Source organism: Vibrio sp. SSH13-20 (assembly GCF_040104475.1).
GTDB classification, from domain to species: Bacteria; Pseudomonadota; Gammaproteobacteria; order Enterobacterales; family Vibrionaceae; genus Vibrio; species Vibrio harveyi.
In genome coordinates, this window is record NZ_JBECOU010000010.1 from 57672 (window position 1) to 99537 (window position 41866).

Genomic DNA, 41866 nt, shown 5'->3' on the forward strand with positions numbered 1-41866 from the left:
TAGCAAGCCGATAGCCGCCTCTTTCATCAAGAGTTCGCGTTTGTTCGAGTCACCGATATGACCGAGAGCTAAGCCACGGATTACAAGTGCAACGGTTTGGTTACCTGCTACACCACCCATTGAAGGCACGATGGTCATTAGGACAGCAATCGCAGCCATTTGGTCTAGAGTCGCTTCAAACATGTTGGAGACAGAAGCGGCTGCCAGTGCGGCAAGTACGTTGGCACCAAGCCAAATACTACGTTTACGAGCAGACTTTACCACAGGCGCGAAGGTATCTTCGTCGTCGTCCATACCCGCCATACTCATCATTGAGTGTTCAGCGTCTTCACGGATAACGTCGACTACGTCATCGATGGTGATACGACCGACAAGATGCTGGTTTTCATCCACAACCGGAGCTGATACCCAGTTACGACGTTCAAACAGGCTTGCTACGTCAGAGTCACTGGTATCAACTGTAATTGCATCGTCGGCGTCTTCCATCACTTCACTGACTTTGACATCAGGTTGCGTGGTGATCAGCGTGGTGATCGGTAGTTCACCAATCAGTTTGCTGTCATCATCAATCACGTATAGTGCGTCAGTTGCTTCAGGCAGTTCGCCTTTCATACGCAAATAACGCAGGACTACATCCACATCAACGTCACCACGAATGGTGATTACGTCGGTGTTCATCAGTCCACCCGCGGTATCCTCAGGGTAGGATAGGGCGGTTTCGACGCGTAGACGATCCGCTGAATCCATCTGAGACAGAACTTCGCGTGAGACGTCGTCAGGCAAGCTACGTAGGACGTAAGCCACGTCATCGGTGTCCATGCCTTCCGTCGCTTCTGCAAGCGCTTCAGGAGCCATTTTGGACACAAGACTGTCTTTAACGTCTTCGTTCAGCTCGTCAAGAATCTCACCGTAATCTTCTGGGTCGGTAAGTTGCCAAAGAACCTCACGACTTTTACGCGGCGAAGCTTCTAAAAGGTGGGCGATATCCTCAGGTTCCATGTCCTGCAGTTGGCGACGAACATGGACGAAGCGACCGTTTTCCAGTGCTTCAGTGACTTCTTGGAGGGCTTGGTGAGCTTGGTCGAATTCTATTTGCTCTGCCATTCATTCCTCCTAATTCCTGATATTTACAATGCTTTGAATAATAACTTAATTCTAGGCACCTTTTAATAACAACTTATGAAAGTCGACAAAATTATTTATCGGAATTTAAGCAGGAGGTGAAAGTTATGTGGGATATCTGGCTATAGATAATAAAAAAGCGAGTGAATCACTCGCCTTCATCAAACTTATCTTCAATCAAATGGCAAACAGCATCAAGAGCTTGCTCGGATTGGTCGCCAGTTGCGTGGATAGTCACGTATTGTCCTTGGGCGGACTCCAGCATCAACAACCCCATGACGCTGTCTGCGGTCGCGGTTTTGTCTTCTTCGTTGTCGATGGTGATCACCGCATCGAAGCTTTGCGCCAGCTCTACCAGTTTAACCGCAGCACGAGCGTGCAACCCTAAGCGGTTTTGGATCAGTACTTTACGACTTATTTCCACCGTTATTCCTTAACGTTCTTTTCCAATGAAGTGTGGCGAATTTGTACTTGGTGTCCTTTATCAGCAAAGAACTCACCGATTTTTTGAGTGAGATAAACCGAGCGGTGCTTGCCACCAGTACAACCAATCGCAACTGTAAGGTAGCTGCGGTTGTTTTTCTCTAGTAGAGGTAACCAAGTCTCAATGAAGCTCTCAATTTGGTATTTCAGGTCAAGTACAGACTGATGCTGCTCCAAGAACGCACCGATTGGAGCGTCTAAACCAGTGAGAGGGCGCAGTGCTGGCTCCCAGTGTGGGTTTGGTAGGAAGCGTACATCGAACACGTAATCCGCGTCTGATGGCAAGCCGTACTTGAAACCAAATGATTCAAACACCATCACCAAGTCTTTGCGTTCCCTGCCTTCAACTCGCATGCGTACCGTTTCGCTAAGGTCATGAAGAGATTGACCACTACTGTTCAACACTAAGTCTGCATGGGCTTTTAGCGGCATTAGGATGTCGTGCTCAAGTTCGATAGCTTGATCAAGAGAGAGCGACTGGCTGCCAAGTGACAGTGGGTGAATTCGACGAGTTTCGCTGTAGCGCTTGAGTAGAGTTTCTTTGTTGGCGTCTAAGAAAAGTACTGTCACATCCAGTTCAGCTTTTAGCTTTTCAAGTGTGGTGTTCAGTTCTTTGAGTTTCTTAGGGATATTGCGAATATCGATACTTACTGCCACGTTCTGTTTGCTATCGGAAACCGATTGAACAAACGCATCAAGCAAGTTAACTGGTAGGTTGTCTACACAATAGTAGCCCAAGTCCTCAAGCACACGTAAAGCAACACTCTTCCCGGCACCAGAGTGCCCACTAACAACGATTAATCGCATGGTGATCGTCCTGATTACTGATGAATCATAATGTCGTAGAGTTCTTCATCGCTCTGAGCGTTACGCAAGCTCTTAAGTACTTGCTTGTCGCTTAGGCGCTCTGCCATAGAGGATAATGTTTTGAGGTGCTCTTTGCACTGTTCTTCTGGAACAAGGAGAGCAAAAAGAAGGTCGACAGGTCGATTGTCGATAGCATCAAACTCAATCGCCTCGTCACATTGAAGTAACACCGCGATGGCTTTGTCGCTTGATTGCATTCTTGCGTGGGGGATAGCAATACCGTTACCGATACCAGTACTACCCATTTTTTCTCTGCTGAGCATACACTCAAACAGTTCCGTAGAATCTTGACCCGTGTTCTCAGCAACAATTTGACTGATCATCTCTAGGGCACGTTTCTTACTTGTACAATGGACTGCACTTTTGGTGCAGTCCAGTGACAGTATCTCGCTCAGTTGCATGATTAATGACTGTTTAGTTTTTCTTTGTGCTTGTTAAGTTGACGAACTAATTTATCCACCAGCGAGTCAATTGCTGCATACATATTTTCGTCGTTCGATGACGCGTGGATTTCGCCTTGATTTATGTGGAGTGTAGCTTCCGCTATTTGGTCAAGTTTTTCAACTTTTAGTACCACGTGAACTTGGTTAATGTGGTCGAAGAACCTTTCGAGCTTCTGAAACTTAGATTGAACATAGTCTTGCATTGAATCGGTAAGATCAACGTGATGGCCTTGAATATTGATTTGCATAGACTTTCCTTTTCAGTTGGTGCCTTAAAGTAGGCGTTTACGCTGACTTGAAGGGGCGATACCCAAGGATTCGCGATATTTCGCAATCGTTCGTCTTGCGACTTGAATCCCTTGGTCAGCCAGAAGAGCAGCAATCTTGCTATCACTTAAAGGTTTAGCGGTATTTTCCGCTGCGACCAGTTTCTTGATGAGAGCACGAATTGCTGTGGACGAACATTCTCCACCATTGTCTGTACTAACATGGCTAGAGAAGAAGTACTTCAATTCAAAAATGCCACGTGGTGTGTGCATGAACTTCTGTGTTGTCACACGAGAAATCGTTGATTCATGCATGTCCACTGCCAATGCTACATCGTTTAGTACCATTGGTTTCATGGCTTCTTCACCATACTCGAAGAAATCTTGTTGATGTTCAACAATACATCTTGCAACTTTGAGAAGCGTCTCGTTTCTGCTTTCTAGGCTCTTAATCAGCCATTTTGCCTCTTGCAAATTGCTGCGAATGTACTGGCTATCCGCACTGTTGCCTTTGCCTAGCTGCGCATATTGTTGATTTACTTTTAGTTTTGGAATGCTGTCAGGGTTAATGGATACGGTCCACTTACCATGATCTTTAAATACGGACACATCTGGAATGACGTATTCAGTGTCATCCGGTGTGATGCGACTGCCTGGGCGAGGATCAAGTTGTTGAATTAGCTTCAAGACTTCACGCAGGTCAGCTTCTTTAAGCTTAGTCTCTTTGATGACTAGCTTGTAGTCGCGATTACCAAGGTGATCGATATGATCGCTCAATACCATTTTCGCTTCTGCTAGCCACGGCGTATCTTCTGGGAAGGTCGCTAATTGCAGCAGTAAACATTCTTGTAGGTTGCGGGATGCAACACCAAGCGGGTCAAATTGTTGAATACGCTTACGCACTGCTTCAATTTCATCTAACTCGACTTCCTCATTATTGAAGCTCTCATGGATTTCTTCAGGAGAAAGAGTGAGGTAGCCATAATCATCGACAGCATCGATGATCGCGAGTGCGATGGTGCGGTCTGTTTCACTGAAAGGCGTGAGATCTAATTGCCACATGAGGTAATCATGCAGTGATTCAGTGGTTTCACCTTGGTAGACCGGCATGTCGTCATCAAGCGCTAGACCTGTACTGCCAGTGTTAGCGCTGTAAACGTCATCCCAGGTGGTATCGATTTCTAGTTCAGAACTGATTTCAGATTTTTCAATCACGTCTGAACTGTCTGGAAGATCGGGTTCTGAGGTGTCGTTGGCACTGGCTTCAGCGGCTTCGGATGCTGACTTATCTTCACCATTTACTTGAGGTTCATCGTGACCTTCTTCAACTTCCAATAGCGGGTTGGAATCCAGCGCTTCTTGAATTTCTTGTTGAAGATCGAGCGTCGACAATTGCAACAAACGGATAGCTTGTTGCAGCTGCGGCGTCATGGCTAACTGTTGACCTAGCTTGAGTTGTAATGAAGGTTTCATTCAGTGTTACTTACCTTGTAATGCTCAGAATCTTACCGTTCCTAATGTAATCATAGACGGAATTGTTCGCCGAGATAAACTTGTTTCACCTGCTCGTTATTGAGAACTTCATCCGGAGTTCCCGATGCGATGAGATGTCCTTGGCTTACGATATAGGCTTTTTCACATACGTCCAAGGTTTCACGAACGTTGTGGTCAGTGATTAATACACCAAGACCGCGATCGCGCAGGTGTTCGATGATTTTTTTGATGTCGTTAACCGAAATCGGGTCAACACCCGCAAATGGTTCATCCAGCAAAATGAACTGAGGGTTAGCAGCTAGTGCTCGCGCGATTTCTACACGGCGGCGCTCACCACCCGATAGTGCCATACCCGCACTGGTGCGTATGTGCTGTATGTGGAATTCTTCTAACAAATCTTCCAGCTTATCTTGACGCTCTTCTCGCGTTAACTCTTGACGAGTTTCCAGAACCGCCATGATGTTGTCTTCAACCGACAGCTTACGGAAGATGGAGGCTTCCTGTGGCAGGTAACCGATACCCATACGAGAGCGGCTATGCATCGGCAGAATACTGATGTCTTGGTTGTCGATTGTAATGGTGCCTTCGTCACGTGGTACCAAGCCAACGATCATATAAAACGATGTGGTTTTACCCGCACCGTTAGGACCCAATAGACCAACAATCTGGCCAGACTCTACTTCAAGGCTTACATCAGTTACCACCTTGCGTTTTTTGTAGCTTTTAGCAAGGTTCTTTGCACTTAGTACTGCCATATTAGTTCTCGACTTGGTTCGGTTGCAGGATGGTTGTTACGCGCTCATCCTTCGAGCTGTCAGCGACTAGCTTCTGTTGACCAATTTGGTAACGAATTGACGAACCTTTGATGGTGTTTCCGTCTTGAGCCAGTTGCGCTTGACCTTTCATGGTCAATTCATCAGTAGAAATACGGTAGTCTAACTCAGTCGCCTGACCACTGAGCGTTTTGCCATCGTCCATTAACTGAGAAAAGGTAGCTGGTTTGCCAAATGCTTGGATCTGTTTGATAGACTCGGTTTTAGGATCGCGAGTCACCACGATTCTATCAGCATCGATATTGATGCTACCTTGCTTAAGCGATACATCCCCTTTGAAGATCACCTGATTACTCTTCATGTCCACTTGTTGAGTGTCTGAATTAATGTAAACCGGCTGTTGTGTATCCGACTTAAGTGCTAACGCTTGTGGCGCTGCTAAAACCAATGCCAATAGGCTAAGGTGTAACGGTTTCATATCGACCTTGAACTTCATCAGTTAGAGTCGCAGTGTGAGCCTTTAAGTTGCCCTGCATTGCGCCCCCAGTAGTTTCAAATTGCGGTCCAACCAACATCACTTGTTGATCGGCTTTAAAATCACGATTGGTTAGATTAATCACCAATTTGTTTGTCGCCATGGTATCGAAACTTGCACCAGGCAAAAGGTTTTGCATTAGCACGTTGTCGTACAGCGTCAGAATTTGGTCTTCATCTAAGACTGCTCTGGTTGCAGTCACCTTCCACTCAACCACACTACCTTCGCGGTACACCATGAGTGTTGGGCTCTTAAATATCGTGTCTCCACTTTTGGCATAATGATCCAAATTAGTGGAACGGATGATGTAACTGCGGACACCATCTTCACCATAAGTGATGTTTTCTAGTCCAGTACCACTGAACATAGGCAGTTCTAAATTTGGTGCTACTTGGATATTTTCATTGCTTTTTGGCGTCATGAGGTAATAACCGCACCACGCAACAACAAAAATCAAGAGCAAATAAATAAGGCGAGTAAAACTCATAAAATAAAGGCCTTTATCTTAGCTCAGTACTTCCCTGACCATTGCCTTAATCTGTTAAATCAATCGTTAAGTCTTTTTGGTGACGCAATATTACATCACGCCAGCCTTTAATAAATCATGCATATTCAGTGCGCCGACAATTTTATTGTCATCACACAAGATCAGAGCATTGATGTTTTTGTCTTGCATCAGGTTTAAGCCTTCTACTGCCAGCATCTCAGGATGGGCGGTAGTTGGATTTTTCGTCATCACATCACCAATGGCTGTGGTATGGATATCAATGCGTTTATCTAACGTACGACGTAAATCGCCATCAGTGAATATACCAAGCATAGCATCGTGCTCATCGACGATAGCGGTCATGCCTAAGCCTTTTTCCGAAATCTCAAGCAGTGCGTCACGAATTAAAGCATCTGGTGACACTTTTGGTAGCGAATTACCAAAGTGCATAATATCAGACAGCTTAAGCAGCAATTTTCTTCCCAGTGCGCCACCTGGATGTGATAACGCAAAATCTTCTGCAGAGAACCCTCGAGCTTGGAGAAGTGCAACTGCCAGTGCATCGCCCATAACCAACGTTGCCGTGGTGCTGCTGGTTGGAGCAAGACCAAGCGGACAAGCTTCTTTTGGTACAGTAATTTGCAAGTGGAGATCGGACAGTTTCGCCATGTTAGATTCCGGCTTACCTGTCATGCTGATGATCTTAATGTTCAAGCGTTTCAAAACAGGGAACAGAGATAAAATCTCATGCGATTCACCTGAGTTTGAAATGGCGATAACAATGTCGCCAGCACTGATCATACCGAGATCACCGTGAGCCGCTTCACCTGGGTGAACGAAAAATGCAGAGGTACCTGTGCTTGCAAGCGTAGCGGCAATCTTGTTGCCAATGTGACCTGACTTGCCCATACCCATCACGACAACCTTGCCGCTGTTGGAAAGAATCAATTCGCAAGCTTGCTCAAACTGCGCATCAAAGTATTGGTCTAGCTGTTGTAGTGCTTTCACTTCGATATCGAGTACTTGTTTAGCAGCAGCGCGAAAATCAAATTGAGTGGACATATCAGTGCTCCAATTTGTCTTTACTTATTATGTTATTAAGCAGCCATGTTTGCGAATAGGTAAACTTGGTAAGCCAAGAAACACACAAACAAAATGCCACCTTCAATGCGGTTGATGCTACGAGATTTACCCAAGCACATCGCTACAAGTAGTAGAGATACACCCAGCATTACCCAGAAATCACGCCCCATTGCATATTCGCTTAGCATTGATGGATTAATAATGCCCGGTAGACCCATTACCGCAAGAATGTTGAATACGTTTGAGCCGATGATGTTACCAACTGCCATATCGTCTTCGCCCTTTAGAACACCAGCAAGAGAAGCTGCCAGCTCAGGAAGACTAGTACCAATGGCAATAATGGTTAAACCGATCACGAGGTCACTCATGCCAAAGTACTTCGCAATGATCACGGCGTTATCAACCAACATACTTGCTGCCAAAGGAAGCAGTATCAGACCGATCACTACCCACATCACCGCTTTTGAGTTGCTCACGCCTTCTGGTACTTCAGACTCTTGATCTTCAACAAACGCATCACCCGCTTTTTGCTCTTTACGGCTAATTTGCAACATTGCAAACAAGAATCCACCAAACAGAATGAACAGCAGCACGCCTTCGTAAAAACCTAAATGGCTATCCCATAGCAAAATACCCGCCAATACGGTTACTGCTATCATCAAAGGCAGTTCACGGCGAATAACTGCAGAACTGATAGAAAGGGGCTTAATAAGCGCTGTAATACCTAGGATTAAAGCAATGTTGGCAATGTTGGAACCCAATACGTTACCAACGGCAGTATCGGTTTTTCCATCCCATGCTGCTGTCGCCGAAACCATCATTTCCGGCGCAGATGAACCCATTGCTAGGATTGTCATACCGATCACTAGAGGTGAAATACCGACGTTGCGGGCCAGAGCAGCAGAGCCAAAAACAAGTTTATCTGCACTCCAAACAAGTAAAACAAGACCGACGATAAGCAACGCAACGGCTTCGAGCATGATGATTCCTAAGTAATAAAATAAGTGAAATGAGTAACCGCTAATTTTGACCTTTTGCGGCCAAAAATGGAAGATAAACAACAAATAAATTAAAGGTTAGTAACGAAATTGTGTTTAATTGTTGCTCATTCACTTGTCTGTTGGAATACGGCTATTCTGGAATGGGATTTAAACACCTTCCTTGGGTTTCGTCATATTTTATGCTGAATTGCTTGAATTTCGTCGGCTTTATTTAATCGAACAGTGCTTTTAATTCAGGTTCATTGTGCTTATGATTGCAGCCTAATAAGTGTACCGAAGTCACTTTAGGATATTCTCGACGTAATATCTTGAAAACAATCGGGGTTGAGTTGGATTGCAACTCTGTGAGAACCGCTCACAACTAGTAGAAGAGATAGTATGTCGAACAACGATTTAGTTACCGTTAACAATCTCACTTTTTCACGTGGAGAGCGCAAGATCTTCGATGGCATTGATCTGCATGTGCCAAAAGGAAAAGTGACGGCCATTATGGGACCGTCGGGGATTGGTAAAACGACACTGCTGCGCCTTATTGGTGGGCAGATTTATCCCGAGCAAGGGGAGATCTGGTTTGATGGCGATAATATTCCATCCCTGTCTCGTAAAAAGCTTTATCAAGCACGCAAAAAAATGAGCATGTTGTTCCAGTCGGGAGCTTTGTTTACTGACTTGAATGTGTTCGACAATGTGGCGTTTCCTTTGCGTGAACACACGGAACTTTCCGAAGAATTAATTCGTACCATGGTGCTTCTAAAGCTTGAAGCGGTCGGATTACGAGGTGCGGCAGAATTGATGCCAAGTGAGCTTTCCGGCGGCATGGCTCGACGAGCTGCACTAGCTCGTGCCATAGCCTTAGACCCAGATCTCATCATGTACGATGAACCTTTTGTTGGGCAGGACCCAATCACTATGGGCATTTTGGTTGAGCTAATTAGCAACTTGAATCGCGCATTGGGGCTGACTTCAATCGTCGTCTCTCATGATGTGCCTGAAGTGATGAGTATCGCGGATTGGGTCTACTTGATGGCTGATGGCAAAATCATTGCTTTTGGTACGCCACAAGAGTTGATTGATAATCCCGACCCACGTGTGAAGCAATTCTTACAAGGGGAAGCCGATGGTCCCGTGCCGTTTCGCTTTCCTGCTCAAAGTATCGAAAAGGACTTATTTGATGGTCGATAGCTTTATTCAATTTGTCGCTTCATTAGGTAAACGAACATTAGCCATCTGTGAAGCCTTTGGTCGTGCGACCTTGATGCTTGTTGGCGCATTAGTGACTCGACCTCAGCCAATCAAGAATTTTCCTCTGTTGATTAAACAGCTTTATTCCGTAGGTGTGCAATCGCTGGCGATCATTGTCGTTTCTGGCTTGTTCATCGGCATGGTGCTTAGCTTGCAAGGTTATGTTGTGCTGGTGGATTACGGAGCAGAAGGCAGCCTGGGTCAAATGGTCGCTCTTTCGCTACTACGTGAGTTAGGACCAGTAGTAACTGCGTTATTGTTTGCTGGTCGCGCTGGCTCAGCACTGACTGCAGAAATTGGGTTGATGAAGGCAACGGAGCAGCTTTCAAGCATGGAAATGATGGCTGTGGATCCACTAAAACGTGTCATCGCACCACGTTTTTGGGCTGGGGCTATCTCAATGCCATTATTAGCTATGATCTTTATGGCAGTTGGTATCTGGGGCGCTCAGCTTGTTGGTGTGGATTGGAAAGGCGTAGACCACGGCAGCTTCTGGGCTGCGATGCAATCTTCAGTGGAATTAGGTCAAGACATCGGTAACAGCATGATCAAATGTATTATGTTCGCGATTACCGTTACTTGGATCGCTCTATTTAATGGCTATGACGCTATTCCAACTTCGGAAGGGATCAGCCGAGCAACGACGCGCACTGTTGTGCATTCTTCTTTAGCAGTACTGGGACTAGACTTTGTACTGACCGCATTGATGTTTGGGAATTAATCATGCAACAAACACGTAAAACAGAATTATGGGTTGGCAGCTTTGTATTAGCAGGAATTTGCGCGATTCTTGTGATGATTTTTCAGGTTGCTGACGTAAAAAGCATTGGCTCTGGCAATACTTACACCCTGAAAGCCGAGTTCGATAATATTGGTAGCTTGAAAGTACGTTCTCCTGTGAAAGTAGGTGGCGTTGTTATCGGTCGTGTAAGTAACATTACACTTAACCCTGATAGCCTATTACCTGTAGTGAGCTTGTCGATTAACAGCCAATATAACCAATTCCCAGAAACTTCTAGCGTGCAAATTTTGACATCTGGATTGATTGGTGAGCAGTACATTGGCTTGGTACCGGGCTTTGTTTTTGATGATGAAGAAATGCTTGTTGATGGTGACACCATCGAAGACACCAAATCTGCATTGGTACTAGAAGACCTGATCGGTCAGGTTCTATACAGCATTGGTGGCTCAGGCGATTCTGGTGACACGAGTAAGGAATAATCCATGTTTTCTAGACTATTACTTTCTTTCTTAGCAGCATTTACTGCATTTGGAGCCGTTGCTGCTGAAGTAGATAAAACTCAGCCATACCAAATGATGAAGCAGGTTGCAGAAGTGACGTTTGAGCGTCTCAAAGCGGAGCAATCGCAAATCAAAAAAGATCCAAACTTGCTAAAAACCATCGTTGAAGAAGAGCTTATGCCTTATGTCAACGATCGCTATGCGGCATTGAAACTGCTTGGTCCAAACCTAAAAGGGGCGAAGCGTGAAGATGTGGGTGAATTCATCACAGCATTTCGTGCTTACTTGGTGACGTCATACGCGCAAGTATTAACGCAATATACGGATCAACAAATTGAGTTTGGTCCGGAGCCAAAACTGGATCCTTCTAAGCGCATTACTAGCGTCAAGGTTGAAATCATCGACGCACCGCGTCCAAATATCAAACTTGAATTTAAACTGCGCAAAGATAAGAAGACCGGTGAGTGGTTAGCATTCGATATGGTGGCTGAGGGTATTAGCCTACTATCAAGCAAACAATCGGAGTGGAATACACAAATTCGCCAAGAAGGTATTCTTGCGGTCGCTAAAGATTTAGAGAAACTGGCTGCACAGCCAATTCGCTTCGAGGCAGCAAAGTAATGGCACAGTCTCATTCTCAGTGGCATTTACAGGCAGACATTCTTAAGCTTACAGGGGCGCTGGATCGCGATTCGGTGCCGTCTTTGTGGGCGGTGGCACAGCAATGGCGACCTTCTCAAACCGAGCTAGAATGCTCACTCCAAGAGATTGAACGCATCGACTCTGCGGGAATGGTGATGTTAATCCACTTATTAGAGCATGCAAAAAAGCAAAACTGTCATATAATGCTCAGTTTCGTGCCAGCGCAATTGCGCACTTTGTTTCAATTGAGCAACGTTGAATCTTTAGTGGCCAAACATATACAGAATTATCAGGGGTAAATTGTGGATAGCGCAAAAGTACAACAGTTACTAGAAGAAGCACTAAACCTTCAAGAAGTGCATGTAAAAGGTGAAGGGAGCCACTATGAAGTGGTTGCTGTTGATGCTTGTTTCGATGGAATGAGCCGCGTTAAGAAGCAGCAGTTAATTTACGGTCCTCTGATGGATTACATCCAGCGTAACGACATTCACGCGCTATCAATCAAAGCGTTCACTCCAGAAGAGTGGGCTCGTGATAAGAAGCTAATGTCGCTTTAAGGTTTATTGATGGAAAAGTTTCGAGTTATTGGGTCAGATAAACCACTGGTTGGTGAAGTGACCATTTCAGGTGCAAAAAACGCAGCACTGCCGATTTTATTTGCGTCTATCTTGGCGGAAGAGCCAGTAGAAGTGGCAAACGTGCCACACCTTCGTGATATCGACACAACCATGGAACTACTAAAGCGTCTAGGCGCAAAAGTAAGTCGTAATGGTTCCGTTCATGTCGATCCAAGCAGCATTAATGAATACTGCGCTCCTTATGATTTAGTAAAAACCATGCGTGCTTCTATTTGGGCGCTTGGTCCTCTTGTCGCGCGCTTTGGTCAAGGTCAGGTGTCTCTACCTGGCGGTTGTGCTATCGGTGCTCGTCCTGTTGATCTGCACATTACTGGTCTAGAACAGCTTGGCGCGACCATTACTCTTGAAGATGGTTACGTTAAAGCAGAAGTCGATGGTCGCCTTAAAGGCGCGCACATCGTGATGGACAAGGTGAGTGTTGGTGCAACCATCACTATCATGTGTGCAGCAGCACTTGCTGAAGGTACGACAACACTAGACAACGCAGCGCGTGAACCTGAAATCGTAGATACGGCTGACTTCCTAAACAAACTTGGCGCGAAAATCTCTGGAGCAGGTACTGACACCATCACTATTGAAGGTGTTGAGCGCTTAGGTGGCGGCAAACATAGCGTTGTGGCTGACCGTATCGAAACAGGTACATTCCTAGTTGCAGCTGCTGTGTCTGGCGGTAAAGTGGTATGTCGCAACACCAATGGTCACCTGCTAGAAGCGGTACTGGCTAAGCTAGAAGAAGCGGGCGCGTTGGTAGAAACTGGTGAAGATTGGATCTCTGTTGATATGACAGATCGCGAGCTGAAAGCTGTGAGCATTCGTACTGCACCACATCCAGGTTTTCCAACGGACATGCAAGCACAATTTACGCTGTTAAACATGATGGCGAAAGGTGGCGGCGTGATCACTGAAACTATCTTTGAAAACCGTTTCATGCACGTACCTGAACTGATGCGTATGGGCGCGAAAGCGGAAATCGAAGGTAACACAGTAATTTGCGGTGATGTAGATTCTTTAAGTGGTGCACAAGTGATGGCAACTGACTTACGAGCTTCGGCAAGTTTGGTGATTGCTGGTTGTATCGCGAAAGGCGAAACCATCGTTGACCGTATCTACCACATCGACCGTGGTTACGACAAAATCGAAAATAAACTGTCTGCACTTGGCGCAAATATTGAGCGCGTAAGTGAGGCGGGTTAAACTGCATCGCAGTTGACCTAGATATGAAGAGAGCCGAAACGTAGGTTTCGGCTTTTTTATATCGCGTTTTCTTTCATAGTTCATGACTATGTTCAAAGAGACAATAATAGCTGTAGCTGGCGCAAAGCCGGTTCTTGGAGAACAACAATGATTGCACTGTTACGTGTATTTGCTGTCGCAATTTTCGCAATTGTGATGTTTATTGGTGGTTGTGGTTACTGCCTACTTAGCCCTAGAAACCCTAAGCACGTTTTCACGTTCGGTCGTCTATTCGGCAAAATGTCACGTGTATTTGGTATCAAGCTAGAATTGCGTATTCCGGAAGATGCATATTCTCGCGGTCAGCATGTTTACATTGCTAACCACCAGAACAACTGGGACCTTTTCACTGTATCTTCAGCTGTTACACCTAAGGTAGTAACGGTAGGTAAGAAGAGTCTTGCGTGGATGCCTTTGTTTGGTCAGCTTTACTGGCTAACAGGTAACATCTTGATTGATCGTGCAAACCGCTCTAAAGCAAAAGGTACTATCGACCAAGTTGTAGACAGCATCAAAAACAGCGACGTTTCAGTGTGGATGTTCCCTGAAGGTACACGTTCACGTGGTCGTGGTTTACTGCCATTTAAAACTGGTGCATTCCATGCAGCTATCGGTGCAGAAGTGCCAATCATTCCAATCGTGTGCAGCTCTACAGGTCACATTAAACTGAACCGTTGGAACAATGGTCATGTGATCATTGAAATGTTACCTCCAGTAAGCACGGAAGGTTACGGCAAAGAGGGCGTACGTGAGTTAGCTAATGTTTGTCGTGAAGAGATGAAAGCGAAACTGGAAGCCTTGGATGAAGAAGTGAAACAGCGCAACGCAGCTTGAGTTTTACGGCGATATCATCGCAAAAAGACAATAAAAAACGGGTAGCTTGAGCTACCCGTTTTTTTATGCTTGTCAGCAAGGGCAATTATTTGCGAACTGCGATTGCTTCAATCTCGATACCGACATCTTTAGGCAGGCGAGCTACTTCTACACAAGAACGTGCAGGGTAGTTTGCTACTTCGTGCTCATCGAAAAACTTGCCGTAAACTTCGTTCACAGTACCGAAGTCGTTTAGGTCTTTCACGAATACTGTCATTTTAACGATATCAGTAACCTTAAGACCTGATGCTTCCACAACTGCTTTTACGTTCTCTAGAGATTGACGAGCTTGCTCTGCGATGTCTGCAGACACTTCACCTGTCGCTGGGTTTACTGGGATTTGGCCAGAAGTTAGAACCATGTTGCCTAGATCTACGCCTTGAACGTAAGGACCGATTGCTGCTGGTGCAGACTCAGTGTGAAGTACTTTCGTCATTTGAATTGTTCCATCTGTTTAGGGGAATAAAGAGTTTACTCAAGCATCTTGAGTGTTCTTAAGAATAAGCAGTGTGCCTTTAAACATGAAGCACGTAAAGTGCAAAATACCCCGCATTGGCGGGGTATCAGTCAATTTATCGTTAGCAAGAATCGGAGCAGAAAATTAACGCTCAGTTACGATCTCACGTGCGAAAACTTTCTCACAGTATTTACACTTCAGACGGATTTCTTCCTTCTTCTCGAACACCTGGAAGCTGCTCGCAACCGGTTCGTTGTGTGTAATACAGTTGCTGTTCGGACACTCAAACACGTTGTTGATTCGCTCAGGGAGTTCTAGCGCTAGCTTCTTCACTACTTCGTAGTTTTCGATTTGGTTAACGGTCGCGTGTGGTGCGTACAGTGCTAGTTTACTTGCCTGCTCTTCGTTGATGAACACGTTTTCAATCTTGAGTAGGTCTTTATGACCGAGTGCAGATGAAGGCAGATTCAGACCGATGGTGACACGTTGAGAAGAGTTGTGCATATCGAACAGCTTCAACACTTTGATACCAATTTGTGCTGGGATGTGGTCGATTACTGTGCCGTTTTTGATTGCTTCAACCTGCAATTGAGTTTCTTTAGCCATGTCTTTTTCTCCCTCGATTACAGTGTTTCGTTAAGAACCAGTGCCAACAACGCTTGGCGTGCGTAAACGCCATTTTCTGCTTGTTGGAAGTAGTAAGCGTGTGGTGTGACGTCGACGTCTGTGGTGATTTCATCCACGCGTGGCAGTGGGTGCAGTACTTTCAAGTTTTCACGTGCACCTTCTAGTATTGCCGCCGTTAGGATGTAAGCTGATTTGATGTGCGCGTATTCGGATTCATCAAAGCGCTCTTTTTGTACGCGAGTCATGTACAGAATGTCGAGCTCAGGAATCACGCTTTCCATGTCTGTGTGTAGGCTGTATTGAATGCCTGCTTCATCTAGCTCTTCACAGATGTAGTCTGGCATTGCGAGTGCTTCTGGCGCAACAAAGAAGAAGCGAATGTTATTGAACTTTGCCAATGCTTGAGTCAACGAGTGCACGGTGCGACCGTATTTTAGGTCACCAACAAACGCAACGTTTAGGTTGTCTAGACGACCTTGCGTTTCCGCGATGGTGTATAGGTCGAGTAGCGTTTGCGTTGGGTGTTGGTTTGCGCCATCACCTGCGTTGATAACTGGTACGCCGTTAGAGAACTCAGACGCCAAGCGCGCTGCGCCTTCTTGAGGGTGGCGCATCACGAATGCATCGACGTAAGAAGAGATAACTTGAACTGAGTCAGATAGCGTCTCGCCTTTTTTCGCCAGAGAGGTGTTACCACCGTTATCAAAACCAATAACATCGCCACCGATACGTTGAATTGCTGTCTCGAATGACAGGCGAGTACGTGTGGATGGCTCAAAGAAACAGCTTGCTACAACCTTGTTTTTAATCAGTTCTGGACGAGGTTCTTTTTTTAGCTGACCTGCAGTTTCTACAATCAGTTCCAGTTCTTCACGTGAAAGCTCTGGAATAGAGATGATGTGCTTCTGGTAAAGCGAGTTCGCCATGATCTTCTTCCCTATAACAGTGGTGACTATCCCCAAAATTCACCGCGATGGAATTTTAGGCATAAAAAAACCTCCCCAATTGGGGAGGTTTTAAAATTCAATAGAATTAACGAAAATAACAGCACGTAAGCGTAGTCGCTTAGCTAGAGCAAATCGCGTTTTTACGTCAGCAATCGGCGTGGTCATTTCGTAATCCTCAGACAAATTGCCGAGCATTATACGCTTAACTTTCGTGAGCGCAAGCGATTACATCATGGTTTTTGTTACCATTTTTAATGCTATGGTTTAGCTGCCTAATGTCGCAACCATCACGGCTTTGATGGTGTGCATGCGGTTCTCGGCTTCGTCGAATACGATAGAGTATTCAGATTCAAACACCTCTTCGGTTACTTCAAGCCCTTTCATACCGTATTTCTCCGCGACCTCTTTACCCACAGTCGTTTCATCGTTGTGGAAGGCTGGCAGGCAGTGCATGAACTTCACATGAGGGTTACCCGTTTGCTTAATCACATCCATATTGATTTGGTAAGGTGTCATCAGCGCAACACGCTCATCCCAAGCTTCAGCCGACTCACCCATCGACACCCAAACGTCGGTATATAAGAAGTCACACCCTTTAACGCCTTCTTCAACGTTTTCTGTCAGCGTGATTTTCGCACCGGTTTGTTGGGCAATTTCTTGGCAAGTTGCCACTAATGCTTCTTCTGGCCAGAACGCTTTTGGCGCTACAAGGCGGATGTCCATGCCCATTTTTGCTGCGCCAACCATGAGTGAATTACCCATGTTATTGCGAGCATCACCAAGGTAAGCAAACGTCATCTCATGCAGTTGTTTCCCACGTCCGTGCTCTTGCATGGTCAGGAAGTCTGCAAGGATTTGGGTAGGGTGGAACTCATCCGTTAAACCATTCCAGACAGGTACACCAGCATAAGTACCAAGCTCTTCAACAATGGATTGACCAAAGCCACGGTATTCGATGCCATCGTACATACGACCAAGAACACGAGCGGTATCTTTCATTGATTCTTTATGACCGATCTGTGAGCCAGAAGGACCGATGTAAGAGACTTGAGCGCCTTGGTCAAAGGCCGCGACTTCAAACGCACATCGGGTACGAGTCGAAGATTTCTCAAAGATTAGTGCGATGTTTTTACCTTGAAGTTTCTTCTGCTCTGTTCCTGCATATTTAGCTTTTTTCAGCTCTGCAGACAGTTCGAGCAAAAACTGGATCTCTTTAGTTGAGAAGTCCAATAGCTTCAAAAAGTTGCGATTACGTAGATTGAAAGCCATAGCTCGTCCCTTAGGTCGTTTGGTTGATAAAGAATAAAAGCATTAAAACATATAAATGCTTTTATTGTGAATAATTATTTTAATCAAAAGCAAAAAAAGGTTGATGCATTCACATCAACCTTAGTCTCAATTGGTTTTATTTGGTGGGAGAGGTTTCTCAAATATCGTCACGTTCGATTGGGCAACTCATACAACGTGCACCACCACGACCGCGACCAAGCTCGTTACCCGGAATAGTCAGGACTTCAATACCAGCTTTGTCGTACTTCTCGTTAGTGTAGACGTTACGTTCGTAACCAATCACAACACCAGGTTTCACCGTCAGTACGTTGTTGGCATCGTTCCATTGCTCTCGTTCAGCTTCGTAGCTGTCACCACCCGTTGTGATGATCTTCAATTGATCTAAACCAAGTGCCGATTCGATGGCATGCAGATAGTTGTGTGATGCTTCGACATGCATTTCACCGTTGCCTTTAGGTGTTAGGCGCCAAGTATCTAAATCTTTACGCATGATTTCTGGGTATACCGAGAAAGTGTCTACATCCATATGCGTCATGACCGTATCAAGGTGCATGCACGAGCGGTGTTTTGGTAGGTCGATAGCAATCACTTCTTTCGCCTGACCAGATTTAAACAGGCTTGCCGCTAAGTTTTCTACACCTTGTGGGGTTGTGCGCTCAGACATACCAATCAGAACCGCACCTTTACCGATAACCAGTACATCACCACCTTCAACGTTGGCATTGTCGTAGTGCTGGTCTTCATCACCAAAGTAGTTAATGAAGTCTTGACCCGCGAAGGTTGGGTGCCAGCGATAAATCGCACGCAGATGGTTGGTTTCGCGTTGACGTGCAGGCATCATCATTGGGTTAAGAGAAACGCCGCCGTATACCCAGCATGACGTGTCACGGGTAAAGAGGTGGTTCGGCAGAGGTTCGATCACGAAGTCCAGTGGGCGCTTCATCTTCGGCAACATTGATGAAGATTTGATTGGCAGTTCCGAGTAAGCCAAGCCGCCAAGGAGAATGCTTGCTAGATGCTCATCGTCCATCTCTGCGAAGTACTGGCGTAAGTCACGAGCGAAAGTCGGACCGTAACGGAAGTCAGAGATCTGAGTATTCAACAACCATTGTTTTGCTTCTGGAACCGCAAGGGTTTCAACCAGCAGATCATGAAGCAGTAGTACTTCGACATCTTGTTCACGCAGTGTGCGCGCAAATGCGTCGTGTTCTTCACCAGCCGCTTCGACCGCTAATACGTCATCAAACAGTAGCTCATGGCAGTTCGATGGCGTTAGGTGGGTGAGGGCGCGCTCTGGGCGGTTTAATAGAACTCGTCTTAGTTGACCAACTTCTGATCCAACGTACAGCTTACTCATTTTGCATCCTTACAAATATTCCAGCCGTTAGTTATGACAAGCTTGGTGCAAAGATGCAAGTCTTAGGACTTTGCTTATATATTGCAAAAATATAATTTTTTGGCGTTATATTTTGTAAATGCTTCCTTGGTGTATTTTAATTCTATATTTTGTTGTTTGTTCATGAGTTTTAAAAAGTGCGTTTTTATTCTTTTTCGTTTGAGAAAGAAGTCATACATCAAAAGTGCATAAAATATGCATAACCATTCTGAAATATGCAGTTTTTGGCTTTCTTTTATTCGTTAGGTCAGAATTAACGAGCCGTTGCTGTATTCACTCCAAGATCATAAACACGCAAACAAGCCTAAAATTACTCGTCTCAGGCTCAATTAGGATCTTCTGAATATTAAAGATTAGCCGTTTTTGTTAATTTTTTGTTTCTGTGAGCGAGGTTTAGATTTGTGAGTAAAAATTATCATCAAGAATCACCGCAGTTTGGTGTTTGTTTGTGGCTTTTCATCGCAATCCGTGCCATATTTCACCGCATTAACGTACTCAGTTTAGAGTATAGTGTTTCCATCAAGTAACTAATCTGGAGCCAAAACATGTCTCACGAAGATGAATATCTATCAGTAGAAGAATTAATTGAGATTCAAAAGGAAGAGACTCGCGATATCATTGCAGCATTGCTAGAAGATGGCAGCGATCCAGATTCACTATACGAAATCGAGCACCACCTATTTGCTGAAGACTTCGATACGCTAGAAAAAGCGGTTGTTGAAGCGTTCAAGATGGGCTTTGAAGTTCTTGAAGCTGAAGAAACAGAAGATGAAGACGGCAACAAACTGCTTTGCTGTGATGCAACAATGGAATCTGCACTAAACGCAGAAGCAATTGATGCTCAGGTTGAGAAACTGGTTCATCTGGCAGAAAAATACGACATCATTTATGACGGTTGGGGTACTTACTACGAAGGCGAAGATGCGCTTTACCCTGAAGAAGATGATGAAGACGAAGAGTAATCCTCTTATTCAATCTAAGAAGCCAGCGTTTATCGCTGGCTTTTTTGTGCCCTGAAAATGATAACCGCAGGTAACGATAAATAATTCTCATTGAGTTTGTGTGCTTATTGCCTGTAACCCTAAGTTACTTGTGTATATAATGCGTGAAAATTGATCTAGCTCAAGGTAACTATGCAACTCTCACTCGCCGGTTTATGGCAAGTCTCTCCACTGACGGACCTTTCTATCCCACAGGATGACATTACTTTCCCTGCTCCTTTGAGTCAGGTATTGCCTGCTGAACTGACTGAAGACGTGATTCGTCAGCAAGAGTGGCATCTGATGCACGACATTGAAGTGGACGAATCCATGATGGCATTCCCAGCGGTAGAAATGGTGTTGGGTGGTGTGGATTACCATGCTGAAGTGCGTTTAAACGGGGTAGCATTGTTCGACTGTGACGGTTCACAAAGCATGTACAAAAAAGACATTCGTCCGTTCATGCAGATGGGGCGTAACCGTTTTGAGATCCTGTTCCTTGAGGAAGAAGAAGATCTTCTGCTGGATGAGGATAAACCAGAGTTGTGCTCACTTGCGGATCATGAATACCAAAAGAGTGATGAGCGCTTGGGGGTATGGCAAGAGCCGTATCTGCAGTTTGTTCGCAATGTGCGTTTAGACCGTGTAGCAACCGAGCAGATTTGGCACCATGGTGGTGGTTGTGAGTTTAAAGTAGACTTGTACTATCAAACTTTTGCGCCGGGTCTAGTATCGGCATCGGTTAAATTTAATGGCATGACTTACCATATTCCTATTGATGTCCGAGCGGATCATGCGAGTGCTTTATTCCAGATCGAAGCGCCAAAGTATGCCGATCTTAATGATCCCGATCCAAAAGATCTCTACGAACTCGTGGTGGAGTTGGATGGGCAACGCCAAGCATTTACAGTGGCGCTTAGCCAAGAACTCTGTGTTACCCATCTTGTACTTTAAGTTTTGGGGATAAAGCGCTATAACGTTTTAAGCATCACGACTTCACATGCATCATGCCCTGTTTGTCCTAGCGGGGCATCGAGATGCTCAAAGCCTAGCTTTTCATACAAGCCTACTGCTTCTCTTAGACATTCTGTCGTTTCTAAATAGCACTGCTGATACCCAAACTGTTTCGCTAGCTGTAAGCTCAATGCGACGATGCGTTTAGCTAAGCCGTGTCCTCGCGTTTGAGGTAAGAAGTACATCTTTTGCAGCTCACACACATTTGGCTCACCAGCTAAAGGTGCAAAGCCGCCGCCACCCACAATCTCGCCTTGGTACTCGACTACCCAGTAGGCTGCGCCTTGTTGGTCGTAAACCGAGTACATGTCATCAAGCGTTGGATCTGCCACACCATAACCTTTATCTGCGGTTAAACCGTATTCTGCAGAGACTTTACGAATCACGTCCGCAACTTGCGAGTTATCTGCTTTGGTAAGAGGTCGAAGAACGTATTCCTCAGCCTGGCACACTTTCGTTAGCCCTTTTAGGTAAGTCTCTAGACCAAGTTTGAGTTGCTCTTGCTCGCTGTCATCGAGTTGGGTAAGCAGCTGTTCAAAGAAGCTGTTTTGCTGCTGGTCTAGTTGCGATAACGCCTGTTGCCCTTGCTCTGTAAGTGCTACGAGCTGGCTACGTTTGTCTTTTGGGTTTTCGATGCTCTCAACCAAGCCTAATTTAATCAGACCAGTAACGGTTCGGCTCGCATTGGACTTGTCGACATTAAGCTGATGTGCCAATTGATTGATGGTTAACGGCTGCAGCTGGATTTCACCTAATGCGTGCGCTTGTACTGGAGTGAGAGCGACATCGCCGCATTGTTTATCGAGCATACCAAGCAATCGGACGGCTTGACGGGAGTAGTGTCGGAGTTGACGAGCATTCATAATCACTTACCTCTGGAAACAAAGTTGCGCACCGCAATTAAATTAATTGCGGTGCGCAACTTTGTCAATGGTAAATGTTATTTTGCTTGTTAGAAGGCGTATTGAGCCTCCATGTTTAAGCGTGTTGGTGTAGACAAAATTGTGGTGCTTGGTTATCTGATTTACGCATCCATACTTTCTCGTGGAAGTAGTAAGCCACTGTGTTCAAGCTTGGCTCTAGCATCGCCATGATACCGCCGACAAACGCATCACCTGTTAGTAAGTAAACCACGCTAAACGCAACACTGAAGTGGATAGTGGCAAAGCTTGCGGTTTTTAATTTGGTCATCCACTGACGAGCTTTAAGCGCTGGGACTTTTGCCCATGCCTTTTCATGAAAGTAGAAAGCGACGGTGTTCACTGAAGGCTCAATCATGGCGATTAAACTACCAATTAGAATGTCGCCAGTAAGCACGTAAGCGACACTAAACGCGATAGTAAAATGGAGTGCTGCAAAGGTTAGTGTCTTTTTCATGATAATTACTCAATCGTTGTGTTGTTTCGATAGGTCTATTATTGAGAATTATTATCATTAAATCTAATGGGCAGTTAAGATTAGTTTGATAGGTAAAAACTATTAAATAGGAGGGGAAGTAGGAGAGAAGAGCGAATACCTTTGAAAGCTTTCCGAGTGATAAATGCAAAAAGGGTTGATGCTTTCACACCAACCCTTTGATTCTTTTACTCTAGCCTTTAGCGATTAAAGTGCAGCGATCGTTGTCTTTTGCTCTTCTAGCTTAGCTAGCGTCTCTTTGTAGCCTTCAAGTTTCTCACGCTCTTTAGCAACAACTGCTTCAGGAGCTTTCGCTACGAAGCCTTCGTTACCTAGTTTGCCTTCGATACGCTTGATTTCGCCGTGAGTTTTCTTGATTTCGCCATCTAGACGAGCAAGCTCAGCGTCTTTGTCGATCAGACCCGCCATTGGGATCATCAGCTCAGACTTAGCAACCAATGCTGTTGCACACGCTGGCGTTTCTTCGTCAGCAGCAAGTACGCGTACAGATTCTAGTTTCGCTAGAGACATCAGTACTTGTTTGTTTGCTTCTAGACGCGCTGCGTCTTCTGCGTTTGCAGCTTTCAGCATAACGTCAAGCGGCTTACCTGGGTTGATGTCGTATTCAGCACGTAGGTTACGGATGCTGGTAATGAACGCTTTCACCCATTCAATATCGTCTAGCGCTTCTTGGTTGAAGTTTGCTTCGTCGAATTGAGGCAGTGCTTGAAGCATGATTGTCTCGCCTTCTACACCTTCAACTAGTGGCTTGATGCTTTGCCAGATAGTTTCAGTGATGTAAGGAATCACTGGGTGAGCTAGACGTAGCGTCTTCTCAAGAACCGTGATTAGTGTACGGCGAGTACCACGCTGTTGCGCTTCAGTACCTTTCCATAGAACTGGTTTAGTTAGCTCTAGGTACCAGTCACAGAATTGGTTCCAGATGAATTCGTAAAGCGTGTTAGACGCCATATCTAGACGGAAGTTGTCGATATGGTTGTTGAACGCTTTCGCTGCAAGTTCAAACTGAGACTCGATCCACTTGTCCGCTAGTGAGTATTCAATCTCACCACCGTTGAAGCCACAATCTTGCTCTTCTGTGTTCATCATTACGTAACGGCTTGCGTTCCATAGTTTGTTACAGAAGTTACGGTAACCCTCAAGACGCTTCATATCCCAGTTGATATCGCGACCTGTTGATGCCATTGCTGCAAGAGTAAAACGTAGTGCGTCTGTACCGTATGCTTCGATACCGTTTTCAAACGTCTTACGAGTGTTCTTCTCGATTTTCTTCGCTAGCTGAGGCTGCATCATGTTGCCACAACGCTTCTCTACTAGAGACTCTAGGTCGATACCATCGATCATGTCGATTGGGTCAAGTACGTTACCTTTCGACTTAGACATCTTGTCGCCGTTTTCGTCACGGATTAGACCAGTAACGTAAACTGTCTTAAATGGTACTTGTGGTTTGCCGTTTTCGTCTTTCACGAAGTGCATGGTCATCATGATCATGCGCGCAACCCAGAAGAAGATGATGTCGAAACCAGTTACTAGTACGTCTGAAGGGTGGAATACTTTCAGATCGTCAGTTTGCTCAGGCCAACCTTGAGTACCGAACGTCCATAGTGCAGAAGAGAACCATGTATCCAGTACGTCTTCGTCTTGGTGCAGTTCAATAACTGACTCTAGGTTGTTGTTCTTACGAACTTCTTCTTCGTCACGACCTACGTAAACGTTGCCTTGGTTGTCGTACCAAGCTGGGATGCGGTGACCCCACCATAGCTGACGAGAGATACACCAGTCTTGAACGTCACGCATCCAAGAGAAGTACATGTTTTCGTATTGCTTAGGAACGAATTGGATGTCGCCGTTTTCTACTGCTTCAACTGCTGTTTTCGCTAGAGGCGCAGTACGTACGTACCATTGGTCAGTTAGCATTGGTTCGATAACCACGCCACCACGGTCGCCGTAAGGAACTTGTAGATCGTGATCTTTCACTTCTTCAAGTAGACCTAGCTCGTCGAATTCAGCAACGATAGCTTTACGAGCGGCAAAACGTTCCATACCGTGGTACTTAGCTGGTAGCTCAGTGCTGTAAGCGTCGCTTGCTTCGCCGTTGGTGTTGAATACTTCAGAAGCGTCACGGATGTTCGCGTCGAAAGTCAGAATGTTGATCATTGGTAGCTGGTGGCGCTTACCAACTTCGTAGTCGTTGAAGTCGTGCGCAGGTGTGATTTTCACACAGCCAGTACCTTTTTCCATATCTGCGTGCTCATCGCCCACGATTGGGATGCGACGATCAACGATAGGAAGGATGATTTCTTTACCGATAAGATCTTTGTAACGTGGATCTTCCGGGTTAACTGCAACACCAGTATCGCCTAGCATGGTCTCTGGACGAGTCGTTGCAACAACGATGTAGTCTTTGCCATCTGCTGTTTTAACGCCATCTGCTAGTGGGTAGCGGAAGTGCCACATGTTGCCTTTAGTGTCTTTGTTCTCTACTTCTAGATCTGAAATCGCTGTGTGTAGCTTTGGATCCCAGTTAACTAGACGCTTACCGCGGTAGATTAGATCGTCTTCGTATAGACGTACGAACACTTCTTGAACAGCGTTAGATAGACCATTGTCCATCGTAAAGCGCTCACGATCCCAGTCTACAGATGCGCCAAGACGACGAAGCTGCTTAGTGATAGTGCCGCCAGATTCGCCTTTCCATTCCCAGATTTTGTCGATGAAAGCTTCACGACCGTAATCGTGTTTTGTTTTGCCTTCTTCTGCAGCGATCTTACGCTCAACAACCATCTGAGTTGCGATACCTGCGTGGTCCGTACCTACTTGCCAAAGAGTGTTTTTACCCTTCATGCGCTCACAACGGATAAGCGTATCCATGATCGTATCTTGGAACGCGTGGCCCATGTGTAGGCTACCAGTGACGTTCGGTGGCGGGATCATGATGCTGTATGATTCTTTAGTAGTGTCACCGTGTGGCTTAAAGTAGCCTTTCTCTTCCCAAGTCTGATATAGAGCTTGTTCGATTGAAGTTGGGTTGTATGTCTTTTCCATAGCGCTCTTTTAATGGATACGTTGATGGTTGAATCTAAGTCAATCTTTATAAGTGAACTCTCTGAGTGGAGAGCTTAACTATAAGGATTGACCGTTAAGGATATTGAATTTCGATCGTTTGCAGTTGATAACCTGCCTGACGGTAAATTTTATACCTTTCTCTTGCGAGCTGTTTAGCTTTTTCTTCGCAAGGCACGAAGTCTACCACTTGAGCAAACTTGTTCGCAAAGGTTGTCTCATTTTCCGCCAAATTAATTACCAGCTGACGGTTCCAATTAGGTTTTACACCTTCATGGCCGATTTCAATATTGGTGGCGTATTTCGGTCCTTCGCCTACAAGATTATGTGCCATGAACTTGTCTGCATCAATTTGCCAAAAGGCTTCGGCGAGCTGCTCGGCGTGCGGTTTGTCTTGGCAATTCAGATACACTTTTGCGCCTTGGCGAGCAAAGTGCTGAGTCAAAAACACGATGTATTCTTCAAAGCCAGTCACCGTTGCTTGCGGGCTCTCTTCGTTAATGATGTAGAAGGTTGCAGTTTGCATCATTCTCTCGCTTGCCGTTGGTCTCTTCCTAAGACCATCTTAAATCCGATTTTCAATCAAGAAAATCGAGGTAATAAAAAAGGGCCTTGCGGCCCTTTTAGATGTTGTTCAGAAATTACTCTTCTGTCTCTTGGCCGCTGCGGTTCAAAAGGAATTGGACAAGCATTGAGACAGGACGGCCCGTTGAGCCTTTCGCTGCGCCTGATTTCCAAGCAGTACCTGCGATATCGACGTGTGCCCAGTTGTACTTCTTAGCAAACTTAGACAAGAAGCAACCCGCAGTGATAGTACCAGCAGGACGACCACCGATGTTTGCCATATCAGCAAACGGGCTCTTCAATTGCTCGTGGTATTCGTCTGCCATTGGTAGACGCCATGCACGGTCACTTGCTTGCTCAGAAGCATTTACTAGCTCATGAGAAAGTGGGTTGTGGTTAGAGATTACGCCGCTAATATGGTGACCTAGTGCGATAACACAAGCACCAGTTAGCGTTGCAACGTCTACTACACAGTCTGGTTCGAAACGCTCTACGTAAGTCAGTGCGTCACAAAGAACAAGACGACCTTCCGCATCCGTGTTTAGAACTTCTACGGTTTGACCTGACATGGTTGTTAGGATATCACCTGGACGGTAAGCGTTGCTGCCTGGCATGTTTTCACAGCCTGCTAGAACACCAATAACGTTAATTGGTAGGTTTAGCTTCGCTAGCGCTTTCATTGTACCGAATACAGACGCAGCACCACACATGTCGTACTTCATCTCATCCATACCTTCACCAGGTTTTAGAGAGATACCGCCTGAATCGAACGTTAGACCTTTACCGACTAGTACGATAGGTTTTGCTTCTGACTCTGGGTTACCTTTGTATTCGATAATCGACATCATTGATTCGTTCTTCGAACCACGACCTACTGCTAGGTAAGATGTCATGCCCAGTTTTTCCATCTCTTGCTCACCAATGATCTTGGTGGTTACTGTTTCGTAATCGTCAGCAAGGCGACGTGCTTGAGAAGCAAGGTACGCTGGGTTTGCGATGTTTGGTGGCATGTTGCCAAGATCTTTTGATGCTTTCACACCAGATGCTATAGCTAGACCGTGAGTGATTGCTTTCTCACCTAGGTTTAGTTCACGACGCGTTGGTACGTTGAATACTAGCTTACGCAGTGGACGACGAGTTTCTGGCTTAACGCTCTTGAACTGATCGAATGTGTAAAGACCATCTTTAGTCGCTTCTACTGCCTGGCGAACTTTCCAGTAAGTATCACGACCCTTAACGTGTAGTTCAGTTAGGAAACATACTGCTTCCATAGAACCTGTTTCGTTAAGTGTGCTGATCGTCTTTTGAATGATTTCCTTGTACTGGCGCTCGCCTAGCTCACGTTCTTTACCACAACCTACGAGTAGAACGCGCTCTGACAAAACACCTGGTACTTGATGCAGTAGCAGCATCTGACCAGGTTTACCCTCTAGATCACCACGGCGAAGTAGTGAACTGATGTAACCGTCACTGATTTTATCAAGTTGCTCGGCTACTGGAGAAAGGCGACGTGGTTCAAACACACCAACAACGATACATGCGCTACGTTGTTTCTCTGGACTGCCACTTTTAACACTGAACTCCATGCGTACTCCTACATCCTGAAGACAAATTGCTCTAAATGTTAGATAATGATCGCTTACTTGTTGAATTTAAGCTCAGGTCTTACCAACAGAGCTGATTTAAGCGCTAACATCTAGTTTATAATTTTTAAAAAAATAAATGGTTCAACGGGAAACTATAGTGATTCGACCAAAAAAACAAGTTTTGTATAGGTAATTTCAGCGTGATTATTGTTAGATATTTGATCCGCGAAACACTCAAGAGCCAATTTGCGATTTTCTTCGTGCTTTTTTTGGTGTTTGTGAGCCAGAAGTTTATCAGTGTTCTTGCTGATGCTTCGGACGGGGATATTCCTGCTGGGTTAATTTTCTCAGTTGTTGGTTTAAACATGCCAGCAATGGGGCTATTAATGCTGCCATTAAGTTTGTACATCGGCATATTGATCACATTTGGTCGTTTATATGCGGAAAGTGAAATCGTGGTGATGAACGCGACGGGTATCGGGAATAAGTTCCTGGTACAAGCTGCGTTGTACTTGGCGATCATCACATCGGGTGTGGCAGCGTTCAATGCATTATGGCTATCGCCTTGGTCACAAGACCGTGTTGAGCAACTTTATGAGCAAGTCGCGGCAGAAAACAGTGTCGACTTATTGAAGAAAGGTCAGTTCCAAGGCACGCCAGATGGTTCTTCGGTTGTCTTTATTGATGACATCAAAGACAGCACGTTAAGTAATGTGTTTGTAGCACAGATGCGTCCGCGTGATTCCATCTTACCAAGCGTGATGTTTTCCTCTTCTGGTGAAGTAAAAGAACTGTCGGATGGACGTCAGATCATCACAATGCATGAAGGTACGCGCTATGAAGGTGTGCCGACTCGTGTTGAATACATGGTTACTAAGTTCGATCAGTACGAAGGTTTGATTGGTCAGCGTGAAGTGAAGCAAAAAGGTCGCGATTGGGAAGCGTACCCAACGGCAGACTTGATTGGTCACCCAGATCCTGAAGCGCAGGCTGAGCTGCAATGGCGTATCTCGTTGTTCGTGTGTATTCCACTATTAACGATGCTGGTTATTCCTTTGTCGGCAGTGAACCCGCGCCAGGGACGCTTTGCTAAAATGGGACCGGCTATCTTGATTTACTTGGCGTACTTCCTTGCGATTAGTGCAACGAAATCCGCACTAGAAGATGGTGCTATTCCTGCTGCTATTGGTATGTGGCCAATTAATGCCATGTTATTGATTGTCGCTATCTTGGCTAACATGATGGACAGTGTTCCAGCTCGACGAATTAAAGACAAATTCCGCAAGAAGAGGCTCGCGTAAGCTGTGTTCAAACTCTTAGACCTTTACATCGGTAGAACGATCATCTCTACCACAGCCTTGGTTCTGGCGACTTTCGTCGGCTTGTCGGGCATCATCAAGTACGTAGAACAGTTGCGTAAAGTTGGTCGTGGTGCTTACGACCTAATGCACGCGCTTTACTTTGTTTTGCTGAGTATTCCTCGCGATATCGAAATGTTCTTCCCAATGGCGGCGCTGCTGGGAGCCTTGATTGGTTTGGGCATGCTTGCTTCAAGTTCTGAACTTGTGGTTATGCAAGCGGCGGGTTTCTCTAAGTTGGATATCGGCTTATCAGTACTTAAAACCGCAGTACCTTTAATGCTTATCGTTATGACGCTTGGTCAATGGGGCGCACCAGAGGCGCAAAAGATGGCGCGTGACCTACGTGCATTTGCTCTATCTGGCGGTAGTATTGTGTCGGTGCGGGCTGGGGTATGGGCTCGTGATGCCAACGACTTCATCTTTATCGGTAAAGTGGAAGATGACAAACTCTACGGCTTGAACATGTGGCGTTTCGATGAAGATAAGAACTTAGACAAAGTTATCTTCGCAGAAGAAGTCGACTACCAACAAGATAACAATTGGTTGATGCGTTATGTGCAAATCACCGATATGGAAAATGAAAACGTCATTACCAAGCGCGATTTAGAGCAGATGGAATGGCACACCTCATTAGCACCAGATAAGTTGGCGGTGGTAACGGTGAAACCAGAAGAGCTTTCTTTAAGTGGCTTATATGACTATGTGACCTATTTGAAAGCCTCGGAACAAGATGCTTCGCGTTATGAACTCGCATTTTGGCGCAAGCTATCTCAACCACTCTCTATTGCGGTGATGATGTTGATGGCGTTGTCGTTTGTTTTCGGTCCATTGCGTAGTGTCACCATGGGTGCAAGGGTGCTCTCAGGGGTAGTTGCAGGTTTTACCTTCTACATATCCAGTGAGTTCTTTGGACCTCTGACCTTGGTATATGGCATTCCGCCAGTGTTCGGCGCATTAGCCCCTAGCTTAGTGTTCCTAGCAATTGCGGTATCCTTGCTAAGAAGAAAGCTGTAGGTTTTCAAAAGCGATAAACATAAAAAAGGAAGGCACTGTGCCTTCCTTTTTCTATTCTGCTTGCGCGGTTTCGCTATTTTGCTTTCGGCAAGACAACGACTTCGGTTTTTGCCCAAATGTCGTGGAAGCCACGTTTTTGTGGGTCGATTGGCACAGTCAAGTTAGCCAAACCAAAGCCCGACGTACCTAAACGAATTAAAGCCTGAGTAACTGTAATTGGCGCACCATCCTTACTGTTACGAATTTGCATTTTCCAAGCTCGCATGCCTAGTGTTTGTCCTGCGCGGGTCCAGAAGAATACAAAGAAGTAGATCCACACCACAGCCAGGTACAGCGTGAACAATGGGCTTAGAACTGGATGCTTTCCTAGCATATCTGCTGCATCCACATATTCCCCATAACTCAGCAAGCCTGCCGCATTAAGCGCAAAAACAATCGCCATTACTACGCCTGCTGCCATCATCTCAATCGCTAGGATGATCAGCGTGTCGTAAAACAATGCTGCGAGTCGACGGAAAAAGCCCGCTGGTGGAAGAGTTGTAGAAGTCGTCATAATTCCATCACTTACCTTTAAAATTGTGCGTCAGAATATAGATTCCATTAGCTTGTGAAAAGAGAGCTAACGCACAGAGTCTTCAATTGTGGGCAAATCACAAGTTTGAATACGACTCTATCGCTAATCAACTATCCAACAAAGTAACCGAGTTCAAACTTCCTATCATGCAATCTGTGAAAGCATCAAACATGGGTTACTTTGCTTAGAACACAAGATTACGAATGACGTGATAGAGGTACAAGATGATCGTAATTACAGGCGCGAGCAGTGGCTTAGGTGCGCAGTTAGCTAAGTTGTATGATGCTCAAGGCGAAGAAACACTGTTAACTGGTCGCAGCGAAAAGAAGTTAAATACGCTTGCTCAACACCTCTCGAGTAAAGCTAAGGTAAGAAGTTGCGATCTTATCGACGCATCTCAAGTCGAGAAGTTATTTGATGAGTTGCCTCAAGTGCCTTCAACTCTGATTCATTGTGCGGGAAGTGGTTATTTTGGTTTGTTAGCCGAGCAAGACCCACAAGAGATTCAAAAGCTGATTGAAAACAATCTCACTTCAGCAATTCATGTCTTAAGAGAGTTGGTAAAGCGTTATCAAGATCAGCCGGTAAATGTTGTGATGGTGATGTCGACAGCGGCACAACAGCCTAAGGCACAAGAATCGACCTACTGTGCGGTGAAGTGGGCTGTCAAAGGTTTGATTGAATCCGTTCGTATGGAATTAAAAGGCAAACCAATGAAAATTATCGCAGTGTATCCTGGAGGTATGGCGACTGAGTTTTGGGAGACGAGTGGCAAGTCTTTAGACACCAGTAGTTTTATGAGCGCAGGTGATGCAGCGCGGATGATTCATGGTGCGCTATCTAATATCGGTAATGGTTACGTTTCGGATATTACCGTTAACCGTTTATAGGACTGAATGGTGGTATTGCAACAAAGCAAAACGGCAGACTGAGCTAAGATGAGATCTTCTTTGTCACACTTTGTGGCGAAATTATCAGCAAACGATAGTTATTTAAGGTTTTTCTGCTTGCGCAGGTCAAAAGCTTACGTATAATGCCAACCATCAAAGGGCAATAGCCCAGAGATGCCGGTGTGGTGAAATTGGTATACACGACGGATTCAAAATCCGTTGCCTTCGGGCGTGGCGGTTCAAGTCCGCCCACCGGTACCATATTCCAAGACAGAGCCTCGACGAAAGTCGGGGCTTTGTTGTATCTGAGGTTTGTGAATTCAAATCCAGCATGATGATCAAGGTGGTAGTTAGCGGGATTATGTCCCTAAAAACTGACGCATTTCAGGCTAACAAAAAGCCTCGACACTATCGAGGCTTGGTTATTTGTTGGAATCTTATCACGCGGGATTAAAGAGGAGCGGCTCGATAGTCGACGTTAATTGGTCCATTTAACTTGGCATCAATTTGGCTATTGTGCGCTGCTATCGTTAGATTGACCTCAAGATGCAGCGAGCTTTTATCCGGATCTAATGGCTCTTCGTTTAAACCAATCATCATTTTAAGTTGCATGTCCAATTGGGCATGAAGTTCCATTGTGCCATCTTCTTTATTGTACAAATTGAACGTGGATGTTGGGTCGCCTATTGGCGTGATGCCTTGTTCATTCATTAAAGAGATAAGGACGCTTGCAAACAACTCTTGGTTAGCAAAGTAGCTTACGCCTGTCGGCATTTTACTGATGTCATCTAATGTTGAATCTTCATTGCGACTGATTTGAGCACCATCAACTAGATAAGTTGCGCGATCAAAGTCTTTCTCAAACTGCTCACTGCGTTTTTCATCCACTTTTGCGGCGATTTCTTTGAGTGCATTGGTGACGGCTGTGGGGTTAGTCAGCGTGACATATTGTTTGGTTTGCGCAGCAACAGGCTCTTGAGTAAGCCCACAATCGTCAAGATTTAAGTGGTTGTCATTGGCTTGCATCGTCAAAAAAGCAGAAGCAAACTCAGGATCTGATGCTGAAATCTCACCAGCACCAATACCCTGTCCATAGTAACTAACCCAATCATTTAAACGTTGCGATGCTTTGTCACTACCATGTGCGCGTTTATCTAACTCTGTAATTAGTGCATCAAGCAGTGTTTCAGTTCGACACAGTTTAGTCAGTGTTAACAACTGCTCTTCATGTGGAATATCGGCTTGCTCTAGGTCATCCATTACTTGCATTTTGAATCCTGGAGAGTTGAGCAATTGGACCAGTTCTTTGCTGGTTGGATGATTAAGAATAGAGTTGAGTAAATCGCTGGCTTGAGTCTGAGATAAGCCTTGCGTTAATTCAGACACGATATGTTGCTGGTAACCACTCTTGTCGTCAGCGCCAAGCTTTTGCTTATCGACATCAGCTAAGTCAAATTGCGCGCGTAGCATGATCTTTTGCGCACAATTATCGAGGTTGTGAAGTACTTGATAATGATCTTTCTGATTGAATGCATCCGCTACTTGGTTGAAGTCTTCTTGAATACCTTGTGGAAGACGATGTATGTCATCAACAACGGTTTGGGCGATCTCAGCAATTTCTCGTTGAGTCAATTGATGATGTTGTTTGTCGCATGCCTCGTGAAGCAAACCTTCAAATTGTTTTCCTGCTGCATTATTTGGAGCCAACCATTGCTCGTGGTCGTTGTTAGCAAGTAATTTTTGAGCGCCATTTGGAGAGGCAATAAAATCATGAACGGCTTGGGCATTGAAAGCGGTCATGGTCTTGCTGATGGCATTCGCCTCACCAACAATGGTCTGGATGACTTTTCCGCTTAACGGCTTACTACCGGAGGTAATATCTAACTTAGAAGCTAGATGTGAGGTGATATCACTTCCGTACTCTTTCTGTAATGAGTTGAGAAAGAGCCCCATGGTTTGAAGGTTAAGATTGGATTGAGTTTGAGTGTGCTTTGCAAAAGGAGAAAGCGTTTTGCCTTCAAAACGACCACTTTTTAAAGTGACCTCTCCTTGATTGTTTTGATTGGCAACCACAGTATTATTTTTAGCAACACTAAGAAACTGTTGTAGTTGTATAGCCATATCGGTATCTCTATAAATTCTTGAGGAAAATTAAACGCAGATAGCAGTATTGAGCATGCTATTTTTAGGGGGCGAGTCCTCTTGGGTACTCTCTAGCAAATGACGGCATTTCTCTGTTTGACTGATGAAACACGACAGTGCGCTTTCTAGGTCAAACACAGTACAAAGACCAGCATCCACGCTGTATGTCAAAACGATACTCGCTGTGTGAGTTTCAAGGCTTAGAGACATATTGAGTTCTTTATATAAGGCTTTATTGAACTGCATTAAGCTTGATAGTTGTTTTATGCCTTGTTGGGAACTTAATGGTCCTACTAGCGATGTCAGGATCAGCCGTTCACGTTTAGGGTCCAACTCGATGTCTAGTAAAAGAGTTTCATCAACCATCAAAGTACAATGCCCGTCTTCGTTGGGTTGGAGTGTGTCGATGCCTAGGTCTGTAACTAATTCTTGAAATAATTGCTCAATTAATGTGCTCACGTCAGCAGTCTCAATGGTTTATTTAGTTGATGGCAATGTATAAGAGCTGTGTCGAGAAATCTGTCAATGACGGTTGTGATGTTTTAGGTTACTAAGAGGATTAAATAGTTAATGATATGAAATTTAAATGATTATTATCATGGTTTTTAAGCTTCTAAATAGCGAGGTTGATAATAAATTCCTTGTTTTTAATTTAATGTTTCAATTGAATAAATATGAAAATTGTAAATATATACTTAGCTTTGTCTTTTCCTGTCTAATTCCTATTTTTATGTAATTACTCCTTTGTTTTATATTGAAAGTGAGATCTTGTTCATACTCAATGCAACCGGTTGCGCTTTTTTGTGTTGGTTATTTTTGCTACAGTTTTTGTAGTTCGAAATTTACACAATGGGAGCAAGGCTATGAAAAAGATCCTCTTATGCTGCAGTGCTGGAATGTCGACCAGTATGCTAGTGAAGAAAATGGAGCAAGCTGCTGAAAAGCAAGGGCTTGAGTGTAAGATTGATGCACTGTCAGTTAATGCGTTTGATGAGGTAATTAAAGAGTACGATGTCTGTCTGTTAGGTCCGCAAGTGCGATTTCAGTTAGAGGAGTTGCGCAAAACAGCACAGGAACATGGTAAGAATATTGATGCAATCTCTCCACAAGCCTACGGGATGATGAAAGGAGAAGAAGTACTCCAGCAAGCTTTAGAACTTATTAACTAATTCAATAATTTTAAATAGAAATAAGAGTTGCCACTAAATATCAATATTTGGTGTGGGATTCTTTTGTCTGAAAATAAGGATGGATTCTATGAAGCTCTATGATGCGATTATAGGAATAGTCGAAAAACATATAGCCCCAATTGCAGCGAAAGTAGGTAATCAGCCTCATGTCAGAGCAATGAGAGACGGATTTATTGTGGCAATGCCGTTTATTATTGTTGGTAGTTTTATCTTAATTTTTGCTTTCCCACCATTTGCTGAAGACACGACGTTTGCACTAGGACGAATTTGGTTGGATTTTGCGACCACGCATTTCGATACCATTATGATGCCCTTCAATATGTCGATGGGCATCATGACCATATTTGTCTCGCTTGGCGTCGCCTATAGTTTGGCGAAAGCGTACAAGATGGACGGTATCACCAGCTCCGTATTGTCTTTGATGTGTTTTTTGCTGGTAGCTGCACCTGCAAAAGACGGAGCGCTTGCTATGAAACATATGGGGGGGACCGGGATCTTTACAGCGGTAATGTGCGCCTTCTTTGCTGTTGAGCTATACCGCTTCATGAAAAAACACAACATTACTATCCGCATGCCAGAACAAGTACCACCTGCGATTGCTCGCTCTTTCGAAGTTCTTCTTCCGGTACTGGCTGTATTTCTAACACTGTACCCATTAAGTATCTTTGTTCAAACCCAATATGACATGTTGATCCCTGATGCAGTGATGGCGATGTTTAAGCCATTGATCAGTGCTTCCAACACCTTACCAGCAATTATCGGTGCATTGCTTGTGTGTCAGCTACTTTGGTTTGCTGGTATTCATGGTGCCGCAATTGTGGTTGGTTTATTGTCTCCAATCTTCCTAACCAACATCAGTGCCAACATTGACGCGTTTGTCGCGGGTCAACCAATTCCAAACGTATTCACTCAACCATTCTGGGATTTCTACATCTTTATTGGTGGTTCGGGCGCAACGCTTGCCCTTGTTATGTTGATGTCATTTAGCCGCTCTGCTCACCTAAAGAGTATTGGTCGCATGAGTGCGGTACCTGGTTTTTTCCAAATTAATGAACCTGTGATTTTTGGTAGCCCAGTCGTAATGAACCCAATTCTATTCATTCCATTTGTGTTTGCACCAATCGTCAACGCAACCATTGCTTACTTTGCAGTACAACTCGGCTTTGTTGGTATGGGGGTTGCGACCACGCCATGGACGACTCCGGCGTTAATTGGTGCCTCATGGGGGAGCGGTTGGACATTCTCACCTGTGCTGTTGGTGATTGGGCTTCTGATTCTTGATCTCTTCATTTATCTGCCGTTCTTCAAGATGTTTGAAAAGCAGGTTATGGAACAAGAGTTACCTATGAGCAAAGAAAGTAAAGACGCTGAACAGCCATCAGGCGAGGGCGTGACAGCTTAATCATGATTTGGCTGTCGCTTGGCAGCCTTCATTTCCGGAGAGAAGAAATGGAACAAGAACTAGTCGTAATGGAAATTATCTGTAATGCAGGTGAAGCCAGGAGTTTGAGCTACGAAGCGTTGCGTCTATCGAGAGAGAAAGATTTTACCGCCGCAGAGGAAAAGCTTTCTCAAGCAAAAGAGTGCATTAACAAAGCGCATCTGATTCAAACCCAATTGATTGAAGAAGATCAGGGGGAGGGCAAAGTGCCAATGACTCTTGTTATGGTACACGCACAAGACCACTTAATGACAACCATCTTAGCGCAAGAAATGGCAGTGGAAATCGTTGCGTTGAACAAGCAGTTAGCAGCGAGATAAGGACGGTACGATGCCAAGAAATGCAATCAAACTCGCCATTATAGGTGGTGGAAGCAGTTATACCCCAGAGCTTGTTGAGGGGGTAATTAAGCGTTTGGAGTTCTTGCCTGTAAAACAGATGCACTTTGTCGATATTGAATCAGGTGCGGAGAAATTAGAGATCATCAAAGGCTTGGCACAACGGATGATTGATAAAGCAGGAGCTGACATTGAAATCAAAGCCGGCTTTGATCGTCGTGAAGCGATAAAAGATGCAGATTTTGTAATGACTCAATTTCGCGTTGGCGGACTAACGGCACGAGCGAATGATGAGCGAATTCCAATCAAGTATGACGTTATCGGTCAGGAAACCACGGGTCCCGGAGGTTTTGCAAAAGCGCTGCGCACTATTCCTGTTATTCTCGATATCTGTAAGGACATTGAAGAACTTTCTCCACACGCGTGGATGTTGAACTTTACTAACCCTGCAGGTTTGGTATCAGAAGCGGTCAGTAAATACTCCAACGTAAAAAGTATAGGTTTGTGCAACGTTCCTGTATCTATGGAGATGATGATTGCCGAAATGATGGATTGCGAGCCAAAAGAGCTTCAGCTTGAGTTTGCTGGTTTAAACCATCTTGTTTGGGTGCTCAAGGCTTGGTTGAAAGGAGAAGACGTTACGCAAACCGTTCTGGAAAAAGTTGGGGATGGTGCCAACTTCAGCATGAAAAATATATGGGAAGAGCCGTGGGATCCTGCGTTTCTTAAAGCGCTTGGAGCCATACCTTGTCCGTATCATCGTTATTTCTATCAAACAGATGCGATGCTAGCGGAAGAAAAGCAGAGTGCAGGAGAGCAAGGGACACGTGCTGAGCAGGTGATGGAAACAGAAAGCGCATTATTTAAGCTTTACCAAGATCCTAATTTAGACCACAAGCCAAAGGAATTGGAAGAGCGAGGCGGTGCTTACTATTCTGACGCGTCGTTGAATCTCGTGGATGCAATTTACAACAATCGTAACAGTATTCATGTAGTGAACGTGCTAAACAATGGTGCTATCAATGGCTTACCGGATAGCGCGGTGATTGAATGCAGTGCAGTGATCGGCAGTTGGGGAGCGAAGCCGCTGGCAGTTGGTGAGCTGTCTAGCAATATCAAAGGACTACTTCATCAGGTCAAAGCTTATGAACAGCTCGCTATTGAAGCTGCAGTTGAAGGAAGCTACGAAAAAGCGTTAATGGCGTTAACCAATAATCCGCTTGTTCCTGATATCGGACGGGCTAAGTCCATTTTGGATGAGATATTAGAAGTAAACGCCGCGTATCTGCCTCAATTTAAATTGACGACTTTGTAAAGTAAGGAACCGCACCAATGAAAGTGATCTTTAACGCAGATGATTTCGGTTTAACTCCGGGTGTGAACAAGGGAATTATCAAAGCCCATCAACAGGGTGTGGTTCAGTCTACAACAATGATGGTGGGAATGGATGCAGAGCGGCACGCGATTGAATTAGCAAAGCAGAACCCAAATTTGAACGTTGGTGTGCACCTTCGTTTTACTACCGGTATTCCTTTAACGGGACATCCAAATCTTACTCGTGGTCAAACTCAGTTTGTTAGTTACGATGAGCTATGGAAGATACAAGATTTCGAAGAAGGGGTGGTCTATCAAGAAGCGGTGGCCCAGGTGGAAGCATTTCTTAAATTGGGTCTACCACTAAGTCATTTAGATAGTCACCACCATGCGCATACACATCCACAGCTGCTTCCGGTGATTCGAAAGGTTGCTCAGAAATACAAAGTACCTTTGCGTGGTAGCGGTTTGTGCCACATAGAGAACAGTGTGAAGTATTACTTTACTGCTGAGTTCTATGATAAAGGGGTTAGTTTGGAAGGCATTATGAAGCATTTATTGAGTTTGAAAGCTCAATATGACGTAGTTGAAGTGATGTGTCACCCGGCGGAAGCGGACCAATCTCTATTGTCGAAAAGTAGCTACGCCCAACAAAGAGAGGTGGAACTTCAAGTCCTGACTTCTCCCGTTTTTAAACAAGAACTTGCTCAGCATGGTATGGCAATCACGGATTACTCTGCTCTCGTTTCTTCAAGTGGAGTCGCCAGTGTATGATTAAGGCTGTCAGCATCGCCCCCTATACACCTTACGATTTGCTGGCAGCCACTTTTCGCTAAGTCATGATTAACAAAACAGGAAGTTGGATTAAGCAGCATTATGGCAAGGATTAAAGATGTAGCCGAACTCGCAGGAGTAAATCGCTCAACGGTTTCTCGTATCATTAATGGAGAAGGGAAGTTCCGAGAAGAAACGAGAAAGAAAGTCGAAGCTGCGATGGCAGAGCTCAACTATCGCCCAAGTGCAATCGCGCGTTCACTCGCGACCTCTTCTAGTAATATGGTTGGCCTTTTGGTGACGTACTACACGGGTGGGTTCTTTGGTGAAATGATGGAACAAGTGCAGACTGAGTTGGATATGCACAAGAAGTTCCTCATCACGGCACAAGGACATCATTCAGCGGAAGGGGAGCGAGAGGCAATTCAGCGTTTTAATGATTTGCGCTGTGATGGTTATGTGCTCCATAGTCGTTATCTTTCTGATGATGATTTGAGAGAACTTGCCAAACTACCAACACCATTTGTACTGCTCGATCGGTATGTTGAGGGTATTGAAGAACGCTGTGTGACCTTTAACCATCATCACGCGAGCCGAATGGCTGTTGAGCATTTAATCGCTGGTGGCCATCAAAAAATAGTTTGCATCGCTGGTCCCTCTCAACGCCAAAACAGTTTGTTGAGAAAGCGAGGTTATATTGATGCAGTGAAAACGGTGGGGATAGACATCGATGAGAGTTGGTGTGAAGAAGGAAACTACGGTCGTCAAAGTGGGTACGATGCAATGGCTGCTCTTTATAGAAGGCATCCCGATTTGACCGCAGTGTTCTCATGCAGTGAAGAAATGACCGTGGGTGCCATGCAGTTTCTTCATGAGCATCGTATCTCCGTACCGAAGCAAATCTCATTGGTGAGCTTCGACAGTGTGGATTTGTGTGAAAGTTTGTACCCAACTGTGTCAGCGGTACATTTCCCGATCAGTGATATGGCCAGAGTAGCGGTGCAAACGTTGATAGGCTTAATAAAAGAGCAACCATTGATGACTCAACCCGAATTTGAAGCGCAATTAAAGCTGCGCAAAGCCGACCGAATAATTACTTAGTTTCCCTTTCTTATCGACCTGGTTAGTGCAACTTTGTTGACGACATGCACAGAGGTGCTTGATGCATCCTCCTTATTGATGAATTCATTTACAAAATTGACTACTATTATAGGCTTATCAGGAAAACCGAATCAGTAGTGGAAAAGTGGCAGCAATTAAACTTACAGTGGATCGTATTCAGCCCGGGTTACATATCCGTCTTCCGCTAAAGTGGAATGATCACCCATTCCTACTCAATAGCTTCAAAATCAAAGACCAAGAACAAGTTGAGATGATTCGTCATCTTGGTGTGAAGTTCGTTTATTTCAATCCCGAGCAAAGCGATGCGTCTCCTTTACCTGCAAATCAACCTCAGGTCGAAGTAACGCAAGACAATACATTAGATCTTGAAGCGCAAAAGCTTTGGAAAGAAAAGCAAAAACGCATAGAAAAGTTAAGCGCGTATCGACGCCGTGTCATTCAATGTGAAAAAGAGTTTGAGCGTTCACTTGCGAGAATGCGTTCAGTGATGACCAAAATTCGCAACCGCCCTGTCGATGCAGTAGGGGAGGCACAACAACTGATCGATGACATCGTTGATAAGTTAATGTGTGATGACAATGTGACACTGCACTTAATGAACGGTAAAAACGAGTTTGAAGATATCTACTTCCACTCCCTTAATGTTGCGGTAATCGCGATGATGATTGGACGTGCGAAGGGGTATTCAGCGGAGCAACTTAAAGCGCTTTCTTTTGCTGCTTTGTTCCATGATATGGGCAAAATCAAAATTCCAACCGCTATATTAAGGAAGCAAGTCCCACTCACTGAACCAGAAAGCAATTATCTAAAGCTACATACTAAGTATGGCTTGGATATGGCTAATCAAATTGAAGACTTTCCTGACAGTGCAAAAACAGTGATAGCGCAACATCATGAATTGCGTGATGGCTCTGGCTATCCTGAAGGTTTGAAGGGAGATGAGATTGATGAACTCGCTCAAGTGATTATCGTTGCGAATGCTTTTGATAATTTATGTCACACCTCGATTGCTGCTGAACAAAAAATTCCATATACGGCGCTTTCCCACCTCTATAAGAATTGCAAACACTTATATAAAGAAGAGAACCTCAACATCCTTATTAAGTTTATGGGGGTGTTCCCACCGGGAACAGTGGTTCAGCTCTCCAATAATATGGTGGGATTGGTTATCTCTGTTAATGCGTCCCACTTATTATTTCCAAATGTACTGGTCTATGACCCAGCAGTTCCAAGAACTCAAGCGCCAATCATTGACCTTGCATCAAAGGACATAAAGATAGTTAATGCGATTCATCCGTCTAAATTGCCGGAGAAAATCAAAGAATACCTTAATCCACGTTCACGCATTTCTTATTTCTTCGATAGTGATGAGTAGTTATCCACAGCTTTTTGTGGGTAAATTGTAGAAATCCTGAGTGTTATTTCTGGGTAATTTTAAGGTTGGATGGAAAGTATCCATTTGGCATGTTTTTTTAGAAAAAATGCATTTTTAGTATTGCCAAAGAAAATCTTCTCCCTATAATGCGCATCCATCGACACGGCAGACGCCACAAGGCTTCAGCAGGGTCGGAGAGGTAAAAAGCTTCTACGAAAAATTAGTTGAAAAAAGTGTTTGACACTCTCAATTATCTCGCTAGAATGCACCTCCGCTTTGAGAGAAAAACTTCTCGATAAGCAAGCTCTTTAACAATATAGACCTATCAATCTGTGTGGGCACTCGTTGATGATAATCCAATTAGGTATTTCTTTCTTAACGGAAAGCGGTATCAAATTAGGTTTCAATGAAACGAAGTGACCATTGAATCGAAAGATTCAGCACAGTCAATTCATTATCGTTCTGTTGGAACGATAATAGCTTTAAAATTACATTAGTAGTTTTGAAGTCAGTATTCATTGAGCCTCTCCCTATTTATTTAGGGAATCAAAAACTTTAAATTGAAGA

The 41866-nt window shown here is 44.7% G+C and carries 45 protein-coding genes and 1 tRNA gene (1 of these 46 running past the window's edge); 21 read left to right on the plus strand and 25 right to left on the minus strand.

Annotated elements, in window-relative coordinates; translation table 11 throughout:
* The 11 genes from mgtE to ABMY42_RS23450 form a co-directional block, all read right to left on the minus strand.
* Nucleotides 1-1104, minus strand: the 5' portion of a protein-coding gene (gene mgtE / locus ABMY42_RS23400; protein ID WP_005444378.1) for a magnesium transporter. It extends 252 nt beyond the left edge of the window; only the first 1104 of its 1356 coding nucleotides appear in the window; it begins with the start codon at nt 1102-1104; its stop codon lies beyond the left edge, outside the window.
* A 166-nt stretch (nt 1105-1270) separates the two neighbouring features.
* Entirely contained in the window at nt 1271-1546 is a 276-nt protein-coding gene (locus tag ABMY42_RS23405; protein ID WP_005442213.1) for an HPr family phosphocarrier protein, read from the minus strand.
* A gap of 2 nt (nt 1547-1548) precedes the next feature.
* A complete protein-coding gene (gene rapZ / locus ABMY42_RS23410) occupies nt 1549-2412 on the minus strand; it encodes an RNase adapter RapZ (protein WP_005444380.1) in 864 nt (287 codons plus the stop codon).
* Between the two features lie 14 nt (nt 2413-2426).
* A complete protein-coding gene (gene ptsN / locus ABMY42_RS23415) occupies nt 2427-2873 on the minus strand; it encodes a PTS IIA-like nitrogen regulatory protein PtsN (protein WP_005444382.1) in 447 nt (148 codons plus the stop codon).
* Between the two features lie 2 nt (nt 2874-2875).
* Nucleotides 2876-3163 (minus strand): ribosome hibernation promoting factor, encoded by a 288-nt coding sequence (gene hpf / locus ABMY42_RS23420; RefSeq protein WP_005444384.1) that lies wholly within the window; start codon nt 3161-3163, stop codon nt 2876-2878.
* 24 nt (nt 3164-3187) lie between these two features.
* Entirely contained in the window at nt 3188-4654 is a 1467-nt protein-coding gene (locus ABMY42_RS23425) for an RNA polymerase factor sigma-54 (protein ID WP_005444386.1), read from the minus strand.
* A gap of 50 nt (nt 4655-4704) precedes the next feature.
* Entirely contained in the window at nt 4705-5430 is a 726-nt protein-coding gene (gene lptB / locus ABMY42_RS23430) for an LPS export ABC transporter ATP-binding protein (RefSeq protein ID WP_005444387.1), read from the minus strand.
* 1 nt (nt 5431) lies between these two features.
* Nucleotides 5432-5926 carry a lipopolysaccharide transport periplasmic protein LptA gene (gene lptA, locus ABMY42_RS23435; RefSeq protein ID WP_005444389.1) on the minus strand — a complete coding sequence of 165 codons (495 nt, stop codon included), beginning with the start codon at nt 5924-5926 and terminating at the stop codon, nt 5432-5434.
* Nucleotides 5907-6470 (minus strand): LPS export ABC transporter periplasmic protein LptC, encoded by a 564-nt coding sequence (gene lptC, locus ABMY42_RS23440; protein WP_349266852.1) that lies wholly within the window; start codon nt 6468-6470, stop codon nt 5907-5909. The genes lptA and lptC overlap by 20 nt, the downstream gene beginning before the upstream one ends.
* A gap of 90 nt (nt 6471-6560) precedes the next feature.
* On the minus strand, nt 6561-7532 hold the full coding sequence (gene kdsD / locus ABMY42_RS23445) for an arabinose-5-phosphate isomerase KdsD (RefSeq protein ID WP_349266853.1): 972 nt from the start codon (nt 7530-7532) through the stop codon (nt 6561-6563).
* A 35-nt stretch (nt 7533-7567) separates the two neighbouring features.
* Entirely contained in the window at nt 7568-8533 is a 966-nt protein-coding gene (locus ABMY42_RS23450) for a calcium/sodium antiporter (RefSeq protein ID WP_005444395.1), read from the minus strand.
* A gap of 399 nt (nt 8534-8932) precedes the next feature.
* Here ABMY42_RS23450 and mlaF point away from each other — a divergent pair, with 399 nt between their 5' ends.
* The 8 genes from mlaF (at nt 8933) to ABMY42_RS23490 (ending at nt 14385) form a co-directional block, all read left to right on the plus strand.
* Nucleotides 8933-9736 carry a phospholipid ABC transporter ATP-binding protein MlaF gene (mlaF, locus tag ABMY42_RS23455; RefSeq protein WP_349266854.1) on the plus strand — a complete coding sequence of 268 codons (804 nt, stop codon included), beginning with the start codon at nt 8933-8935 and terminating at the stop codon, nt 9734-9736.
* Entirely contained in the window at nt 9726-10517 is a 792-nt protein-coding gene (gene mlaE / locus ABMY42_RS23460; RefSeq protein WP_038898327.1) for a lipid asymmetry maintenance ABC transporter permease subunit MlaE, read from the plus strand. Before mlaF ends, mlaE begins: the two co-directional genes overlap by 11 nt.
* A gap of 2 nt (nt 10518-10519) precedes the next feature.
* Nucleotides 10520-11017 carry an outer membrane lipid asymmetry maintenance protein MlaD gene (mlaD, locus tag ABMY42_RS23465; protein WP_005436386.1) on the plus strand — a complete coding sequence of 166 codons (498 nt, stop codon included), beginning with the start codon at nt 10520-10522 and terminating at the stop codon, nt 11015-11017.
* Between the two features lie 3 nt (nt 11018-11020).
* Complete coding sequence (locus tag ABMY42_RS23470) at nt 11021-11659, plus strand: phospholipid-binding protein MlaC (protein ID WP_038898328.1); 639 nt, start codon at nt 11021-11023, stop codon at nt 11657-11659.
* Complete coding sequence (locus ABMY42_RS23475; protein WP_005444403.1) at nt 11659-11979, plus strand: STAS domain-containing protein; 321 nt, start codon at nt 11659-11661, stop codon at nt 11977-11979. The genes ABMY42_RS23470 and ABMY42_RS23475 overlap by 1 nt, the downstream gene beginning before the upstream one ends.
* A 3-nt stretch (nt 11980-11982) precedes the next feature.
* Nucleotides 11983-12237, plus strand: coding sequence for a BolA family iron metabolism protein IbaG (ibaG, locus tag ABMY42_RS23480; protein ID WP_005432865.1), 255 nt, complete (start codon nt 11983-11985; stop codon nt 12235-12237).
* Between the two features lie 9 nt (nt 12238-12246).
* Nucleotides 12247-13512: a UDP-N-acetylglucosamine 1-carboxyvinyltransferase gene (gene murA, locus ABMY42_RS23485; RefSeq protein WP_005444406.1), complete on the plus strand. Its 1266-nt coding sequence runs from the start codon at nt 12247-12249 to the stop codon at nt 13510-13512.
* 147 nt (nt 13513-13659) lie between these two features.
* Complete coding sequence (locus ABMY42_RS23490; RefSeq protein ID WP_005444408.1) at nt 13660-14385, plus strand: 1-acylglycerol-3-phosphate O-acyltransferase; 726 nt, start codon at nt 13660-13662, stop codon at nt 14383-14385.
* Between the two features lie 85 nt (nt 14386-14470).
* Here ABMY42_RS23490 and ABMY42_RS23495 read toward each other — a convergent pair whose 3' ends face one another.
* From ABMY42_RS23495 to arcA, 6 genes are all read right to left on the minus strand, one after another.
* Nucleotides 14471-14860: a RidA family protein gene (locus ABMY42_RS23495; RefSeq protein WP_005432832.1), complete on the minus strand. Its 390-nt coding sequence runs from the start codon at nt 14858-14860 to the stop codon at nt 14471-14473.
* 165 nt (nt 14861-15025) lie between these two features.
* Nucleotides 15026-15487, minus strand: a complete 462-nt coding sequence (pyrI, locus tag ABMY42_RS23500) for an aspartate carbamoyltransferase regulatory subunit (protein ID WP_005448817.1) — start codon at nt 15485-15487, stop codon at nt 15026-15028.
* A gap of 17 nt (nt 15488-15504) precedes the next feature.
* Entirely contained in the window at nt 15505-16434 is a 930-nt protein-coding gene (gene pyrB, locus ABMY42_RS23505) for an aspartate carbamoyltransferase (RefSeq protein ID WP_038898330.1), read from the minus strand.
* 90 nt (nt 16435-16524) lie between these two features.
* A complete protein-coding gene (locus tag ABMY42_RS23510) occupies nt 16525-16650 on the minus strand; it encodes a hypothetical protein (protein ID WP_005432831.1) in 126 nt (41 codons plus the stop codon).
* A gap of 69 nt (nt 16651-16719) precedes the next feature.
* Nucleotides 16720-17724: an ornithine carbamoyltransferase gene (locus tag ABMY42_RS23515; RefSeq protein ID WP_005432863.1), complete on the minus strand. Its 1005-nt coding sequence runs from the start codon at nt 17722-17724 to the stop codon at nt 16720-16722.
* A gap of 157 nt (nt 17725-17881) precedes the next feature.
* Nucleotides 17882-19102 (minus strand): arginine deiminase, encoded by a 1221-nt coding sequence (gene arcA, locus ABMY42_RS23520; RefSeq protein ID WP_005432859.1) that lies wholly within the window; start codon nt 19100-19102, stop codon nt 17882-17884.
* Between the two features lie 584 nt (nt 19103-19686).
* On the opposite strand from arcA, the gene rraB reads away from it, so the two are divergent.
* Both rraB and ABMY42_RS23530 read left to right on the plus strand, forming a co-directional pair.
* Entirely contained in the window at nt 19687-20103 is a 417-nt protein-coding gene (rraB, locus tag ABMY42_RS23525) for a ribonuclease E inhibitor RraB (RefSeq protein ID WP_005432867.1), read from the plus strand.
* A 171-nt stretch (nt 20104-20274) separates the two neighbouring features.
* Complete coding sequence (locus ABMY42_RS23530) at nt 20275-21075, plus strand: hypothetical protein (protein ID WP_050908028.1); 801 nt, start codon at nt 20275-20277, stop codon at nt 21073-21075.
* A 17-nt stretch (nt 21076-21092) separates the two neighbouring features.
* Here the strand turns inward: ABMY42_RS23530 and ABMY42_RS23535 are convergent, their stop codons facing one another.
* The 5 genes from ABMY42_RS23535 to pepA form a co-directional block, all read right to left on the minus strand.
* Complete coding sequence (locus ABMY42_RS23535) at nt 21093-21998, minus strand: bifunctional helix-turn-helix transcriptional regulator/GNAT family N-acetyltransferase (protein WP_239970253.1); 906 nt, start codon at nt 21996-21998, stop codon at nt 21093-21095.
* 115 nt (nt 21999-22113) lie between these two features.
* Complete coding sequence (locus ABMY42_RS23540; RefSeq protein WP_005432839.1) at nt 22114-22512, minus strand: DUF2061 domain-containing protein; 399 nt, start codon at nt 22510-22512, stop codon at nt 22114-22116.
* Between the two features lie 225 nt (nt 22513-22737).
* Nucleotides 22738-25596 carry a valine--tRNA ligase gene (locus ABMY42_RS23545; RefSeq protein ID WP_349266855.1) on the minus strand — a complete coding sequence of 953 codons (2859 nt, stop codon included), beginning with the start codon at nt 25594-25596 and terminating at the stop codon, nt 22738-22740.
* A 94-nt stretch (nt 25597-25690) separates the two neighbouring features.
* Nucleotides 25691-26140 (minus strand): DNA polymerase III subunit chi, encoded by a 450-nt coding sequence (locus tag ABMY42_RS23550; RefSeq protein ID WP_050908037.1) that lies wholly within the window; start codon nt 26138-26140, stop codon nt 25691-25693.
* A 115-nt stretch (nt 26141-26255) separates the two neighbouring features.
* Entirely contained in the window at nt 26256-27764 is a 1509-nt protein-coding gene (pepA, locus tag ABMY42_RS23555; protein WP_005432840.1) for a leucyl aminopeptidase, read from the minus strand.
* A 200-nt stretch (nt 27765-27964) separates the two neighbouring features.
* On the opposite strand from pepA, the gene lptF reads away from it, so the two are divergent.
* Nucleotides 27965-29065, plus strand: a complete 1101-nt coding sequence (lptF, locus tag ABMY42_RS23560; RefSeq protein ID WP_005448809.1) for an LPS export ABC transporter permease LptF — start codon at nt 27965-27967, stop codon at nt 29063-29065.
* A gap of 3 nt (nt 29066-29068) precedes the next feature.
* Nucleotides 29069-30139 (plus strand): LPS export ABC transporter permease LptG, encoded by a 1071-nt coding sequence (gene lptG, locus ABMY42_RS23565; protein ID WP_005441983.1) that lies wholly within the window; start codon nt 29069-29071, stop codon nt 30137-30139.
* 73 nt (nt 30140-30212) lie between these two features.
* On the opposite strand, the gene ABMY42_RS23570 is transcribed toward lptG, so the two are convergent.
* Nucleotides 30213-30692 (minus strand): RDD family protein, encoded by a 480-nt coding sequence (locus tag ABMY42_RS23570; RefSeq protein ID WP_005448808.1) that lies wholly within the window; start codon nt 30690-30692, stop codon nt 30213-30215.
* A gap of 245 nt (nt 30693-30937) precedes the next feature.
* On the opposite strand from ABMY42_RS23570, the gene ABMY42_RS23575 reads away from it, so the two are divergent.
* Nucleotides 30938-31603: an SDR family NAD(P)-dependent oxidoreductase gene (locus ABMY42_RS23575; RefSeq protein ID WP_009703097.1), complete on the plus strand. Its 666-nt coding sequence runs from the start codon at nt 30938-30940 to the stop codon at nt 31601-31603.
* 176 nt (nt 31604-31779) lie between these two features.
* A tRNA-Leu gene (locus tag ABMY42_RS23580) sits at nt 31780-31864 on the plus strand.
* A gap of 189 nt (nt 31865-32053) precedes the next feature.
* On the opposite strand, the gene ABMY42_RS23585 is transcribed toward ABMY42_RS23580, so the two are convergent.
* Nucleotides 32054-33724: a hypothetical protein gene (locus ABMY42_RS23585; RefSeq protein WP_349266856.1), complete on the minus strand. Its 1671-nt coding sequence runs from the start codon at nt 33722-33724 to the stop codon at nt 32054-32056.
* A gap of 30 nt (nt 33725-33754) precedes the next feature.
* Entirely contained in the window at nt 33755-34204 is a 450-nt protein-coding gene (locus ABMY42_RS23590) for a type III secretion system chaperone (RefSeq protein WP_005448805.1), read from the minus strand.
* A 404-nt stretch (nt 34205-34608) separates the two neighbouring features.
* On the opposite strand from ABMY42_RS23590, the gene ABMY42_RS23595 reads away from it, so the two are divergent.
* The 7 genes from ABMY42_RS23595 to ABMY42_RS23625 all read left to right on the plus strand — a co-directional run bounded on the left by ABMY42_RS23595 (nt 34609) and on the right by ABMY42_RS23625 (nt 41299).
* Complete coding sequence (locus ABMY42_RS23595) at nt 34609-34914, plus strand: PTS sugar transporter subunit IIB (protein ID WP_349266857.1); 306 nt, start codon at nt 34609-34611, stop codon at nt 34912-34914.
* A gap of 88 nt (nt 34915-35002) precedes the next feature.
* On the plus strand, nt 35003-36337 hold the full coding sequence (locus tag ABMY42_RS23600; protein ID WP_349266858.1) for a PTS sugar transporter subunit IIC: 1335 nt from the start codon (nt 35003-35005) through the stop codon (nt 36335-36337).
* 47 nt (nt 36338-36384) lie between these two features.
* Entirely contained in the window at nt 36385-36696 is a 312-nt protein-coding gene (locus ABMY42_RS23605) for a PTS lactose/cellobiose transporter subunit IIA (RefSeq protein WP_005448800.1), read from the plus strand.
* Nucleotides 36697-36706: 10 nt separating this feature from the next.
* Nucleotides 36707-38029, plus strand: coding sequence for a 6-phospho-beta-glucosidase (locus ABMY42_RS23610; protein WP_017187878.1), 1323 nt, complete (start codon nt 36707-36709; stop codon nt 38027-38029).
* Between the two features lie 17 nt (nt 38030-38046).
* Entirely contained in the window at nt 38047-38802 is a 756-nt protein-coding gene (gene chbG / locus ABMY42_RS23615; protein ID WP_349266859.1) for a chitin disaccharide deacetylase, read from the plus strand.
* A 102-nt stretch (nt 38803-38904) separates the two neighbouring features.
* Nucleotides 38905-39903, plus strand: coding sequence for a LacI family DNA-binding transcriptional regulator (locus ABMY42_RS23620; RefSeq protein WP_349266860.1), 999 nt, complete (start codon nt 38905-38907; stop codon nt 39901-39903).
* A 145-nt stretch (nt 39904-40048) separates the two neighbouring features.
* Complete coding sequence (locus tag ABMY42_RS23625) at nt 40049-41299, plus strand: HD-GYP domain-containing protein (RefSeq protein WP_009698789.1); 1251 nt, start codon at nt 40049-40051, stop codon at nt 41297-41299.
* The last annotated feature ends 567 nt before the right edge of the window (nt 41300-41866 follow it).

Bases quoted from the DNA above. Each gene is read 5' to 3' on its own strand.
- rapZ (WP_005444380.1), bottom strand. From the start codon at position 2,412: ATGCGATTAATCGTTGTTAGTGGGCACTCTGGTGCCGGGAAGAGTGTT.
- ptsN (WP_005444382.1), bottom strand. From the start codon at position 2,873: ATGCAACTGAGCGAGATACTGTCACTGGACTGCACCAAAAGTGCAGTC.
- hpf (WP_005444384.1), bottom strand. From the start codon at position 3,163: ATGCAAATCAATATTCAAGGCCATCACGTTGATCTTACCGATTCAATG.
- ABMY42_RS23425 (WP_005444386.1), bottom strand. From the start codon at position 4,654: ATGAAACCTTCATTACAACTCAAGCTAGGTCAACAGTTAGCCATGACG.
- lptB (WP_005444387.1), bottom strand. From the start codon at position 5,430: ATGGCAGTACTAAGTGCAAAGAACCTTGCTAAAAGCTACAAAAAACGC.
- lptA (WP_005444389.1), bottom strand. From the start codon at position 5,926: ATGAAACCGTTACACCTTAGCCTATTGGCATTGGTTTTAGCAGCGCCA.
- lptC (WP_349266852.1), bottom strand. From the start codon at position 6,470: ATGAGTTTTACTCGCCTTATTTATTTGCTCTTGATTTTTGTTGTTGCG.
- kdsD (WP_349266853.1), bottom strand. From the start codon at position 7,532: ATGTCCACTCAATTTGATTTTCGCGCTGCTGCTAAACAAGTACTCGAT.
- ABMY42_RS23450 (WP_005444395.1), bottom strand. From the start codon at position 8,533: ATGCTCGAAGCCGTTGCGTTGCTTATCGTCGGTCTTGTTTTACTTGTT.
- mlaF (WP_349266854.1), top strand. From the start codon at position 8,933: ATGTCGAACAACGATTTAGTTACCGTTAACAATCTCACTTTTTCACGT.
- mlaE (WP_038898327.1), top strand. From the start codon at position 9,726: ATGGTCGATAGCTTTATTCAATTTGTCGCTTCATTAGGTAAACGAACA.
- mlaD (WP_005436386.1), top strand. From the start codon at position 10,520: ATGCAACAAACACGTAAAACAGAATTATGGGTTGGCAGCTTTGTATTA.
- ABMY42_RS23470 (WP_038898328.1), top strand. From the start codon at position 11,021: ATGTTTTCTAGACTATTACTTTCTTTCTTAGCAGCATTTACTGCATTT.
- ABMY42_RS23475 (WP_005444403.1), top strand. From the start codon at position 11,659: ATGGCACAGTCTCATTCTCAGTGGCATTTACAGGCAGACATTCTTAAG.
- murA (WP_005444406.1), top strand. From the start codon at position 12,247: ATGGAAAAGTTTCGAGTTATTGGGTCAGATAAACCACTGGTTGGTGAA.
- ABMY42_RS23490 (WP_005444408.1), top strand. From the start codon at position 13,660: ATGATTGCACTGTTACGTGTATTTGCTGTCGCAATTTTCGCAATTGTG.
- ABMY42_RS23495 (WP_005432832.1), bottom strand. From the start codon at position 14,860: ATGACGAAAGTACTTCACACTGAGTCTGCACCAGCAGCAATCGGTCCT.
- pyrI (WP_005448817.1), bottom strand. From the start codon at position 15,487: ATGGCTAAAGAAACTCAATTGCAGGTTGAAGCAATCAAAAACGGCACA.
- pyrB (WP_038898330.1), bottom strand. From the start codon at position 16,434: ATGGCGAACTCGCTTTACCAGAAGCACATCATCTCTATTCCAGAGCTT.
- ABMY42_RS23510 (WP_005432831.1), bottom strand. From the start codon at position 16,650: ATGCTCGGCAATTTGTCTGAGGATTACGAAATGACCACGCCGATTGCT.
- ABMY42_RS23515 (WP_005432863.1), bottom strand. From the start codon at position 17,724: ATGGCTTTCAATCTACGTAATCGCAACTTTTTGAAGCTATTGGACTTC.
- arcA (WP_005432859.1), bottom strand. From the start codon at position 19,102: ATGAGTAAGCTGTACGTTGGATCAGAAGTTGGTCAACTAAGACGAGTT.
- rraB (WP_005432867.1), top strand. From the start codon at position 19,687: ATGTCTCACGAAGATGAATATCTATCAGTAGAAGAATTAATTGAGATT.
- ABMY42_RS23530 (WP_050908028.1), top strand. From the start codon at position 20,275: ATGCAACTCTCACTCGCCGGTTTATGGCAAGTCTCTCCACTGACGGAC.
- ABMY42_RS23535 (WP_239970253.1), bottom strand. From the start codon at position 21,998: ATGAATGCTCGTCAACTCCGACACTACTCCCGTCAAGCCGTCCGATTG.
- ABMY42_RS23540 (WP_005432839.1), bottom strand. From the start codon at position 22,512: ATGAAAAAGACACTAACCTTTGCAGCACTCCATTTTACTATCGCGTTT.
- ABMY42_RS23545 (WP_349266855.1), bottom strand. From the start codon at position 25,596: ATGGAAAAGACATACAACCCAACTTCAATCGAACAAGCTCTATATCAG.
- ABMY42_RS23550 (WP_050908037.1), bottom strand. From the start codon at position 26,140: ATGCAAACTGCAACCTTCTACATCATTAACGAAGAGAGCCCGCAAGCA.
- pepA (WP_005432840.1), bottom strand. From the start codon at position 27,764: ATGGAGTTCAGTGTTAAAAGTGGCAGTCCAGAGAAACAACGTAGCGCA.
- ABMY42_RS23570 (WP_005448808.1), bottom strand. From the start codon at position 30,692: ATGACGACTTCTACAACTCTTCCACCAGCGGGCTTTTTCCGTCGACTC.
- ABMY42_RS23575 (WP_009703097.1), top strand. From the start codon at position 30,938: ATGATCGTAATTACAGGCGCGAGCAGTGGCTTAGGTGCGCAGTTAGCT.
- ABMY42_RS23585 (WP_349266856.1), bottom strand. From the start codon at position 33,724: ATGGCTATACAACTACAACAGTTTCTTAGTGTTGCTAAAAATAATACT.
- ABMY42_RS23595 (WP_349266857.1), top strand. From the start codon at position 34,609: ATGAAAAAGATCCTCTTATGCTGCAGTGCTGGAATGTCGACCAGTATG.
- ABMY42_RS23600 (WP_349266858.1), top strand. From the start codon at position 35,003: ATGAAGCTCTATGATGCGATTATAGGAATAGTCGAAAAACATATAGCC.
- ABMY42_RS23605 (WP_005448800.1), top strand. From the start codon at position 36,385: ATGGAACAAGAACTAGTCGTAATGGAAATTATCTGTAATGCAGGTGAA.
- ABMY42_RS23610 (WP_017187878.1), top strand. From the start codon at position 36,707: ATGCCAAGAAATGCAATCAAACTCGCCATTATAGGTGGTGGAAGCAGT.
- chbG (WP_349266859.1), top strand. From the start codon at position 38,047: ATGAAAGTGATCTTTAACGCAGATGATTTCGGTTTAACTCCGGGTGTG.
- ABMY42_RS23620 (WP_349266860.1), top strand. From the start codon at position 38,905: ATGGCAAGGATTAAAGATGTAGCCGAACTCGCAGGAGTAAATCGCTCA.